General features: G+C 71.8%; 48 protein-coding genes and 2 pseudogenes. 18 read left to right on the forward strand and 32 right to left on the reverse strand.

Features of this window, described 5'->3' with window-relative positions; all coding sequences use genetic code 11:
* Positions 1-237 (forward strand): annotated as a pseudogene (locus ACFWNV_RS14940) (ATP-binding protein); the annotation flags it as partial.
* Between the two features lie 21 nt (positions 238-258).
* Here ACFWNV_RS14940 and ACFWNV_RS14945 read toward each other — a convergent pair.
* Complete coding sequence (locus ACFWNV_RS14945) at positions 259-1,482, reverse strand: phosphatidylserine/phosphatidylglycerophosphate/cardiolipin synthase family protein (protein WP_383945955.1); 1,224 nt, start codon at positions 1,480-1,482, stop codon at positions 259-261.
* Between the two features lie 145 nt (positions 1,483-1,627).
* On the opposite strand from ACFWNV_RS14945, the gene ACFWNV_RS14950 reads away from it, so the two are divergent.
* The 3 genes from ACFWNV_RS14950 (at position 1,628) to ACFWNV_RS14960 (ending at position 5,394) form a co-directional block, all read left to right on the forward strand.
* Positions 1,628-3,412, forward strand: a complete 1,785-nt coding sequence (locus ACFWNV_RS14950) for a diacylglycerol kinase family protein (protein ID WP_383945957.1) — start codon at positions 1,628-1,630, stop codon at positions 3,410-3,412.
* A gap of 111 nt (positions 3,413-3,523) precedes the next feature.
* Entirely contained in the window at positions 3,524-4,477 is a 954-nt protein-coding gene (locus ACFWNV_RS14955; RefSeq protein WP_383945960.1) for a YihY/virulence factor BrkB family protein, read from the forward strand.
* A 95-nt stretch (positions 4,478-4,572) separates the two neighbouring features.
* Positions 4,573-5,394, forward strand: a complete 822-nt coding sequence (locus ACFWNV_RS14960) for a phosphatase PAP2 family protein (protein WP_383945963.1) — start codon at positions 4,573-4,575, stop codon at positions 5,392-5,394.
* Between the two features lie 34 nt (positions 5,395-5,428).
* Here the strand turns inward: ACFWNV_RS14960 and ACFWNV_RS14965 are convergent, their stop codons facing one another.
* The 13 genes and pseudogenes from ACFWNV_RS14965 to ACFWNV_RS15025 form a co-directional block, all read right to left on the reverse strand.
* Entirely contained in the window at positions 5,429-6,109 is a 681-nt protein-coding gene (locus tag ACFWNV_RS14965; RefSeq protein WP_383945966.1) for a response regulator, read from the reverse strand.
* Positions 6,106-7,317: a sensor histidine kinase gene (locus tag ACFWNV_RS14970; RefSeq protein WP_383945969.1), complete on the reverse strand. Its 1,212-nt coding sequence runs from the start codon at positions 7,315-7,317 to the stop codon at positions 6,106-6,108. The genes ACFWNV_RS14965 and ACFWNV_RS14970 overlap by 4 nt, the downstream gene beginning before the upstream one ends.
* A 2-nt stretch (positions 7,318-7,319) precedes the next feature.
* Positions 7,320-7,844: a hypothetical protein gene (locus tag ACFWNV_RS14975; RefSeq protein WP_383945972.1), complete on the reverse strand. Its 525-nt coding sequence runs from the start codon at positions 7,842-7,844 to the stop codon at positions 7,320-7,322.
* A gap of 158 nt (positions 7,845-8,002) precedes the next feature.
* Positions 8,003-9,610 (reverse strand): phospholipase, encoded by a 1,608-nt coding sequence (locus tag ACFWNV_RS14980; protein ID WP_383945974.1) that lies wholly within the window; start codon positions 9,608-9,610, stop codon positions 8,003-8,005.
* Positions 9,611-9,802: 192 nt separating this feature from the next.
* Positions 9,803-10,420, reverse strand: a complete 618-nt coding sequence (locus ACFWNV_RS14985; protein ID WP_383945976.1) for a nucleoside/nucleotide kinase family protein — start codon at positions 10,418-10,420, stop codon at positions 9,803-9,805.
* Positions 10,421-10,482: 62 nt separating this feature from the next.
* Positions 10,483-11,511, reverse strand: a complete 1,029-nt coding sequence (locus ACFWNV_RS14990; protein WP_383945979.1) for a terpene synthase family protein — start codon at positions 11,509-11,511, stop codon at positions 10,483-10,485.
* A gap of 2,003 nt (positions 11,512-13,514) precedes the next feature.
* Positions 13,515-15,212: pseudogene (locus tag ACFWNV_RS14995) on the reverse strand (S8 family serine peptidase); the annotation flags it as partial.
* A gap of 223 nt (positions 15,213-15,435) precedes the next feature.
* Positions 15,436-16,812: a carotenoid oxygenase family protein gene (locus ACFWNV_RS15000; protein ID WP_383945981.1), complete on the reverse strand. Its 1,377-nt coding sequence runs from the start codon at positions 16,810-16,812 to the stop codon at positions 15,436-15,438.
* 47 nt (positions 16,813-16,859) lie between these two features.
* Complete coding sequence (locus ACFWNV_RS15005; protein ID WP_383945984.1) at positions 16,860-17,300, reverse strand: SRPBCC family protein; 441 nt, start codon at positions 17,298-17,300, stop codon at positions 16,860-16,862.
* A 100-nt stretch (positions 17,301-17,400) separates the two neighbouring features.
* Entirely contained in the window at positions 17,401-18,900 is a 1,500-nt protein-coding gene (locus ACFWNV_RS15010) for an MFS transporter (protein ID WP_383945987.1), read from the reverse strand.
* A 149-nt stretch (positions 18,901-19,049) separates the two neighbouring features.
* The gene (locus ACFWNV_RS15015; RefSeq protein WP_383945990.1) at positions 19,050-21,068 is read right to left on the reverse strand and encodes an ATP-binding protein; all 2,019 of its coding nucleotides are present in this window, start codon (positions 21,066-21,068) and stop codon (positions 19,050-19,052) included.
* Between the two features lie 111 nt (positions 21,069-21,179).
* Positions 21,180-21,572 carry a nuclear transport factor 2 family protein gene (locus ACFWNV_RS15020; RefSeq protein WP_383945992.1) on the reverse strand — a complete coding sequence of 131 codons (393 nt, stop codon included), beginning with the start codon at positions 21,570-21,572 and terminating at the stop codon, positions 21,180-21,182.
* Positions 21,573-21,637: 65 nt separating this feature from the next.
* The gene (locus ACFWNV_RS15025) at positions 21,638-22,882 is read right to left on the reverse strand and encodes a cytochrome P450, cyclodipeptide synthase-associated (RefSeq protein WP_383945995.1); all 1,245 of its coding nucleotides are present in this window, start codon (positions 22,880-22,882) and stop codon (positions 21,638-21,640) included.
* A 194-nt stretch (positions 22,883-23,076) separates the two neighbouring features.
* Between ACFWNV_RS15025 and ACFWNV_RS15030 the strand changes: the two genes are divergently transcribed.
* The 3 genes from ACFWNV_RS15030 (at position 23,077) to ACFWNV_RS15040 (ending at position 25,250) form a co-directional block, all read left to right on the forward strand.
* Entirely contained in the window at positions 23,077-23,595 is a 519-nt protein-coding gene (locus ACFWNV_RS15030; RefSeq protein ID WP_383945998.1) for a MarR family winged helix-turn-helix transcriptional regulator, read from the forward strand.
* Between the two features lie 160 nt (positions 23,596-23,755).
* Complete coding sequence (locus ACFWNV_RS15035; protein WP_383946001.1) at positions 23,756-24,238, forward strand: hypothetical protein; 483 nt, start codon at positions 23,756-23,758, stop codon at positions 24,236-24,238.
* A 91-nt stretch (positions 24,239-24,329) separates the two neighbouring features.
* Positions 24,330-25,250 (forward strand): NmrA family NAD(P)-binding protein, encoded by a 921-nt coding sequence (locus ACFWNV_RS15040; RefSeq protein ID WP_383946004.1) that lies wholly within the window; start codon positions 24,330-24,332, stop codon positions 25,248-25,250.
* Positions 25,251-25,315: 65 nt separating this feature from the next.
* Here the strand turns inward: ACFWNV_RS15040 and ACFWNV_RS15045 are convergent, their stop codons facing one another.
* Entirely contained in the window at positions 25,316-26,491 is a 1,176-nt protein-coding gene (locus ACFWNV_RS15045) for a hypothetical protein (protein ID WP_383946008.1), read from the reverse strand.
* A 521-nt stretch (positions 26,492-27,012) separates the two neighbouring features.
* Here ACFWNV_RS15045 and ACFWNV_RS15050 point away from each other — a divergent pair.
* From ACFWNV_RS15050 to ACFWNV_RS15060, 3 genes are all read left to right on the forward strand, one after another.
* Entirely contained in the window at positions 27,013-27,585 is a 573-nt protein-coding gene (locus ACFWNV_RS15050) for a snapalysin family zinc-dependent metalloprotease (RefSeq protein WP_383946011.1), read from the forward strand.
* A gap of 408 nt (positions 27,586-27,993) precedes the next feature.
* Positions 27,994-28,449, forward strand: a complete 456-nt coding sequence (locus ACFWNV_RS15055) for a hypothetical protein (protein WP_383946014.1) — start codon at positions 27,994-27,996, stop codon at positions 28,447-28,449.
* A 239-nt stretch (positions 28,450-28,688) separates the two neighbouring features.
* Positions 28,689-30,644 (forward strand): ATP-binding protein, encoded by a 1,956-nt coding sequence (locus ACFWNV_RS15060; RefSeq protein ID WP_383946017.1) that lies wholly within the window; start codon positions 28,689-28,691, stop codon positions 30,642-30,644.
* Positions 30,645-30,978: 334 nt separating this feature from the next.
* On the opposite strand, the gene ACFWNV_RS15065 is transcribed toward ACFWNV_RS15060, so the two are convergent.
* From ACFWNV_RS15065 to ACFWNV_RS15080, 4 genes are all read right to left on the reverse strand, one after another.
* Positions 30,979-31,287, reverse strand: a complete 309-nt coding sequence (locus tag ACFWNV_RS15065; protein WP_330300452.1) for a hypothetical protein — start codon at positions 31,285-31,287, stop codon at positions 30,979-30,981.
* Positions 31,288-31,507: 220 nt separating this feature from the next.
* Positions 31,508-31,996, reverse strand: a complete 489-nt coding sequence (locus ACFWNV_RS15070) for an STAS domain-containing protein (RefSeq protein ID WP_383946020.1) — start codon at positions 31,994-31,996, stop codon at positions 31,508-31,510.
* The gene (locus ACFWNV_RS15075) at positions 31,993-33,075 is read right to left on the reverse strand and encodes a B12-binding domain-containing protein (RefSeq protein WP_383946023.1); all 1,083 of its coding nucleotides are present in this window, start codon (positions 33,073-33,075) and stop codon (positions 31,993-31,995) included. The genes ACFWNV_RS15070 and ACFWNV_RS15075 overlap by 4 nt, the downstream gene beginning before the upstream one ends.
* On the reverse strand, positions 33,072-34,634 hold the full coding sequence (locus ACFWNV_RS15080; RefSeq protein ID WP_383946117.1) for a PP2C family protein-serine/threonine phosphatase: 1,563 nt from the start codon (positions 34,632-34,634) through the stop codon (positions 33,072-33,074). The genes ACFWNV_RS15075 and ACFWNV_RS15080 overlap by 4 nt, the downstream gene beginning before the upstream one ends.
* Positions 34,635-35,026: 392 nt before the next feature.
* Between ACFWNV_RS15080 and ACFWNV_RS15085 the strand changes: the two genes are divergently transcribed.
* Positions 35,027-35,527: a MarR family winged helix-turn-helix transcriptional regulator gene (locus ACFWNV_RS15085; protein ID WP_383946026.1), complete on the forward strand. Its 501-nt coding sequence runs from the start codon at positions 35,027-35,029 to the stop codon at positions 35,525-35,527.
* Between the two features lie 39 nt (positions 35,528-35,566).
* Here ACFWNV_RS15085 and ACFWNV_RS15090 read toward each other — a convergent pair whose 3' ends face one another.
* Both ACFWNV_RS15090 and ACFWNV_RS15095 read right to left on the reverse strand, forming a co-directional pair.
* Entirely contained in the window at positions 35,567-36,034 is a 468-nt protein-coding gene (locus tag ACFWNV_RS15090; protein WP_383946029.1) for a MarR family winged helix-turn-helix transcriptional regulator, read from the reverse strand.
* A 132-nt stretch (positions 36,035-36,166) separates the two neighbouring features.
* Complete coding sequence (locus tag ACFWNV_RS15095) at positions 36,167-37,336, reverse strand: PP2C family protein-serine/threonine phosphatase (protein ID WP_383946032.1); 1,170 nt, start codon at positions 37,334-37,336, stop codon at positions 36,167-36,169.
* Between the two features lie 362 nt (positions 37,337-37,698).
* On the opposite strand from ACFWNV_RS15095, the gene ACFWNV_RS15100 reads away from it, so the two are divergent.
* The gene (locus tag ACFWNV_RS15100) at positions 37,699-38,088 is read left to right on the forward strand and encodes a peptidase inhibitor family I36 protein (protein ID WP_383946034.1); all 390 of its coding nucleotides are present in this window, start codon (positions 37,699-37,701) and stop codon (positions 38,086-38,088) included.
* Positions 38,089-38,366: 278 nt separating this feature from the next.
* Here ACFWNV_RS15100 and ACFWNV_RS15105 read toward each other — a convergent pair whose 3' ends face one another.
* The 8 genes from ACFWNV_RS15105 to ACFWNV_RS15140 all read right to left on the reverse strand — a co-directional run bounded on the left by ACFWNV_RS15105 (position 38,367) and on the right by ACFWNV_RS15140 (position 45,654).
* Positions 38,367-39,308 carry an ACP S-malonyltransferase gene (locus ACFWNV_RS15105; RefSeq protein WP_383946037.1) on the reverse strand — a complete coding sequence of 314 codons (942 nt, stop codon included), beginning with the start codon at positions 39,306-39,308 and terminating at the stop codon, positions 38,367-38,369.
* The gene (locus tag ACFWNV_RS15110) at positions 39,305-39,988 is read right to left on the reverse strand and encodes a malonate decarboxylase holo-ACP synthase (protein WP_383946040.1); all 684 of its coding nucleotides are present in this window, start codon (positions 39,986-39,988) and stop codon (positions 39,305-39,307) included. The genes ACFWNV_RS15105 and ACFWNV_RS15110 overlap by 4 nt, the downstream gene beginning before the upstream one ends.
* 2 nt (positions 39,989-39,990) lie before the next feature.
* On the reverse strand, positions 39,991-40,815 hold the full coding sequence (mdcE, locus tag ACFWNV_RS15115; protein ID WP_383946043.1) for a biotin-independent malonate decarboxylase subunit gamma: 825 nt from the start codon (positions 40,813-40,815) through the stop codon (positions 39,991-39,993).
* Positions 40,812-41,660 (reverse strand): biotin-independent malonate decarboxylase subunit beta, encoded by an 849-nt coding sequence (locus ACFWNV_RS15120; protein WP_383946046.1) that lies wholly within the window; start codon positions 41,658-41,660, stop codon positions 40,812-40,814. Before ACFWNV_RS15120 ends, mdcE begins: the two co-directional genes overlap by 4 nt.
* Positions 41,661-41,725: 65 nt before the next feature.
* The gene (locus tag ACFWNV_RS15125) at positions 41,726-42,013 is read right to left on the reverse strand and encodes a malonate decarboxylase subunit delta (protein ID WP_383946049.1); all 288 of its coding nucleotides are present in this window, start codon (positions 42,011-42,013) and stop codon (positions 41,726-41,728) included.
* A gap of 1 nt (position 42,014) precedes the next feature.
* Positions 42,015-42,971, reverse strand: a complete 957-nt coding sequence (locus ACFWNV_RS15130) for a triphosphoribosyl-dephospho-CoA synthase (RefSeq protein WP_383946052.1) — start codon at positions 42,969-42,971, stop codon at positions 42,015-42,017.
* A 4-nt stretch (positions 42,972-42,975) separates the two neighbouring features.
* On the reverse strand, positions 42,976-44,625 hold the full coding sequence (gene mdcA, locus ACFWNV_RS15135; protein ID WP_383946055.1) for a malonate decarboxylase subunit alpha: 1,650 nt from the start codon (positions 44,623-44,625) through the stop codon (positions 42,976-42,978).
* Positions 44,626-44,703: 78 nt separating this feature from the next.
* Entirely contained in the window at positions 44,704-45,654 is a 951-nt protein-coding gene (locus ACFWNV_RS15140) for an AEC family transporter (RefSeq protein WP_383946058.1), read from the reverse strand.
* A gap of 118 nt (positions 45,655-45,772) precedes the next feature.
* Here ACFWNV_RS15140 and ACFWNV_RS15145 point away from each other — a divergent pair, with 118 nt between their 5' ends.
* The 4 genes from ACFWNV_RS15145 to ACFWNV_RS15160 all read left to right on the forward strand — a co-directional run bounded on the left by ACFWNV_RS15145 (position 45,773) and on the right by ACFWNV_RS15160 (position 49,772).
* Positions 45,773-46,768, forward strand: a complete 996-nt coding sequence (locus ACFWNV_RS15145; protein WP_383946061.1) for a LysR family transcriptional regulator — start codon at positions 45,773-45,775, stop codon at positions 46,766-46,768.
* Positions 46,769-47,145: 377 nt separating this feature from the next.
* Positions 47,146-47,583: a hypothetical protein gene (locus ACFWNV_RS15150; RefSeq protein WP_383946063.1), complete on the forward strand. Its 438-nt coding sequence runs from the start codon at positions 47,146-47,148 to the stop codon at positions 47,581-47,583.
* A 189-nt stretch (positions 47,584-47,772) separates the two neighbouring features.
* Entirely contained in the window at positions 47,773-48,852 is a 1,080-nt protein-coding gene (locus tag ACFWNV_RS15155) for a hypothetical protein (protein ID WP_383946066.1), read from the forward strand.
* A 20-nt stretch (positions 48,853-48,872) separates the two neighbouring features.
* Positions 48,873-49,772, forward strand: coding sequence for a hypothetical protein (locus ACFWNV_RS15160; RefSeq protein ID WP_383946068.1), 900 nt, complete (start codon positions 48,873-48,875; stop codon positions 49,770-49,772).
* Between the two features lie 332 nt (positions 49,773-50,104).
* Here ACFWNV_RS15160 and ACFWNV_RS15165 read toward each other — a convergent pair whose 3' ends face one another.
* From ACFWNV_RS15165 to ACFWNV_RS15175, 3 genes are all read right to left on the reverse strand, one after another.
* Complete coding sequence (locus tag ACFWNV_RS15165) at positions 50,105-51,520, reverse strand: sensor histidine kinase (protein ID WP_383946071.1); 1,416 nt, start codon at positions 51,518-51,520, stop codon at positions 50,105-50,107.
* 55 nt (positions 51,521-51,575) lie between these two features.
* The gene (locus ACFWNV_RS15170; protein ID WP_383946073.1) at positions 51,576-52,253 is read right to left on the reverse strand and encodes a response regulator; all 678 of its coding nucleotides are present in this window, start codon (positions 52,251-52,253) and stop codon (positions 51,576-51,578) included.
* Positions 52,254-52,672: 419 nt separating this feature from the next.
* Entirely contained in the window at positions 52,673-53,212 is a 540-nt protein-coding gene (locus ACFWNV_RS15175) for a winged helix-turn-helix transcriptional regulator (RefSeq protein ID WP_383946076.1), read from the reverse strand.
* Between the two features lie 100 nt (positions 53,213-53,312).
* Between ACFWNV_RS15175 and ACFWNV_RS15180 the strand changes: the two genes are divergently transcribed.
* On the forward strand, positions 53,313-54,710 hold the full coding sequence (locus tag ACFWNV_RS15180) for an MFS transporter (protein ID WP_383946078.1): 1,398 nt from the start codon (positions 53,313-53,315) through the stop codon (positions 54,708-54,710).
* A 653-nt stretch (positions 54,711-55,363) separates the two neighbouring features.
* Positions 55,364-56,077: a hypothetical protein gene (locus ACFWNV_RS15185; RefSeq protein ID WP_383946080.1), complete on the forward strand. Its 714-nt coding sequence runs from the start codon at positions 55,364-55,366 to the stop codon at positions 56,075-56,077.
* Positions 56,078-56,525 lie beyond the last annotated feature (448 nt).

Consider the following 56,525-nt stretch of genomic DNA (forward strand, 5'->3'; position numbering starts at 1 on the left):
ATACGGAACGCGGGCGGCGTCACCGGCTTCCACGTCCTGTGCCTCCCGGACGCCGTTGCGGTCGAGGTCTCGGACGCCTCCCCGCTGCTGCCCTTCACACCGGGGACACCGGCGTCGACGCCGGGAGGGTTCGGCTGGCTCCTGGTGAACAAACTCGCCCACCGTACGGAGATCCGGACCGGCCGCGACGGAAAGACGATCACCGCCTACCTCCCCCTCGGCGCCCCGCCCGCGTAGCCGTCCGCCCCGGCGAGGGGGTTACAGGTAGCGGCGGATGGGGAGCACGGCCGTCTCCCGGGCGCGCTGCAGGACCGAACGGCGCTTCCAGCGGTCCGGCCGGATCAGTTCGCTGGCCTTGAGGTCCTCGTCGTAGTGCGCATCGAGGACGGCCGTGAACCCGGCGTCCATGACGGCCAGCATGACCTCCTCGTCGTGATCGAGGGACCGGCGGTTGAAGTTCGTGGAGCCGACCAGGGACACCACACCGTCCATGGTCATGACCTTCGCGTGCATCATCGTCGGCTGGTACTGGAAGATGCGCACCCCGCAGGCGACCAGCGCCTCGTAGTGGTGCTGGCCCGCGAGCTGGCACACCCGCTTGTCCGTATGGGGCCCGGGAAGGAGGATCTCGACCTCCACGCCGCGGCGTGCCGTGGCGCACAGCAGGTCGATGAAGTAGGTGTCGGGGGCGAAGTAGGCGGTTGCCAGACGAACCCGTACCTCAGCCGACTCCAGGACCACGCGGATCAGGGTCTGCATGTCCTGCCAGCCGAAACTGGCCGAGCCGCGCACCACCTGCACGATGGCGTCCCCGCTGGGCTCGTGGCTGACGAACCGGTCGCGCTCGTCGAAGAGTTCCGCGTGGCACTCCGCCCAGTTCTGGGCGAAGGCGGCCGCGATGCCGTCGACCGCGGGCCCCTGGACCTCGACATGCGTATCGCGCCACTCGTTGGGGTTGCGGGCGTCACCACACCATTCCTCGGCGATGCCGACGCCTCCGGTGAAGGCCGTCTGCTCGTCGACCACGAGGACCTTGCGGTGGCAGCGGTGGTTCTGCTTGAGGGGCGAGAGGAGGAGCGGTTTCCGGAACCAGGCGACCTCCACTCCGGCGTCGGTCATCCGGTCCAGGAGGTCCTGCTCTATCAGGCGGCTGCCGAAGCCGTCCAGCAGCAGCCTCACCCTCACCCCCGCGCGTGCCCGGTCGGTCAGCGCCTCCGCGAAACGGCGCGCGATGTCGCCCCGCCAGTAGACGAAGGTCATCATGTCGACGGTGTGCCGGGCACCGCCGATCGCCTCCAGCATCGCGGTGAAGATCGCGTCCCCGTTGCGCAGGGGCCGTACGCTGTTGCCCTCGGTCGCGGCGATGCCGAGGAGCCGCTCCAGACGCCGGCGTATGCGGTGGATCCGTTCGTCCGTGAGCCCGCTGTCGCCGCCGCCGGTCGCGGCCGTTGGACCGCTGAGCTGCTGCGTACTGTCAGTCATACCGGCACTCCTCGTTCGGACCAATAGCGCTCAGGACCCTATCCGACGGCTGCGAGGGTTCCGGAGCCCTGCTTCGAAGACACCTCCGGGCCGGTTCGGCCCGCGCCCGGCGCATCATCCGGCCCTGACGGGCCACAAGCGCCTCATGGAAAGAAGTCGCGGTCCCTCGGTGCGCGGTGCGTGGCCGTTGCTCCTCCTCCCCGTCCAGGCCGCCCTCATGGTGGGCCTGGGACGCCTGGTCACCGGGCCGGCGGCCGGAAGCCCGCCGCTGTCGGAAGAAGGATCGGCCGGGCGGGAGCTGGTGGAGCGCCGCGGCGAAGTCGCCAACGCGGTATCGGAGTTCTTCTCCCTGCTCGCGAGCACGCAGGTGGTCGTCGGCGTGACACTGGTCTGCATCGTCGGCCTGCTCGTGCTTCCCCGCCCGCCGCTCCGGACCGAAGCGCTCTTCCTCGGAGCCTCGGTCGCCGTGCAGTCGGCGGTGTTCCTGCTGGTGACCTCCCTCGTCGACCGGCCCCGCCCCGACGTACCCCACCTGGACGTGGCGCCGCCCACGTCGAGCTTCCCCTCCGGACACGTCGGGGCGTCCGTGGCCCTCTACGGGGGCCTCGCCGTCATCGCCGTGCTGCGCATGCGCGGCCCCTGGCGTCACGCCGTGGCGGGGTCACTGCTCCTGATGGCGCCGGCCGTCGCGCTCGCGCGGATGTACCGGGGCATGCACTACCCCAGCGATGTCGTCGGCGGCCTGCTCAACGGCGCGGCGACCCTGCTGATCATCGGGTTCGCGCTCCTGCACGGGCGCGGGTCCGCTCCGGAACCGGCCCGCGCCCAGCGGCCCGTCCCGGCCCCCGCCACCCGCACCGACGTCCCCGCCACTGGCACCGACGGTCCCGTCATCGTGGTGCGCCACCCGCACGGCTGCCCCGAGGAACTCGCCGACCGGCTGGGCGCCGTACTGCGCGGCCACGGTTACCGGGACGTGCACTGGATCCCGACCTCCGCCGAAAGCGCCTGCGGCACCCTGGCCGAGGAACTCCCCGCCGTCCGGCCCGTCCTCGTGGTGGTCTGCGGGGGCGACGGCACCCTGCGCGCCTGCGCCGACGTCCTGGCCGGCACCGGGATCCCGCTGGCCCTGGTGCCCTGCGGCACCGGGAACCTCTTCGCCCGCAACCTCGGCCTCCCGATGGACCCGGTCGCCGCCCTCGAAGGATCACTGGCCGGCCACAGCTTCGGGATCGACGTCGGCCGGGTCCGGGGCGACGGCCTCGCGCAGACGCGGTTCACCGTCATGGCCGGGGCCGGGTTCGACGCCGCCATGGTCCGGGACGCCTCCCCGCGGCTCAAGTCGCGGATGGGCTGGGCCGCGTACGTCCTGTCGGCCGTGCGGCACCTGAACGATCCCGGTGTGCGGCTGACGGTGCGCATCGACGGCGGCCGCCGCCTCCGGCGCCGCGCCCGCATGGTCGTCATCGGGAACGTGGGCACCCTCCAAGGCGGCCTGCCGCTCCTGCCGACGGCGCGGCCGGACAGCGGACGCCTGGAAGTGGTGCTGTTCGACCCGCAGGGCCCGGCCGGATGGTTCACCGCGGCAGGCCACCTCGCAGCGCGCCTCCTGGGCCGCGGCGTGCCGGCGCCCACCGGAGCGGGAGCCGTCACCGGGCCCGGGGGCGGGACGCCGGGGCGCAGCGAAGCCGGGGGAGCGCTGGAGTACTTCACCGCCACCCGGATCGAGGTCCGCTGCGCCGTGCCCCAGCCGCGCGAACTCGACGGCGATGCCGTGCGCGACGGAGTCCGCCTCACCGCGGAAGTCGAGCCGGGCGCCTTGAGGGTGTACCTGCCCCGCGCGCCCGGGGCGCCCGCCGCCGCGGAAGAGGCCGGTGCGTGCACCGACCGGCCCGCACCCCTTCCGTCGGCTCCCGGCCCGACGCCCTGAGGCGAGGCCGTCCGCGTACGGGTTGCGGGCCCTGCGCGCTCGGGGGTCGCGGTGGGTCTGGTTCCGCAGGTTTCGCAGGTTTCGCAGGCTCCACGAGAAGGCAGGAACGCGATGGGCACGGCGCGGCGGGTACCGCAGCAGCACGACGTGAGTGGTGAGGAACTGTCCGCCGACGAGGCGTGGACGGCGCTGCGGCGCTACGGCAGCTGGCGCCTCGCACGCGACTCCTTCGTGCGGTTCCGCTACGCGGACGGCTTCAGCCACGCCCGCGCGCTCGCCCTGCAAACGGTCCTGTCCATCGTCCCGCTGGCCATCGCCGCCGTCGGGCTGTCCGGTGTCCTGCACACCGAGGACGCGGGCCGCGTGGTCGAGCTGACCATCCGCGGGCTCACCAGCGGGCCCGGCCAGGCCGTCGTGGACGATGCGCTCAGCGAAAGCAGACGCCATGCCGGCGACGGCGGCCAGGCGGCGCTGTGGCTGGGCCTGCTGTTCTCACTGGTCAACGTCACCACGAGCCTCTGCCAGGTCGAACGGGGAGCCAACCGCATATACGGCAACGAGCGGGACCGGCCCTTCCTCAAGAAGTACACCCGCGGCCTCGTGATGTCGGCGCTCGCGGGACTCCCCCTGGGACTCAGCTTCATCCTCACCGTGCTCGGCACGCACCTCACCCATGCGCTGGGCGAGGTCTACCGGCTCTCTCCCACCACGGTGCGGGCCTGGGACGTTCTCCGCTGGCCCGTCGGCATCCTGCTCGCCGTCCTCGCCACCAGTGCGATCTTCCGCCTCTCCCCGCGCCGCCGTCAGCCCGGCTACACCTGGCTGGCCTTCGGCGCCGTCGTCCACCTGGTGCTGTGGAACCTGGCGACATGGGCCCTGAGCCTGTACATCGGCGAAAGCAGTTCGTTCACCAGCGTCTACGGGCCCCTCAGCGCGATCGTGTCGTTGCTGCTCTGGTCCTACCTCACCTCGATGGCGCTCTTCCTAGGCCTCTCCTTCGCGGCCCAGCTGGAAGCCGTGAGGGCGGGTGTGCACGAGCCCGTCACGGCCGACCCCGGCGTCTGACACCCCCGTTCTTCCTGCATCCCCCATCCCCATCCCTCCACCCCTTCGACTGGCGGCCGGAGCCCGCAACCGGCCCACGAGAGGAACCCGGCACCATGGCACGGCGCACAGACGGTCCCGCACGAAGCCCCCTACGGAGCCTGCTGAAGAGGCACGCCGGGACGGACGCCACGTTCGGCGCCAGACTCGCACTCGCCGCCGTCGCGACCGCCCTCGCCTCCGTGCCCTTCGCGCTCGCCCTGGTCCTGGTGGAGTCCCAGTGGCCTCCGCTGCACCGGCTGGACCGGGCGACGGCCGAGCGCCTGCACACCGCCGCGCTCGCCCACCCCGACGCGGTGCGCTTCCTGCGCGTCCTCTCGGAAGGGGTGTGGGATCCGGTGACCATGCGCCTGCTGGTGGCCGTGCTCGTGGTGTGGCTGGTGAGCCGGCGGGCCTGGCGGCTCGCGGCCTGGGCCTCCGTCACGGCGGTCGCAGGCGGCCTGATCGGGCTCCTGGTCAAGACCGCCGTCGAGCGGGCGCGCCCGCACCTGCCGGATCCAGTCGCCCACGCGCCCGGGTTCTCCTTCCCCTCCGGACACGCGATGACGGCCACCACCTCGTGCGCCGTCCTGCTGCTGGTCCTGCTGCCCTTGGTGCCGCCCAGGTGGCGCCCACTGCCCTGGGCGCTCGCGCTGCTCACCGTGGCGGGCGTCGGCTACACCCGCGTCGCCCTGGGGGTCCACTGGGTCAGCGACGTCGCCGGCGGCTGGCTCCTGGGGATCGCCGTGGTCACCGCGACGACACTGGCCTTCGAAGCCTGGCGGGCCGATACCGGACGCCGTCCCACGACGGTGACGGAGGGCCTGGAACCGGAGCTCACGGACCCCGACCCCGAAGCGCCCCCGGCACGTCCGGAAGGAGCCCGGGAAACCGGCTGAACCCCCGGCATCCCGGTCCACCCGGTAGACCGGGTCAGGCCAGGCCCGCTTCGATGGCCCGCCGGACGGCCGCCGCCCGGTCCGGGATGCCCGCTTTGGCGAACAGGTTGTTGATGTGGGTCTTCACGGTGGCCTCGCTGACGAAGAGCTTCTCGGCGATTCCCCGGTTGGGCAGGCCCTGGCCGATCAGCGCGAGGACCTCGCGTTCGCGGCGCGTGAGGTCCTCGGGCAGGGCGGAGCCCGGCACGGGGGCCTGCGGGGCCGCGGCCGTGTTCCTGACGGTGGCGAGCAGCCGGTCCTGTACCTCGCGGTCGAGTACGGACTGACCCGCGGCGGCGGCCCGGATGGCGCGGGTGATGTCCTTGCGTCCCGCGTTCTTCGTCAGGTATCCGCGGGCTCCCGCGCCCAGTGCGCCCAGGATCGAGTCGTCGTCGGCGAAGGTGGTGAGCACGACCACCGCCACCTGCGGGTACTGCTCGCCCAGCCGGCGGGTCGTCTCGATCCCGTCCATGACGGGCATCCTGAGGTCCATCAGCACGACGTCCACCGGCCCGGCGGCGACGGCCGCCAGCACCTCCGTCCCGTCGGCGGCGGCCGCCACGACGTCGATGTCCTCGGCGAGGCCCAGTACCGCGGCGAGCGGTTCCCGGACGGCGGCCTGGTCGTCGGCCACGACCACCCTCAACCTGCGACGTTCCTCGGTCGGTTCGCTCATCCCGGGATCAACGCCTCCACATGCCATCCGCCCCGCTCCGGCCCTTCGGTGACCGGGCCGGCGGTGACGGTTCCGTCCAGTAGCGCGACGCGTTCGCGCATTCCGATCAGGCCCATCCCGCTTCCGGGCCCCGCGCTCGCCGGGCGCGTGCCGGGGCCGTTGCGGATCCCCAGTGTCACCGATGCGGCGGCGAAGCCCAGCTCCACCCGGACCGAGCCCCCCGGCGCGTGCCGGGCGGCGTTGGTCAGGGCCTCCTGGGCGATCCGCAGGAGGTTCTGGGTCACTCGGGCGGGGAGTTCGCGGACCGTACCGGTCACGGTGAGGCCGGCCTGGCCGCCCGCGGATCCGACCATCGCGGTCAGGCTCTCCACCAGCGGCAGCGCGTCCTCGCGGAGGGCGTGCACGGTCCACTGGGCCTGCTTCAGGCTCTCCTTGACCAGGGCGTGGGCCTTGGCATTGGCTTCCCGGACCTTCTCCAGGTCGCCGGTGTCGATCAGCGCGTCGGCCAGTTCCAGCTGCATGTTGATCCCGGCCAGCGAGTGTGCCAGTACGTCGTGCACGTCCCGGGCGATCCGGCCGCGTTCGCTCAGCACGGCCGTCCGCGCCTCGGCCCGGGCGGCGCGTTCGGCGGACTCGGACGCCGCGAGCGCCGCCCGTACCGCCTGGCGCTGGCTGCGGTTGAGGATGCCGACCAGCACCGGAGTGCCGGTGGCCAGGCCGAGCAGCCACGGCAGCTGCTGCTGCTCCGGCCCGGTACCGAGGTAGATGGCGCCGGCGCAGAGCGTGCTGCAGAGTCCCGCGAGCGCCAGGGCCCACTTGGTCTCCAGCCGGTATCCGGCGTGGCCGGCCAGGAAGAACGCGAAGAGGTAGGCCGTACCGCTGCTGCTGAGGCCGATCAGGGCGGCCGCGGCGATGACACCGCCGGTCAGCCAGGCGGGGGCGAACCGCTGGGTCGCCGGGTTCTCGGGCAGGCCCCGGGCCAGCAGGGCGGCCACGCTGACCACGAAGAGGACGGCGACGGCCAGCCCCCGGCCGCTGAAGCCCATGGGCCGGATCGTCACGGCTCCGACAACGACGACCGCCAGGGTCAGGGCCCACCGGACCCTCGGGTCCTGTCCCGGAACCGGACGCACCTCCGCCTCCGGGGACGGTGCCGTTCCCGGAGGCGGAGGGGTCTTCGTCGGGGGCATGCGCAGAACATACTGCACGGTCACACCGTACGGTTGAGCACGGGCGCGGGGCGGGCCACCGTGAGGCTGCGGCTCCGGATGAAGATCGTCGCCAGCCGCGTGACCACCTCGGTGAGGGCCATCAGCACGAAGGCCGCCACCCAGGCCTTGTCGCTGGTGATCTGGTGCGCGGCGCTGAACCGGGCGACATCGGCCGCGCCGCCGCCGTGCTCGACCCACAGCTGGAAGCCCATCCGCGCCCCCATGCCCACGACCCACAGGATCGCCGCCACCGCACCGGCCTTGACCAGGACGTGCTCCCCGACCGTACGGACCCGGGTGTAGACGCCGCCCGCGATGCCGAGCGCGGCGCCCACGGCGACCAGGACCGAGATCAGCACCAGGTCGTTGCCGGCGGTGGGGATGGTGTCCAGGTAGGAGTAGGCCACGAAGGCCACGATGCCCAGCGGGATCAGGAAGGACCTGAGGTCGAGGCGGCCTTCCCGGAGCTGGCGGAAGACGATCAGGAGGAGGGCGATGTCGGTGATCCACTCGGTCGTTGTCATGCCCCCAAGCCTGCTGTGAGGCGGCTCCCGACGCCTGGACCCAGGGGTGGAGAGACGGGTGGAGATCGAACGCTTCCGTCCCTCCACCTCCAGCGCGCGGCGAGGGGGGTCGCCGTGGGGCAAGCCCTCGGCCCGGGCCACGCCGTGGAGCGCGGACGTCAGCCCTGGCAGAGGCCGCGGGTGTGGTCGTACGTCGCGGTGGCCTGCGAGTAGCGCCACTGCGGGTCCAGCAGATCGCTCTTCAGCTGCGCGGCCGCGGCCGGGCTCTCGACGACGTAGCCGAAGTCCTGCAGCCAGGAGGGGTAGAGGTTCTTGGAGCCGATGTAGAAGGCGGCGCCGTCGACCGAGACGAGCTTGTGGTGCTGGGCGTACGGCTTGCCGTCGGCCCAGGTCGGCGCGTCGGACGCGCGGAACGTGGCCAGCTGAAGGTTCTCGCACAGGGCCGTCCGCGCCCGGGCGCCGTCACCCGTCAGGGCCGTGACCCGGCCGCGCAGGGCGTCGCTCACCTCGGAGAGCGACTTGATCTGCGAGTAGCCGCCGCTGCCGATCGTGCCGCGGTTGGCCGGATCGCTCACGACGATGCGGACCTTGACCCCGGAGACGAGCTTCGCGGCCAGGGCGTCGTAGAGGCGTACGTCGTAGCGGGGCAGCGGCGGGCAGGTGGCGTGCACGTCCTGCTGGGAGATCTCGATGTGCGAGCTCGCGCTGGAGACGAGGGCCCGCAGGGCGCTCTCCTCCGGGTTGACCGTGTCGTAGTCCCGGTCGGCGTTGGTGTAGTCGTGCAGGCCGATCCCGCACTTGGTGTCGCCGGCCGTCGGCAGCACCGGGCGGAACGGGGAGGCGGGGTCGTTCTGGCGGATGCCCACACCGAGTCCGCCGACGGCGAGCGCGGGCACGTCGCCCCCGCCCTGCGGCGAGGCGGGCCGGGGCAGGGAGGGCATGCAGTCCGCGCCGGGCGAGGCGGCGAACCAGACCGCGCTCCAACTGCTCTTGTTCCGGCAGGTCCAGTCCCAGAGGGAGTCGAGGTAGCGGCCGGCCGAGCCCGCCGCGGGCCCGGAGAGCGCGAGGTCGACGTCGTTCACCGGGTGGGTGGTGTCGAGGTAGTCGTCCTTCCAGCTGTTGATGCCGCCCGTGATGACCGAACTGCCGTCCACCACCACGAGCTTGGAGTGGTTCCAGGAGAAGGCGGTCTTCGAGGTGGTCATCGAGGCCACGTTGAGCGTGATGCTGCCCGCGGCGGCCGGGCCGAGCCGCGCGAGCAGCTCGTCCCGGTAGGACGACGGGATCACCGTGGAGTGGTAGAGGGGTGCGGCGCCCACCAGGATGCGCACCTTCAGCCGGTTGCCCTTACGGGTCGATTCCCTGAGGCCGGCGACGATCGCCTCCTGGTAGCCCCCGTTGGGGAAGGGTGCCAGCGTCGATATGTCCACCGTCTGGCGGGCCTCGGCGATGTCCTGGCGCGTCTTCTCCAGAAGACGGCGCGATCCGGGCCGGTCGGCGCACGTGGCGTCGCCCCAGCAGCCGGGCGTCTGGAGCAGCCAGTCGGCGCCCCCGGGCTCGGACGAGCCGAGCCGGTTGCCGGACGTGCGTTCCCACACCGATCCCTCCAGGCCCGGCGAGACCTGGCGCAAGGTCTGCTCGACCGAGTCCAGGTGTGGTGTGGGAGCGTCCGCGGCGGACGCGGGGGCGGCGGCGCCGAGGAGGGAGAGGGCGAGTGCGAGGGCGGACGTGGAGACGAGGGAGGTCGTCCGGGCGGTACGTGCCACTGTGGTTCCTTGAACGAGGGGTGGGGCGGCGCGGGCCGGGAGCATGGCCGGCCGCGGCCGCAAGCATGATCAACTCGCGCAAGTTACCAGCTGGTACGGGGCGGAGCCGCGACCTCGGGCGAGTTCCGGCCACCCACGGCGAAGCACCCGCTCGTGGGCCACACCCTGTGCCGGAGCGACGTACCCCGATCGTCAGCCGGGGTTGACCACGAGGTCGGCGCGGTGGCGGCCGCGGGCGACGAGGAGGGCGTTGGGTTCGTCCGAGCGGGCGACCCAGGCGCGGGCCGACTCCGGGTCCTTGCCGTGGCGGACGTGCCGGTCGACGAGGCGCCGCACGCGCAGGCTCTCGTCGGGCGCCACATACCAGGCCTGGTCCAGGAGCGACCTCACGGGGGCCCATTCCGGCGCCTCGTGCAGCAGGTAGTTCCCCTCGGTGATCACCAGGGGCACGCCCGGGCCGACGGCGATGCTGCCCGCGATCGGCTCCTCCAGCGAGCGGTCGAAGGCCGGTGCGTAGACGGTGCGTTCCCCGGGTGCCCGCAGCCTGCGGAGCAGGCAGAGGTATCCGGCACTGTCGAATGTGTCCGGGGCTCCCTTGCGCTGGGCCCGCCCGAGCCTGTCCAGCTCGCCCTGCGCGAGGTGGAACCCGTCCATGGGCACCACCACGGCACGCTCCGGCCCGAGCGCGTCCGCGATCAGCGCCGCCAGGGTCGACTTGCCCGCGCCGGGGGGCCCGGCGATGCCGAGGATCCGCCGGGCGCCCCGATCGGACAGTCCGGCCGCCCTCGCGATCAACTCCGATGTCTGCACCCGGCCATCCTGCCCGAGCACCGGGGGCGGAGGAGCCCGTCGGGAGGCGGCCCCATGACCGGTTACGGCCGTCCGGATCCTCCTCCGGTCACCTGAAGTTCCCCGCCGGTGAACACGCCCTCGAATCCGTCCCCGTGGAATCGTGCCGAAGTCTGGTGGTAGCGCAGGTTCCCCGCGCTCATGTCCTCGAGGCGGTCGCAGTACTCGTCGGCTCCCGGTGTGAGGGCCCAGCGCGCTCGGAGCGCGACGAACCGGCGTTCCGTCTCCTCTATCGTCTCGACGAGCCTGTTCAGGGCTTCCTGTATGCCCAGGCCGTACACGTGCTGCAGCACCGAGACGGCCTGGACGTGCGCCTTCTTTCCGTTCCTGTCGTCCCATTCCTTCCGGAACGAGTACAGGTCGTTCACGAGGCAGCAGTGATGTGCGGTCAGCCGCTCGAGTTGCGCCCGCTCGGCCGATTCCCATTCCTCCGCGGAAAGGCTCCGCTCCAGCAACGCGGGAAGGGTCGCGGTGAACAGCGGGACGCCGAAGTTGACGTGCCGGTACTCCAGGTACTCTCCCCAGCCCATGCGGGGCGAGCGGATCACCTGGTCCTCCTGGTGCTGGGCCTGCGCCATGTAGGCGATGCGCCGCAGGAAGTACCGGGCCAGCGGCTCCGGGAGGGTCTCGGCGATCGTCATGGCCGCCGTCAGGTTGATGCGGGGCAGTCCGTCCCCCCAGTCACCGGCGGCGAACACGTCGTCGGCGTGCGACTGCCGGAAGAGCAGCGTGACCGTGCGTTCCCACAGCCGTTCGGCGCTGCCGGCGCCGCTCGTCTCGTACAGTGCCTCCTGCTTGTTCTCCATGACCGTGTACAGCGCGTTGAAGCGGCACCAGCGGGTCAGCAGGTCGGGGCCCACGTCGGGGAAGCACAGCGCCGCCCACGTCGTGTAGTTGTCGGCGTGCACCGGTGCAGGCACCCGCGGATCGTCGCTGAACAGCCCGAAGGCCCACGCATTGGCGTCGGCGTCCATCTCGGCGGAGTGGTGTGGGTTGATGCGCCAGCGAAAGCCGGTCCGCACCGGGGGAATGGTGAAGGTCTGGGTTCTCATGGCCCTCATTCTCGACGCTGATCTCCACCCGAAAGCTTCCCTGCGGGGCGCACCGGCAGTCGTCGTGACGAGCCCGGAGGCGAGGCCTCCGGGCTCGTCACAAGGTGCGGTACGGGTCAGTCGGTCAAGTACGCGCGCAGGACGGTGACTTCGGACTTGTTGCCCGCGGTGTCCACCACCGTGCCGCGCAGGGAGGCGTGGCCGCCCGCCGGCGGGGTCTGCGTGGTGACCGCCCCGTCCTGGACCGGCAGGGTCTGCCAGGTGTAGCCGTCGTCGTAGGAGACGGACACCGTCAGGGACTTCAGCCCCTTGCCGGCCGCCGGGCCCTGGACGGTGACGGGGACCCGGAGCGGGTGGCCCGCGTTGACGGTCCCGTCCAGACGTGTCGGAGGTGCGAACCGGACGACGGAGGCGGGGATTTGGGCCGGGGTGCCGGTCGGGGTGGTGCCGGAGCGGAACCACCAGGTCGCGGTCACCTTGGACGAGGTGCGGCTGACGGTCTCGGACTGGGTGGAGGAGGCCACCAGCTTGTAGGAGGCCTCACCGGAGGCGACGGCGAAGGGCTTGGCGTCGCGGAGTTCGGCATCCTGGTTCCCGACGACGACCCCGTTGCGGTAGAGCACGGTCCTGCCCTTGGCGTGGAAGCCGGTGCCGTCGTGCCCGGCGCCGTCCGCGAGCAGCGGCAACGTGCCCCAGATCCGGTCGCCCTTGCGGTAGAGGCCGAGTCCCGCCGCGGTGTCCACCCGGGGCCCGGCGGCGGCGGTGTTGAAGCGTTCCCGGTGGGTGCGACCGCCCGCGTAGGCGCGTTCGACGGCGTAGGAGGTCTCCGCGACCTGATAGCCGTTCGCGTCCAGGCCGAACTGGGAGGCGGACAGGTCCCACTTCACTCCGTCGACCGAGGAGAGGTGCAGCGTCACCGTGTTCGGCAGGAGCCGCGGCTGCCACATGGAGCTCGGGCCGTTGTTGCCCGGAAGCCGGCCGACCGCTCGTACGACGCCTTCCTTGTCAGGGACCGAGGCGCCGTGGTCGACGGTCACGGTGGCCAGGTCGGAGGCCTTCAGATGGCGGGTGTAGCCGGTGGCAAGCGTGCGCACCGGGCCGCCGAGCGTGGTGTGGTACTCCTCCGTCTCGGACACCGCGTGCTTGTCCCACCGCTGGGTCAGGGTGCTTCCCGCGACCGGCTCGGGTCCCTGGCCGCGGGTGCGCAGGGGGATTCCGGCGTAGAGCCACCATCCGAAGGTGTAGCCGACGCCGCCGACGCGCAACTCGTAGCTGGGGGTGATGAACCCGATGACGGCCGGGTCCGAGGGCACCGTGATGTCCACCGGCTTGGCGGTGCGGGCGTCGACCGTGACCGTGGTGTTGCGGGTGACGTCGAGGCGGGGCTGGGAGATCCAGTCGAGGCCCTCCTCGGCGTTCTCCGGGTCGGCCAGGAGCTGGGAGTCGAGCATGTAGCTGCCCTTGGGGACGCGGACGGTCTGGGAGTCGGAGCCCTCGTGGTTGCTGAAGCTCCGGCCGGTGGCCAGCCCGCTCACGCCCTGAAGGCTGCTGAAGTAGCCGGCCGGCCGCTTGCCGTCCCGGCCGATGTGGCGGATGGTCACCTCGTACGATTCGACCTCGCGATCGGCGACGACCGCCGTACGGACGCTCTGCCCGGCCGCGGTCGCCACCGCCTGCCCGGTGTACCGGCCGTTGACGGAGCCGCCGAGCCGGGTGTTCAGGGTGAGGTCCACCGACGCGGTCTTGCCGGCGGGGACGGTGAGGCTCGGTCGGGCGAAGGCGAGGAAACCGGCCGGGGCGGGCTTCCCGTCGGGGCCGGTTGCCGTGGCGGACAGTTTCAGGGTGACCGGGGCGGTGCCCAGGTTGCGGTAGGTGACCTTGCGGGTGACGAGGGCGTCGTCCTCGTGCGGCCACAGGGCGTTGGCGAAGGCCAGCGCTTGGGGTTCGGCGACGACGGACTGGCCGAGCGCCTGACCGACCGAGATGCGGCCGGTGCCCTGCTGGAAGGCGTTGTAGGGGCCGGGCTCGGCGGAGCCGGTGAGGATGCCCTTGATCTGGGCACCGGTCCACTTCGGGTGCTGCTGCTTGAGCAGGGCGGCGGCGCCGGCCGCGTGCGGGGTGGCCATGGAGGTGCCCGAGAGGGTGAGGTAGCCCGCCGCGTTCTGGCCGACCTGGCGTTCGATGGCGCTGCCGACGGCCGCGGCCGCGGTGATGCCCACGCCCGGGGCCGTGACATCGGGTTTGACGGCTCCGTCGCCGGCGCGGGGGCCGGTGCCGGAGAAGTCGGCGAGGACGTCGGCCTTGTCGACGGCGCCCACGGTGAGGGCGGCGTCGGCGCTGCCGGGGGAGTCGATCGTGCCCGGCCCGGACTTCCCGTCGTTGCCGGCGGCGATGGCGAAGAGGACGCCCTTGTCGGCGGAGAGCTGGTTCACGGCGGCTTCGATCGGGTCGATCCCGGGCGCGTCGGGCGCGCCGAGGCTCAGGTTGACCACCTGGGCGCCCTGCGCGACGGCCCACTCGATGCCGGCCAGGATGCCGGAGTCGCTGCCGTAGCCCTCGTCGCCGAGAACCTTGCCGTTGAGCAGCTTGGCCCCCGGCGCGACGCCCTTGTACTTCCCGCCCGACTTGGCCCCCGTACCGGCGGCGATGGAGGCGACGTGGGTGCCGTGGCCGAAGCGGTCCGCCGTGCTGCCGGACTCGGAGAAGTCCGCCGCGGCGACGACCCGGCCGGCGAGGTCGGGGTGGCCGGTGTCGATGCCGGTGTCGAGGATGGCGATCTTCACGCCGGTGCCGTCGTACCCGGCGGCCCAGGCCTTGTCGGCGCCGATCTGGCGCGTGCTCCTGTCCAGGCCGGCGGTGCGGATGCCGTCGAGCCAGACGGAGGCGATGCCGGAGGGGGCGGCCGGCGGGGCGGCGCCTCCCTGCCGGCCGGTGAGCCCCTTCCAGAGCGCGGCGGCACCCGCCGGAGTGGCGGTCACGGCCTCCGCGTTGAGCAGTCCGTACGTACGGTCCACGCGCGGGCCGCCCGCAGACCGCAGAGCCGACTTGGCGGCCGGGGCGGAGCCGTCGTAGCGGACGATCAGCTTCAGTTGGTCGCCCCGGGCCTTGCGGTACTCGGGGCGGGAGAGTTCGGTGAGGTTGAAGAGGCGGGGATCGAGCCGGCCGGACTCGATCAGGTGCCGGGCGTCGAGCGGGACGAGGCTGCTGCCCCCTTTGTCCCGGCGGACCGACACGGGTATCTTCTCCCGGCCCTTGGCCGGGGCGAAGCCGACCGGACGGCCTTCGGGGTCCACGGTGACCAGGTCCCCCGTGATCAGGGTCAGCTGGGTGAACCCCTGCCCGGCGGGCTGTTGACCCGGTTGGACTTCGGAGCTGCCGGTCGTGGCCGCGGCGGCGACGGGTGTGGTGAGACCCGCCGCGAGCGCGATGGCGGCGACGGCTGCCGAGGCAGCCACCCCCGATCTCCGGAAACGAGGTGTACGCACGTCAATTCCCCCTGGAAGACAAGCGATCACCGACGGGAAGAAGGCACCGCGGTGTCCTCGCAGTATTGCCCCGGGGCCAGCGAACGATCCATGACCGTTTCGCAACGGTTGACGGAGGGCGGTAATCCGGTAGGAGGGGAACAGCGGAAACCGGCGTGGCGGGAACCCGACGGCCGGACGGTCCTTGCCCTGGTACGGGTTGTAGGTGATGGTCATGGTCTGGTGGGCGGAGCCCGTGGTGTTGGCGGCCGTGACCAGGACCGTGCCCGGGTAGACCTTGCTCGCGGTCCGGTCGGAGGGGCCGATCCCCCGCGCGGAGAGTCGTTGAATCAGGGCTGATGTGCACGATCCGCGCCGGCACGTTCCACGGGGTGTACGGGGTGAGGCCGGCCCGTGAAACCTCCGCGGGCCGGCCTCACCTCCTCACCTCTCGGGCTGATCAGCCTCCGATGTCCACGCGGGCGTTGTCGGTCTCGGTGTCGGGGAGCCAGGAGCCGTGGAGTCCGGCGCCCACCCGGTGCGGCAGGTGGACGGTGGCGACCCGGTCCAGGCCGGAGGCGTCGAGGACCAGCAGCTGCGAGGCGTTCTGCTTGAGGTCGGAGACGACGGTCAGGAGGTAGCCGTCGTCCTCGTTGGCGGACCCGGCCGCGGGGACGAAGACGGCCTCACTGGGCATCCGGGCGTCGCCGACCTCGTGGATCCGACGGGCCCCCGTGGCGCGGTCGTACTTGACCAGGCCGTAGCCGCCGAAGCCCTTCTCGTCGGGGAAGGAGACGGCGTACTGGTAGCGGTTCTCGACGCCCAGGTAGTCCTCGTTGAGGGTGGGGAATTCCACGGGAAGGTCGTCGGTGATCTGCTCGTCGACGCTGCCGGAGGCCATGTCGACGACCCAGCGGCGCGAGAAGGAGCGGGAGACGGGCTCGGTGCCCCGCACGGGGTTGCCGGCCCACCAGTTCCAGGACAGCTGGAACCCCTCCCGGTCCACGGTGGGACCTTCCAGGACGATGCGGCCCCGGCCGTCCTCGTAGGCGTTGGCGACGTGCAGCATGTTGCCCGGTTCGATGGTGAACCAGCGGAGACGGCGGGCGCCGTCGTTGCCGCGGGGCATGACGCCGATGCGGGAGGGCTGCTGATCGCTCCAGCCGTAGGGGATGCCGGAGTGGTCGGTCGGATCGAAGGTCACGTTGCCCTCGACGAAGACCACGTGGTGGCGGGTGAGCGCGAAGTCGTGCTTGAGGGCGGCGGTCGCCCCCGGAACCTCGGCGCTGTCGACGATCTCGCCCTTGGCGTCGGCGACGTAGTAGGTCAGGAAGGGCGGGAACGGCGAGGACCCGAAGAAGTGGAGTTCACCCGTCGCCGGGTCCTCCTTGGGGTGCGCGGTCATCGCGGTCCGCAGCTTGCCGCCGAAGTCGTGGACCCCGATGGTCTCCAGCTCAGGGGTGAGCTCGAAGGGGAGGTTCGACTCGCACAGGGCCAGCAGGCGTCCGGCGTGTTCGATGACGTGCGTGCCGGCGGTGCTGGCCGTCAGGTCGGGGCCGTTCTCCGTCATGTACGGGGCACCCTCCAGCGCGGGTGTGCGGACCCAGCGGTTGCGGTACCACTCCGCCCGGCCCTCGCGCAGCCGGATCCCGTGGACCATGCCGCTGCCCTTGAACCAGTGCGTCGGGGTCACCCCGGGCTTCGGGTTGTGTCCGTTGCGGAGCAGTCGGCCGGTCAACTCGGGGGGCAGGGTGCCCTCGACACGGAGGTCGGTGGCGGTGACCTCGTCGGTGACGGGGGTGTAGTGGCCGTTCAGGTACGGCTTGTCGGACGTCATGGCGAAACCTCTTCCGGTGTATGCGCGGATCTTGGAATGACGGTGAGTCAGACGGTCTGCTCAGCCCGGGTCTTGAGGTGGGAGAGCCAGCTCTCCAGGGAGTCGTGGAGGGCCTTGGCGAGCTGCTCCGTCGCGGCGTCGACGGGGGCGCCGCTCCAGGACTCCTCGGTGTGGACGGTGACGTGGTCGCCGCTCTGCTCGAACGTCCATACGTGGATGCCGTCGATGCCGCTGGTGGGGCCGCCCCACACGCTCCGTTCGCCGGGCACCAGTTCGAGCACGGTGGAGGTGATATCCAAGCCGTGCGTCTGCCAGCTGAAGGAACTCCCCGGCAGCAGGGGGCCGTCGAGCTCGGCGCGGGTGATGTCCGGGTTCCAGGCGGGCCAGTCCTCGACATCGGTGTGCAGGGCCCACACCGTCGCGAGGGTGGCGGCGATCGTGGTGCTCAGGCGGACGATGACGGGGGCGGTTTCGTCGATGGTGACCATGGCGGTGCTTCCTGTCGTGACGGGGATGGTGAAGGTGGTGGGGATGGTGGGTTCGCTCCGGCGTTGGCGCCGGAAGATCGGTCCGGCCGGTTCGGCGAGTTCAGGCGGTTCGGGAAAGGCGGGCGAGCTCCGCGCCGTCGGGTGACGGGAGGGCGGTGGCAGCCGCTTCGGACGGGCCTGCGAGTCCGGCCCGGCGGGCGAGGAACAGGGCCAGGAGCGCGGTGCCGGCGACGACCGAGGCGGAGAGCGTGAACGCGGTGCGGTAGCCGCTGGTGAGCGCCTCCAGGCGAGGCTGGTGGGTGGCGGCGTGCGCGGTGACGGAGCCCGAGAGCGTTGCCAGGGCGGCCAGCCCGATCGCGCCTCCGACCTGGCGCGTCGTGTTCACCAGGCCGCCGGCCAGCCCCGCGTCCCGCGCCGGTGCACCCTCCACGGCGAGCGCGGTGAGCTGGACGAAGGCGATGCCCAGGCCCAGGCCGACCAGGATGCTCGGGCCGAGCACGTCCGTGGCGTAGCTGCCGTGGGCACTGATCCGGGACAGCCACAGCAGACCCAGGGCCTCCGTGAGCAGGGCCGCGGTCAGTGTCGCGGTGGCGCCGAGGCGCCGGGAGATCCGGGGCGCCAGGGACGAGCCGATGATGTTGGCGGCGGCGAGCGGGAGTTGGCCGAGCCCGGTGAGCAGGGGGCCCTGGCCGAGCACCTGCTGCTGGTAGAGCGGCAGGAAGAACAACAGGGCGATCCACACGGACCCCAGCAGGGCCATCAGCAGGTTTCCCGCGGCGACCCGGCCGGTGGCGAACAGGCGCGGCGGCAGCAGCGCGTCCGGTCTGCGGATCTCGATCAGGGCGAAGGCCGCCAGGAGCAGGAAGGAGCCGCCGAGTGCGGCCAGCACCCGTACGTCGGTCCAGCCGGTCCCGCGTGCCGTGGTCAGACCCCAGACCAGACAGGTGAGGGCGACGGTGACGGCGGCGGTGCCCAGCAGGTCGAACCGTCCGGTCGCCCGCTCGGCGCTCCGCGGAACGGATACCACCACGGTGACCAGGACCAGTGCCGTCCCGAATGCCACCGAGTGGAAGATCCAGGGCCAGCCCCATGCCTGGGTCAGGGCGCCACCCAGGAGGACACCGCCCGCGGCTCCCGCACCGGAGACCGCACCCCATACCCCCAGGATCCTGCTCCGTCCGGGCCCGGGCGGGATCAGGGCCAGTGCCAGGGCGAGTGCCGCCGGGGCGATGGCCGCGGCCCCGAGGCCCTGAACGGCGCGTGCCGCGATCAGCACGCCCGCGGATGCGGCCAGTCCCGCGACCAGCGAGGCCACGGCGAACAGTCCCAGACCGAGGAGCAGCACCCGGCGGCGCCCGAGGAGATCGGCGGCCCGGCCGCCCGCGAGGAGCAGGGCCCCGAAGGCCAGGCCGTAGGCATTGACCACCCAGGTGGTGGCGCCGTCCGACAGCCCGATCCCGGCGGCGATCCGCGGGAGCGCCACGTTCACGTTCGAGGTGGCGACCATGACCGTGAACTGGGCCGCGGCGAGCGCCGCGAGTGCGGCTCCGGTCCGGGGCACGGGCTGTGCCGGAGCGGTCGGTGCGTGGGGGAGGTTCATGACGCACAGACTCGTGCGGAACGCTGTCCACTCTCCAGACCGGAAGCGGGGCCGGCCCTGTCCACTCCTGTCCGCCGCTGTCCACCGGCCGCCGTACGCACCTGCGTTGGCGGGGGAGTGGACTTCCGGCGGTTCCGGACCGGCTCGCGCTACGGGGCCTTGCGCGGACCGTCCAGTTCCTGCTGCCACAGGGCCTCGCACAGCAGGTCGAGGCCCTGGCGCAGGTGGCGCCGGTAGGTGCCGTAGGGCAGTGCGAGGCGGCGGGCCGCGGCTTCCTGCGTGGGTGCGCCGGAGAAGTAGCCGGCGGTCAGGGCCTCACGGGCCCGTACACCGCGCGGGTCGCCGGCGAGGCCGTCCACGGTCCGGCCCAGCAGGGCGCGCAACTCCTTCGGGGGATCACCGAATCCGTCGGCGAGGCGGGCTCGCAGCAGTGCGCCCGCGGCGAAGGCGGCCGGGTTGCGCCAGTGCGTCAGCGCTTCGCGCACGGCCTGGTCGAAGGCGGCGCGCGAGGCGAGCGCGCCGGGCGCGGGCCCCGAGGGGACCGGCTGCTCCGTGGCCGATATGAAGCGCCGGATCCAGGTCTCCACGGGTTCCCGGCGCCAGTCGACGCCGAACACGCCGTAGGTGTACTCGCCCACCCGGGGGCGCGCTCCGGTGTCGCCGAGCGTGCCCCTGACGCGCGCGCCCCAGGTCTCGGCGTCGCGGAAGACGGCGAAACCGTAGGCGCGACCGCGGGCACGGGCGGATTCCGCCTGGGCGCGGGAGCTGCTCAGGTCGATGACCCGCGAGGGGACCTGGTAGTGCTCCGGGTAGATCGAGAACCGGCTGATGCCGATGTGCTCGCCGGCGGACACCGGAGCGGTGGCCTCGGTGTGCGCCCAGGCCGCGGCGACGACCGGATCGGTGGCCACGTCCTGGGGGTCGGCCGGGGCGGACAGGGCGAGCCGGGCGGTGAACGCCACGATGCGGCCCGTGCTCACGAGCCGGTAGACGCTGAAGGCCTCCGGCTGGCGCTGCGCCCAGTAGCGGACCAGTTCCGCGGAGTCCGGCCCCTCGGTCTCCGCCGCCATGCGCAGGACGACCGCCAGGTCGCCCGGGTGCAGGGGGCGGTCGTGCACCTCGTTCTCACGGGACCAGGTGCGCAGCCGGGCCAGGGTCGCGCCGTCCCGGAAGAGGTAGAAGAGTTCGTCGGTGACGGTCCAGACCCGTTCCTCCGGCGCCTCCCGCAGGACGCGCAGGTACTCCTCCGCCATCCGCCGGCGCGTCGCCGTGAAGGTGCTGGGCGCCCGCCACCGCAGGTCGGCGGCCAGGGTCTCGCGCGCGGCGTCGTGCGGGTGGAGCCCGCGGTGCGTGGACTCGATGAAGGGCAGGTCCCGCAGCCAGGAGAAGAGGAGGTGGGCGTCCTCCTCGGGGAGCACCGCGGAGAGGAGTTCCTCGGAGGTCGTGTACGCCTGCGCCGCCACCTCCAGGGCGCGCCGGTGGGCGGCGGTGGGCACCTCACCGATCAGCCCCGCCAGCAGGGTGCGCAGGACGTCCGCCGACGGGGTCCAGGTCTCCTCCCCGCCGCAGCCCGCCGGCCCCGCGGCTGCCGCGAGCGACAGGGCCAGGGGGTTGCCTCCGGCGAAGCGCATCACCCGGCCGCGCATCTCGGGTCGGAGCCGGGACGCGGCCAGCATGCTCCGTGCCTGCTCCTCGGAGAAGGGCTCCAGTTCGGTCACGTGCAGGAGCCCGGCCCAGGCGGGGTCGGCGGTCCACTGCGGCTGCGGTGCGAGCCGGCCGGCCAGGACGACCAGGGCGCCGTCCGCCGCGCGCGGCAGGAAGTGGTGCCACAGCCAGCTTTCCAGCCACTGGCAGTGCTCGAAGGAGTCCACGACCAGGACCGTGCCGGGCACGTCGAGGAAGGGTGCGGCCGCGCGTTCGAAATCGGCCGGGTCCCTGCTGACGAAGCGGCCGTCCAGTTCGACGAGTTGCCGGCCCGCCGTACGGGCGTGGTCCGAGAGCCGGCGCAGCAGCGTGGACTTCCCGATCCCGCCCGCCCCGAACACGTAGAACGCGAACGGCGCCTGCGGATCGCCCCCCAACGCTTTCCCGAAACGCGCGAGTTGCTCGTCCCGGCCGATGAAGGCCCGGACCCGCGCGTTGCTCAGTCTCTCTCCTACGGACACCATGACGGCTCCCCCTGTCCTCATTGCCCGGCACGCGCACGTGCGGTGCCGGCCCTCCGGCTCCTCAACTCGTTCCCTCGGCAGGCCCGTTCGGCAGGACGGGCCCGTTCCGGGTCACCGGACGTGTCCCAGGTTCTCGTCGTCGGGGTCACCGGTGACGAGCAGGGTGGTCTCCTCCACGCGCTGGAAGCGTCCGTCGGGGGCGAGTTCGGCGAAGAGGTACACCTCGGTGCGGGAGGTGCGGCCGTTGTGCCGGGTGACCGTGACGGTGTGGCGGTCGGCGTAGCGCGATCCGTCGCGGAGTTCGTCATGGACCTCGATGTGCCCGCTGAGGATCAGGGAGCGCAGCCGTGTCATGTGCTGGGTGAACTCCGTCCGGTCGGTCCAGACGCCGTCGGTGCGCTGGCGGTAGTCCGGGGCGAAGTGCCGGTCGAGGGCCTCGTCGAGGCCGAGGTCCGGGGTGAACAGCAGGTCGTTGATGGCCCGGGTGATGTCGGTCGGCGGCATTCTTGTCTTCTCCGTGTGCGGGGTTACGGGGGTTCGGGGTTACGGGGGTTCGGGTGTGCGGGGCGTCAGCCGCGGCGGGCGCCGTCGGCTCCGTGGACGGGGGTGAAGTCGAGGGACAGGGAGGCGGGGCCGCGGGTGTAGAGGCCGGTCTCCCGGTAGCGGAAGCCGGGGCTGTACCGGACCTGCTCCAGCAGGGGCAGGAGCAGCGCGGCGACGGTCTCGATCTCCGCGCGGGCGAAGGCGGCTCCGACGCACTGGTGGAGTCCGGTACCGAAGGCCAGGTGCTGGGCGGCAGCGGTGAAGGAGCGGGCGGCGCCCAGGTCGGGACGGTCGATGTCGAAGGTGTCCGGGGCGGCGAAGGCGCCCGGATCGCGGTTGGCCGAGCCGATCATGCAGAAGACCGTGGCGCCGGCCGGGAGGGTGGTACCGCCGAGCACGGTCTCCCGCTCCGCCTGGCGGGGAATGAGCTGGACGGGCGGCGTGTAGCGCAGGGTCTCGGCGATCGCGGCGGGCAACAGGGCCGGGTCGCTTCGCACCCGGGCCAGCTGCCCGGGGTGGTCGATCAGGTGCCTGAAGAGCAGGGCGAGCGTCTTGTCGGCGGGCTCGGTCGCGGCGACGAGCACGTTGACGATCAGCGCGTGGACTTCACTGTTGGTCATGGCGGCCCCGTCGAACTCGGCGGTGCACAGCTCCGATATCAGGTCCTCGCCCGGCTGCCGGCGCCGGTGCTCGATGACGGGGAGGAGGTACGCCTCCAGCTCTTCGGCCCGGTCCAGGCAGTGCCGACGGCGCTCGGGAGTGAGGGCGATGCTGGTGATGAACTCGGTTACCCCGCTGTGCCATTCGGCCACCTGCCGCCAGTCCCGCTTGTCCAGGCCGAGGACGTCGAGCGTCGCGCGCACGGCGAGCGGCTTGCCGAAGTCGTTGACGAGGTCCACCCGCCCCCTCGGGAGGAACGGGGCGATCAGCTCCGAGGCGTTCGCGCGGATGGCACGCGTCTGGTCCCGCAGGGCATGTCCGGTGAAGCCGCGGACGAAGATCTTCTGCTTGGCGGTGTGCTCGGCCCCGGTCATCTGGGCGAGGACCGGGCCGCGCATCACCGGCTCGGCGCGCACCTGCAACGTCGCGGTGGTGAAGGCCTCATGGTCGGTGAGCACCCTCTTCACGTCGGCGTGGCGGGAGAGGAAGTAGCTGTCGATCGACGGCTCGTAGTGCACCGGAGACTCGTCGCGCAGCCGTGCGAAGTGGCGGTGGGGGGCGGCGGCGAAGTCCTCGGACAGGACGCTGAAGCCGGAACCGACCAGGGGCATGAAGGAGAGCCTCTCGAACGCGGGGGTGGGGCGGAGTCCCACCCGGGAGGTCAAGACGCAGTGGAACGGCATGGGTTGCCCCGTGTGACGTACCACTCCGTCGGCAACCACGAGCGACGTCCGACCCGGCGGAATCCTACCCCCGGGTAGCCCCGGCCTTGACAGGTCAAGTAGTTAGGCGCCATATTACCTACATGAAGAGCGACGGCATCGACGGCGAGGCGCCCACGCTGGACCAGGCCAGGAAGCAGGTCGAGCACTACGGCCTGGAGGTCGATCCGCAGGCGGTGCTGGTCGCGGTGCGGCTGATCTCGGCGGGCGCGCGGGTCGGCAGGATGGCCGAGGTGCACTTCGCCCGGTTCGGCCTGTCGACGGGGCGCTACCGAGTGCTCGCCGACCTCGAAGACCACGGCGGGGAGAAGTCCCCGTCGCGCCTCGCCGCCGACCTCGGAGTCTCCCGGGCCACGGTCACCGGCCTGCTGGACGGCCTCGAACGTGAAGGCCTGATCGCGCGCCGGCCCTCCCTGGAGGACGGCCGGGGCACCGTGGCCATCCTGACCGCGCGTGGTGCGCAGCTCCTGCGCGACATGGCGCCAGAGCACTTCAGGCGGCTCGAAGCGATGGTGGGCGGCCTTTCCGCCGAGGAGCGCGCGGTGTTCCTGGACCTGCTCGCCCGAGTGGTCCGCGGCAGCGCGGCCCTGGTCGCCGACTGACCGCACGCTCCGCCGTTCTGGTCCCGCCCTCAGGGCGGGCCCTTTTTTAATCTTGTAGTTAGCTGCCTAATTATATCGGTGGCGGCATGGGCCTGCAGCCCCGCCCCCGCCCATCGCCACGATCCTTCGCTTCCCTCGCACGTACGAGAAAGAGGCCAGCATGCCCACAACGAAGGACAGAACCAGCCGCGATCGAGCAGGCACCCGGCCGCCCCGGCCGTTCATCCTGTGGCGCGAGGTGCTGACCGCCTACGCCGCCCCCGCGCTGATGGCCGGTACCCCAGGTCTCGTCAGCGGGCAGCGGGACCTGGCCGTGGCCGCCTGCACCTCCATCGCCGGCACCTCCGCCGTAGTGGCGTTCCTGGTCGGCGTCTGGTTGCGGCGCGGCGGGCGGCCCCGGCGCTGGACCGTCACCATCCCGCGCCTCGCCCTGACCGCCGCACTCGTCATCACCACCGCCGGCGCGGCAGCCCTGCTGGCATGGTTCACGGCCCAATGGGTACCGGCCCACACCCCGGTACCCGCCGCGCCCTGGCTGGAGCGCCTGCGCATCGACCTGCCGGTCTCCGCGGCCCTCGCCACCACCATCGTCACCCTCCGTTGGCGCGCCACCACCCCGGCACTGCCGGGCCACCCGGCGTAGGCCGTCTCTTTCGGATCTTGCCGGGCCCACCCGCCCGACGGACCACGGACCGACCGAACCACCAAGGAACGAGCAAAGGAATGAGTACGCGATGATCGTCGTCATGGGAGCGACCGGAGCCACCGGGAACGCCCTGCTCCACAGTCTCCTCGCCCTCGGCGCACCCGTCCGCGCGCTGACCCGCACCCCACACGTCCCGATCCCCGGCGCGACCGGCACGCACCCGCTGCCCGTCGAGGTCCAGTACGCCGACGCCGCCGACCCGCAGTCCCTGCGCACCGCGTTCAAGGGCGCCGGCCAGCTCTTCCTCGCCATGGCCAACGGCCCCGAACAGGTCGCGCTCGAAACCCGCGCCATCGACATCGCCGCCCAATCCGGCATCGGCCACATCGTCAAGATCTCCGCACCCGCCGCCGAACCCGACTCTCCGGTCGCGGTCTCCCGCGGACACCACGTCGTAGAGGAACACCTGCGGGCCTGCGGCCTCACCCACACCGTCCTGCGCCCCTACGCGTTCATGCAGAACCTCCTGCGCCTGGCTCCCGCCGTCGCCCAGGGTGTCATCCTCGGCACGATGGGCGAAGCGCCCTGCAACTACGTCGACTGCCGCGACATAGGCGACGTCGCCGCGGCCGCCCTCACCACGCCCGGCATCGCCGGCGGCACCTACACCCTGACCGGATCCGAAGCCGTCTCGTACCCCGAACTCGCCGCACGGCTGGCCACTCTGACGGGCCGTGCGGTCCGCTACGTCGACCTCCCGCCGGACGAACTCCGCGCCGGCCTCATCCACAACGCCAACATGCCCGACTGGCTCGCCGACCACGTGACCGAGATCCAGCAGCTCGCCGTCACCCGGCCCGAGCGTCCGACCACCACGGTCACCGACCTCCTCGGCCGCCCGCCCCGCACCCTCGACGCCTTCCTGCGGGAACACCGCGCGCACTTCCGCTCCACGGATCCTTCAGTGGAGCGGGAACCTCGACCGGCCTCGGGTTTCCTCCCCGAGTGAGAAACACCTGAAGGCCATCGCGTGGGCGGCGGTCAGGCCTTGGCGGGGCCGTGCATGCGCGGGGCCTACCGGGCGCAGCCGGTGACGGCGGGGTTCGAGGGATCGCAGTTGCCGGGGTTGTTGTTCGCGATGGTGGTGTGGTTGAGAGTGACGCTTCCGCCGTTGTTGTGGAGACCGGCGGGGCCGTGGGCCGCGGTGTTGCGTGTGACACGGGAGTCGTTGAGCGTGGCATCGCCCTGGTTGTGAATGCCGCCGCCGGTTCCCTGGGTGACCGCGTTCCCGTCGATGACGGTGTTGCGGGTGGTGAGGGTCCCGAAGTTGTAGATGCCGCCACCGGAGAAGCTCGCGGTGTTGCTGCGGATGGTGGTCTGGACGTTGGTGGTGAGCGTGCCGAAGTTGGCGATGCCCCCGCCGGTCCTGGCGTCGTTGCCGCGGATCTGACTGTCGGTGACGGTCGCGGAGAAACTGTTGCTGTGGATGGCGCCGCCCAGGCCCTGTGCTTCGTTGCCGGTGAGGATGCTCGTGGCCAGGGCGAAGGGTGAGGAGATGCTGTTGTGCGAGATCGCTCCGCCGTTGCCGCCGGTGACGGGGCCGGTGGAGTTGTTGGTGAAGACACTGCGGTCCACGCGTGTGGTGCCGCTGCTCAGGATGGCGCCGCCGTTGCCGGCTTCGGTGCTGTTGCCGTTGAGGTAGGAACCCACGACGCGAAGGGTCCCGTTGTTGTTGTTGACGGCGCCGCCACCGTTGCCGGCGGTATTGCCGATGAGGCGACAGTTGTTGAGGGTGACGAGGGTGTTGAATCCCAGCTGGATGGCCCCGCCCTGGGTGCTGCCTCCGGCTTTCCCGTTGATGAGGGCAAGGTCTCGGAGCGTCAGGTTCCCGGTGGTGGCGGGAGGGAGGTTGAAGAAGCGGAATTCGTTGTCGGTGTCGTCGTCGCGGGTGATGGTGGCGTTGCGCCCGTTGATGGTGAGGGAGCTGGTGATCTGGGGGAGCGCGGCCTGGCCGGGGCCGGCGACCTGCTCGGTGTAGGCGTAGGTGCAGTCACGGGCGAGGTTGAGGGTGTCGGAGGTGGCGGGGGTGCTGTTCGCGGTGGCGATGGCCTGGATGAGGGCGGCGGGGGAGCAGGTGACGTTGATCGTGGCGGCGTGAGCGGGGGTGGCGGCCAGGCCGGCGAGGGTGAGGGCGAAGGCGGGCGCGGCGAGCAAGGTGGTGGCCTGGCGGGAGTGGCGCAGTGGCCTCATTGTCTGACTCCTTTTTGGGGGAGGCGCCGGGGGCGATCCGATCATTGTTTACATCAGACCAACATCCATCCTTTTCTGGACACACCGGGCGCATGCTCCGGGTTGCCTCGGCCTGCCCTCCACCTTCGGCCCTCGCTCGTCCCTGCTGCCGCCGGAGGCGCCCGAGCAACGAATCCGCCCACTGGTCGCCGCCATGGAACCCGGTGTGCACGGGTGCGGCGGTGGCACCGGATGGGTGTCGGTCAGGGCGGGGCGGCCGCCCTGCGGTAGCGCGCCGGCCGAGAGCGGCACCGCGAGAACCGCCTGAATGGCGGCGCCCGCTGACCGGGCATCGGCTGGAGTGTCTGCCGGAATTGGCTGGCAGGTGCATGACGGGCTGGTGGGGTGTGGGGCTACTTTCTTAGGGCTCCGGAGGGGCGGCTGTCCGAACCTGCGGCCACAGGCGGGGGTGGCGGCGCCTCCAGTGCCCCGGCCCGCTCCGCCGAGGGGCCGGATCCCCCCACACATGAAGGAACGCGACCATGTCTCTGGGCACCTGGCTGAAAATCGGCACCTCCGCCGCCGCAATGGTTCTCGCGGCGGCCACCGCCGCGACGGCGGCACCCGCATCCATACCGGACGGCTCCGCAGCGGTGGTGACGCTCCGTTACGACGACAGTCGGGCCGTCGGCTGGGAAGCGGCCATCGCCTCCGGGGTCGCTTCCTGGAACGCGAACGTCAGCAACGTTCGGCTGGTGGAGGCCGCGCCCGGGGTCCGGGCCGAGATCGTCATCGTGGCCACCACCGGCTGGCCGCAGGCCACCCTCGGCCCGGTCCGTCCCGGGCGGCAGGTTCGCGTCGAACTCGGCGCGCAGGCCGTGAGCGACGGGTACAACAAGACGCGCATCGCCGCGCACGAGCTGGGCCACAGCCTGGGCCTCCCGGACACCAAGCCGGGGCCGTGCTCCCAGCTGATGTCCGGTTCCAGCGCCGGTACGGCCTGCACCAACGCCGTGCCCAACGCAACCGAGCGATCCCGCGTGCAGAACGCGTACGCGAACGGCCTCGCGGCCGCGCTGCCGACCGACGGCCGGGTACTCGTCGACGCCCCCTGACGGCAGATAGGTGGACAGGCGGACACGCGGATAGGCGGATAGGTGGTCGGGCCGGCGCGGGGCCGAAAGGCCGTGCCGGCCCACTGCCGCGTGCCCACGTCGGGAGGGAGCTTCGGACGCTTCACCCGGATGGGTCGGCCTGGACGGCGGAACGCGGCAACGGGCGGCGCCCGACCGGAGCACTAGGCGTGTCGGCGGCTGCGGCGGCACCGGTGACCCGCGGCATCGGCCGCCCCTCGGCGACCTCACGGTTCGGCCAACTCCGGCCCTGCGGGAGGCCTACGCTGGCCGTCGTAGGAGAGGGAATGCCGCCCGAGGCCCCCTGCGCGGCATCGCGACGGAGCTACGGTCCGCAAGGGCGGCGCACCGGACGTGAGCGAGGGGTCGGGGATGCTGGAAGAGGGGCTCGTGACGTTGGCCACGGCGGGCGGTACGGCTGTGGTCCAGGCCGCGGGAACACAGGCGTGGGAGTCGTTCCGGGTCCGGGTGGCCCGGCTGCTGGGCCGCGGGGACGGTGAGCGCGAGCGCGCGGAACTGGAACGGCTGGACCGCACCGCCGGCGCGTTGGAGGCGCAGCCATCGGCGGAGGCCGAGCGGGTCCGGTTGCGTCAGGAGGCTTCCTGGCAGACCCGGTTCGAGGCCGTACTGGAAGACGTGGCCGGAGCGGAGCGTGAGCGGGTCGTGGCCGAGCTGCGGGCCCTGGTCCAGGAGCAGGCTGCCCCCGGCGCGGTGTCGGCGGGATCCCACGGCGTCGCGGTGGGGGGCAACGTGGAGGTCAGGGCCGACCACGGATCGGTGGCCGCCCTGCGGGTGGGGGACGTGACACTGGGAAACCCTTCGCAGCCGGGTCCGCCCCAGGGCTGAGCGCACCCGGCGCCACACTGCCCACACCCACCACCGGCCACCGGGCCATCTCCGCCGAGCACGGCGGCTTCGCCGTCGGCCACGCCGGCCAGGTCGTCCACTACCACGCCGGCCGCGCGGCCGAGCCATACCGGACCCCGCCGCGTCAGCTGCCACGCGCCGTCACGCACTTCACGGGCCGCACGGCGGAACTCGACACCCTCGACAGGCTGCTCGGCATCCAGGACGACACCCCGTCGGTGGCGACGGTGGTCATCTCCGCCATCGCCGGCACGGGCGGAGTCGGCAAGACCTCCCTCGCGCTGCAGTGGGCCCACCGCACCCGGCACCGGTTCCCCGACGGCCAGCTGTGGGCCAACCTGCACGGCTACGACGCAGGACCGCCGCCCTCCACCGACCAGGTCCTCGACTCCTTCCTCACCCAGCTGGGCACGGCGGCCGACCGGATCCCGCACACCACCGACGCCAAAGCCGCCCTCTACCGCTCGCTCCTGGCCGGACACCGGATCCTGATCGTCCTCGACAACGCCTCCACCCCCGAACAGATCCGCCCCCTGCTGCCCGGCGAACCGGGCTGCCTCGTCATGGTCACCTCACGCAGCCGACTGTCCGGCCTCGTCGCCCGCGACGGCGCCCACCGCATCAGCCTCGACATCCTCACCCCCGCCGAATCCCACACCCTGCTGGCGGGGATCATCGGCCCCGACCGCACCCACCGGGAGCCAGGGGCAGTCGCCCACCTGGCCCACCACTGCGCGCACCTGCCCCTCGCACTGCGCATCGCCGCCGAACGCATCGCGGCCCGCCCCCACCTCACCATCACCGACTTCGTCCACGACCTGACGACCGAACACCAGCGCCTGAACGAACTGGCCACCGACGACGAGACCACCGCGGTGCGCGGCGTCTTCTCCTGGTCCTACCACGCCCTGCCCGAGGAGGCCGCCCGCGCCTTCCGCCTGCTCGGACTCCACCCCGGGGCCGGCATCAGCCTGGACGCCGCGGCCGCACTCACCGGCACCCCCCGCGCCGCGACCCGCCGGCTGATGGACACGCTGGTAGGAGTCCACCTGCTCACCGAGACCACGGCCGAGCGCTACCAGTTCCACGACCTGCTGCGCGACTACGCCGCCGAATGCGCGACCGCCGACGAACCCGCCGCCTCCCGCGACGCCGCGACCAGCCGGCTCTACACCTGGTACCTGCACACCGCCCACGCCGCCCTGTACGCCTACTACCCCCAGCACCCCGAAGTCCCCCTCGACCCACAACCGCCGACCTGCCACCCACTGACCTTCACCGACCGCGACCACGCCCGTACCTGGTTCGCCGCCGAACACACCACGCTGGTGACCCTCGTCCGCCAAGCCCCCGCGGCCGGCCAGCACACAGCGGGCTGGCAACTCCCCAACGCGCTCGACTGCTACCTGGACAACGTTCGCCATACCGTCGACCACATTGCCGTGCACCGGATGGGTCTGGCCTCCGCCCAGCATCTCGACCACCACCTCGGCCAGCAGTGGGCATACGGGCATCTCGGATGCGCACTGCAGAGCGCGCACCGCGACGAGGAGGCGATCGCCTACTTCCGGCGGGGAGCGGAGATCGCCCGACAGATCGGCCATGCCTTCGGCGAAGCCGCCTGTCTGGGGGACCTCTCGCGTTCGTACAACGTGCTCGGCCGCTACGCGGAGGCGGCCGAGCACAGTCGGCGAGCCCTCGACATCTATCGGTCCATCGGCCACCTACGGAATCAAGCCGTGAGCCTCAGCAACCTCGGCAATGCTCTGAGCGGCCTGGGACTCCACGATCAGGCCCTGGTCCACATGCAGGAAGCCATCGACACCGCCGGCAGGATCGACGACGTGGTCCTCGTATCCCTGTCACTCCAACGACTGGCCGCGATCCTCCATCAGCTGGGCCGCACCGACGAGGGCGTCACCACCCTGCAAAACTCCGCGGAACTCATTCGCCCGTTCGGCGTGGACTACTCCTACGCGGAGGTCCTGCGCGATCTGGGGGATCTCCAGGCAGCCGCAGGGGCACTGGACGAGGCAACGCACGCCTGGCAGGAAGCCCTCGCAGTCTTCACCGGCATCGACCCCGACGAGGCAGCCGCAATCCGCCAACGCCTCGACACCATCAACGGCACCGACCCCGACGAGCAGTCCGCAGCCCCGACCAGCGGCGATTGACCTGCCATGGCAGCACAGGCGGCGGTCTCTCCGACGGCGAACGCCCAGCCGGCCTGGTAGCCCCAGAAAGCACCCAGGCACGGCAGCGGCGAGCCTCGGGCAGTGAGCGCAGGATCCGGTACCGGGTACCCGGTATCCGGCATGGGCGGCAGCACCGTGTCGGCGACGGCCGCGGCCGCGATCACGGTCAGCCCGGTGATGCCGCTGTAGAGGACCCAGGAGGCCGCCGACTCCGGCAAACCCGGCGGTACCTCACCAGAACGCACCCGTGGTCACGCCGGACACCGCCACCCGGCCCGCCCCCAGGAAGCAGAGTCCCGGTGCCGGTCGGACATCAGTACTCCTCGTCGGGATAGCCCCACTGAACCTTCCCGCTCGCACCGGCAGCTACCTCTGCGACGGTCGCCGCGAAGAGCCCTTCGAAATGCGGCCGCCACAGGTAGAAGCGGCTGATCCCCAGCGGAAAGTCGGATTCGCCGGACACGAAGAACGCGCCGTCGTCGTCCACCGCCACCCCCAAAGACACCTGGAGGATGAGGGACTCCTCACGCAGCAGCTCCTCGAGAGCACGGACGATCTCCCAAGCCTGCGGCTCACCCGTGACACCGGTAACGGTGAAGGCGAGATCAATGTTGACCGACATAGGAGGAAGGGTAGAAGGCGCCACCGACAGCGTCAGACGACGGTCCGACATATGACCTCAGCCGTCGGCGGGAAACGGGACCCTGGGGCGGCAAGTTGAGCTGTGGCTTCCTGTCGGACGCCGGACACCCGATCGTGGGTGCCTGGACCGACTCGGGTATGTCCGGCAGCCTGCTGCTCGCCGACGAGCGGGGTCTCGCCGAGGCCTCCGAGATCGCCCGTCAGTTCCGTGCCTCCTCGGAGCGGCGCACCTGATGCACAGCAGTCCCGGGACCGGCCGTATCTCCATCCACCGGCTCTTCCGCGGCTGCGCCCCCGGTGTCTGCGGTCTTCGCCCGCAGCGTGTGGGAGTAAGTTCCCAGACCCGCCTGACCTGTGGGCCTGGCTGTCAGGTGATGCAGGGTTCCGGTCAGTTCGAGGATGCGGTCCAGGCAGACGGGCCGGTCCACGATGTGCAGCTGTACTCCGGCGCTGTCGGTGTGGCGTCGGATCATCAGCAGCGTGGACAGTCCGGTGGAGTCCACTGCGGTGAGGTTCCCGCAGTGCAGGTGCAGGTCCTTCAAGCCGGTGCGGTCCTGCAGGATCCGTACGACGGCGTCGAGGAGGTCGTCGGCGCTCTCGTAGTCGAAGTCGCCGTGCAGCTCGATGCGTACGGTGTCGTCCGCGTCGACGTACGTCAACTGGAGCGGGCTCGGGGGTACGGAGTTCATGCGGAAGTCCTGGCGGCGGGGAGGGGGGTGCTGGTCAGACAGGCACGGCCGGAGCGGAGGATCGCGCCGGCGCGGGGAAAGTCCTTCAGTTCCCGGCCGAGGAGGTCCAGCACGGGGGGCAGGGACTGGGCGGGGACGCCGCGGGCGGTCAGGATTCCGGCGGTCCACTGGAGGAAGCGGGTGAAGACCTCCTCGTCGTCGATGTAGAGGGCGGTGGTGAGGAACTCCACGATGTGGGAGAGGTCCTCGGCCGTGCGCTCGCGCTGGGTTTCGCCGTACCCGCGCATCGCCGGATAGGCGTCCTCCAGCCCTTCGAACACCGCTCGTACGAGCTGAGGCCGGGTGCGGGCGACCACGGTGTACTCCTGGTCGGCCAGGTGGGGCAGGTCGTCGATGACCTGGTGGTTCGGCCGGGGGCGGGGCAGCGGGCGCAGGGCAAGGTCCTGCGCCGCCGTACGGGCATCGGGAGCCCAGTAGTCCGCTTTGAGGAGGCGGGCGTACCTTCCGTTGGGGCCGAAGGCGGCGCCGCCGACCAGGACGGGGGTGCCGGCGGCCTGGCAGGCGGTGATCGTGGCGTGAGCGGTGGGCAGGCGCGTGGGGATCGAGCTGGAGAGCGCCACGAGGCCGGTGTCGGTGGCGTGGATGTGTGCGATGAGGTGGGGAGTGGGGACCTGGGCGCCGAGGTAGTCCACGCGCCAGCCCCGCAGCTTCAGCACCTCGGCAAGGAGCCGGGCGGGCAGCGCGTGCCATTCGCCGTCGACGCAGGCCACCGTGATCCGGCCGCGCGTGGGCGCGGTGCGCGCCGCCGGGTGCTGGGCGACGGCGGCCACGGCACGCTCGTTGATCGCGGTCGCCGCGTGCTCCTGGGCGACGGTGATGCGGTTGGCGGCCCATTCCTCACCGACCCGTCCCTGAACGGGAGCGATCACATCGAGCAGGGCGACCTCCGCGTCCAGCCCCTCGTCCAGCGCCCTGCGCACCGCCTCGGTCGCGGCCGCTTCGTCGCCGCACAGAGCGGCATCCCACAGGTGGCCGGCCAGGACTCCGAGTACGGGGGGCCTCATCGTATCGATGGTCATGCCGTGAACCTGCCCCGAGTGTGGCCGTCCACCGCGCTGAGGTGGTGGGAGCGGGGAGCGGAGATCACCACGACGGCCATGTCGTCGTGGCCGCCGGTCCCCACCCACTGGGACGCGAGCATCTGCACCCGCTCCACCACCGCCTCGCCGGGCATGCCCGCGCAGTCCTCCAGGGCCCGGAAGAGCCGTTCCTCGCCGAACTGCGTGCCGCCCATCGGGCCGCCGCGCGCCTCGGTGATCCCGTCCGTGTACAGGACGCAGGTCTCGCCCGGCTCCAGGGTCACGTGCACGGTTTCGGCGGTGACCTGGGGGAGCGCGCCGACCAGGGTGCCCTTGGTCGCGGCTTCCTCCACCCGGCCGTCGGAGCGCAGGATCAGCGGTGCGGGGTGGCCGGCACTGGTCAGCCGCAGCCGGACGGTGTTGCCGTCCCGTAGGGCGGAGGCCAGGACCAGGGTGGCGAAGCGGGTGTTGTGGGAGTTGAGGAGCGAGGTGTTCAGCAGGCTCAGGATCCGCTGGTGGTCCTGCGCTATGGGCAGCAGCGCGTGGAGCGTGTTGCGGATCTTCCCGGTCATCACGGCGGCTTCCAGCCCCTTGCCGCACACGTCTCCGAGAACGACCAGCGACCCGTCGCCCTCGGTGGAAGCGGGGTGGACGTCGTAGAAGTCGCCGCCGATCCGCTCGTGCTCCTTGGAGGGCCGGTAGCCGCCCGCGTACTCCACGCCGGAAACCTGGTGCAGCAGGGGCGGCAGCAGGTCGCGCATCAGGACGTTGGTGATGGAGGTCTGCTCGGCGTAGAGGCGGGCGGCGGACATCGCGGCGCCGGCCCGCGCGGCGAAGAGCCTCGCGAACACCTCCTCCTCCGCGCTGAACCCGGCCGTGCCGATACCGCGCAGCAGGACCAGCGCCCCCGCGGGGACACCGTGACCGGGCAGGGGGGTGATGACGATGGATCCGACGGCGCCGAACCCGTCGGGGATCAGCCAGGCCGGAGCGGCGGCGGGGTCGATCCAGCGGGAGGGGACGGGAGGGAACCCCTGCAGTGCCTCTCCGAGTCCGGGGACCTGGTCGGGATCGGCGGCGATGCGGGACGAGGAGGGTGAGCCGCCGCGCAGGCACGTCACGACCGGCAGTTCGCGGCCGCGGGAAGGAGCGATGACCAGGGCCGCGTCCGCGAGGTGTTCCGCGGCCATGCGCGCCGTGACGTCCATGCACCGTTCCAGGTTCAGCGAGGACAGCAGCAGGTTCGACGCCTCGGTCAGGAACGCCGTACGTTCGCGCTCCACCTGCAGCGCCGCGTGGGCGAGGCGGTGGTCGGTGTCGTCGACCAGCCACCACACCACCGTGTCGTCCTCGCGGACCGTCGGATGGGCCTCGTACGTCCGGTCGTCTACGGGGCCCTGCACGGTGGGAACGCCTCTGCCGGTCGGCCGCCCATGGGCCGAGGAGAGCCAGGCGGGTACCGAGTCCCTCATGGAGGAGCCGGGTCGTGCACGGGGGAAGATCAGGCCGGCCGCCTCGTTGACGAACAGCAGGACCGACTGGTCGTCCGTCACGAGCACCGGATAGGGGGCCTCACCCCACGGGCCACTGGCCACGGAAGGGTCTGAAATCGCCTCGGTGGTATTCACCAAAAACTGAAGGCCCGCTGCGCGAACCCCTCACCCCATCACATCGAAGAAGATAGTTGCCTTGTGGCAACTATCCTCCACGTGGCCTCCGCCTGACAACTGCACCCCTCTCCTGCCCCCTTCCCCCACGCCATGCACACGACTCACGAACAACTTCTCCACCGGCACCGATCGCGAGGCGCACGCGAGCGGATGACGCGGTCGTCGGACCGGCCCGGACGGGCCCCCATCGACCCACTCCTGCCCGCGAACCCCGCGCCCGGCGGTCCTACCGGTGTGCCGTGGAGCCTGACAAACGGGCTCCCGGCTGACACAGTGGTGAGATGCCCCGAGCCGTCCACTCCCTCACCGATGACCAGGCGGTTGTTGACGCCTGCGCCGTCGCGGAGCTGCTCGGAGTCCTGTGGCATCCGATCCAGGAGACCACCGCGGGACCGGTCCCGCCCTCGCAACTGCGGGCTCTGACCGTCATCGAACGTCGGTCCGGGATAAACCTGCGTGACCTCGGAGAAGCACTCGGATCAGCCCCGCCCGCCGTCAGCCGTCTGTGCGACCGACTGGAAGCGGCAGGCCTGCTCCAGCGCTCCCGCGGCAGGACCAACCGGCGGGAAGTCGAGCTGACCCTGAGCCGGAGCGGACACGCGGTCCTGGCGGACACCCGGTCCCTGCGCACGCACAAGGCGGCCGAGGTGCTCCTGCGGATGTCGCCCCGGGACCGGCGCTCCCTGGCCGAAGGCCTCGCCGCGTTCCGCGACGCGGCCGAGGCCCACATCGGGCTCGGCGAGGTACCGAGCAGCGAGGACAGCCTGCCCGACACCGCCTGAGCCCGGCCGGCCGGGCGGCGCCGACGTACCGACCGGCGTCTATCCGGCAGGCGTCCCGGGCGCGGTGTCCGCGGCCTCGGTGAAGGCGCGCAGGCCCTCCAGCAAGCACTGGCGTCGATCGGCGGGCATGTCCCCCAGCACCTGACGCAGTGCCCGGGAGCGCCGCTCGTGCAGCTCGTCGATGGCCTCCTGCCCGTGCCGCGTCAGCACCAGGCCGACCTGACGCCGATCGTCCGCGCTCCGCCTGCGGTGCAGCAGACCCGCGGCCTCCAGGCGATCGCACAGCCTGCTGGCGGCGGGCGCCTGCGCCCCGACCTCTTCGGCGAGGCGGGTCAGGCTGATGCCGGGGCGGTGGCGGGTTGCCGTCAAGGCCCGCAGCTGCAGTACGGACAGTCGGGGAGAGCCGGCATGGGCGGTGCGGGCCCAGAGATCGACCAGACCCGTCGCGGCCTGGGCGACCTCCCGCGCCGTGGCGGAAAGCCGGTCCTCGGGTCCCGCGCGGTCCATGTGGCCGTCACTCCCCAATGAGCAGGTGCGTTCCTTCCACGCCGGACCGCCGGTGACGGCTCGTCGCACGGAAGGGATACGTCGCGTCTGCCCCCTGAGACGGGAGTATCCCCCCGAGGCGCCACGACTTGGCTAAGCCTCCGCCCGGCCGAACCAGTCCAGGCAGGTGACCAGCGCGTCGTCATCGGCGGCGTTGTCACGATAGGCGGCCAACTCCTCCAGGATCGCCCGCGGCACCGCCGCGGCCGGCAGGAGACCGGTCGCCTGGATGGCGCGGGCCAGCGCCCGCTCCCCGTAGGCGACCCCGCCCTGGCCCGCCGCCCCGTAGACGCCGTCACTGACGAAGATCAAACGGTCCCCCGGGAGCGCGTCGAAGCGCTGTACGGAGTAGGGCGAGTCCTCCAACATTCCCAACGGGAGCTGCGCCTCGAAGTGGACCCGCTCCACGGATCTCTCCCGATAGCGCCACAGCTGGGGCGATCCGGCGTCCACGACCTGGCCGTGCCCCGTGGACAGCTCCAGGCACAGCAGGAGGGTCGAGACGTACTCCCGGCCCTGGTACTGCGCGAAGACGGCCTGGTCCGCCAGTGCGGCCTGATCGGCGATGTCGACCCCTGCCCTCCTGGCGTTGCGCAGCGCGTTGATGGCGAGGTTGGTCAGGAGCGACGCCTGGATCCCCTCGCCCATCCCGTTGGTGACGGTCATCGTGAGGGTGTCGGCGGTCGTGGACCAGTCGAAGTTGTCGCCGTGGATGTCGTAGGCAGGTTCCAGCTGTGCCCCGATGGCGTACTCGGGACGGGCGCACGCGCGCCCCGGCAGCAACTGCCACTGCATCTCCGCCGCCAGCGTCAGCCGGCTCGCCCGGCGGGCCCGCAGGTACAGATCGGTGTCCCGCTCCGCGACGACGATCTCGTGGCCCAGCAGTTCCGCGACGTCCGTCAGCTCCCCGACGACCTCCGGCGTGCACAGGTGTTCCGGCATGCGCACCGTGAGGATCCCGAGCCGGTCGCCCCGTACGGTCACCGGCAGGTGGAGATCCATCGCATTGCCCTCGGCCGAGTACTGGCCGTACGGCTCCTGGCTGCCGAAGGCCCGGCCCTCCGGGGTGGCTTGGAGGGGCAGCGGCTCCGCGGTGTCCGGCAGGGCGGTCACCTGCTGCAGGACGCTCAGGCTGTAGTCCGCCATCAGGAGGTCGACTCCGAGCGCCTGGTAGTGCGCGAGGAGCGCGGAGCGAACCGTTCGGAGCAGGTCGTGCGGTGCGGCGGTGCGCAGAGCGCGTTCCACGGCCAGGAAGTTCGTCATGGCGAGCGTCATTTCTCACGGAGCGGTCGGAAGGAGGCGGGGGTCGCATCTGGAAGGCTGCCCGGCCCACCAGGTCCCATGTGACGGACTCGTGCTACCGGCTACCGGCTACTGGCGACCGGCGGATGCCCGCCCTTGCCGACCGAAGACCACTGTTGTTCAACACCTAAAAATTTGCCATCAAGCAACTGTGTCCTGAGAGTATCGCCTACGGCCTGCCGCTTGGTCGGGCACAGGAAAGTGACGAGGGCTCGGCAAGCGCGGCCGCGAGGGAATCCGCGGTGGGCCTTTGCGGGTAACCGCTCGCCGTGAGCGGCGTTGAATGCTCCGGATCGCCCCCTATCGGCTCGGAGGAACGTTTCGTGTTCACAGCCCGCTCCGCCCTTCTCGGACTCGCCGCCGTCCTGTCCCTTCCGGTGGGTGTCGCGTCTCCGGCCCTGGCGGCCCGGGACTGTCCTGCCGCGAGTCTGTGCACCTACAGCGGCGCCGACCACAGCGGGACCCGCACGGTCATCCCCGCGGGATCCATCCCGTCCGCCGGCACGGACGACGAGGCGCCGGCCGTGCCGCCGAACGCGCGGTCGGCCGTCAACCGGACCGGTTTCCCCGTCAAGTACGGGCAGCTCGAAGTCGTTCAGTGCTTCGCGGCGCCCTGCTACCCCGTGTTCCAGGAGGCCGGTCAGATCCCGGACGGCAGCGACGCCGTCCTGCCGCAACTGGACGGCTCGGCAGTGTTCTCCCGCGGATACTGAGGCGCCCGGCCGGCCCCGCAGCCCCGGGCTCCGAAGGGGGAGGCAGCGGGGTCGGCCCCGGCCAGGGGCTTGTCCCCGGCTGGGGCCCGGGGGCAGGCGGGGTCTGCCGCCTACGGGGCGGGAGGCGCCGGAACTCGTTGTGGGCGTCGATCCCGGTGTCCAGAACGTAGATGGCGGCGTTGCGTCCGCCGGATCCGGGGTAGGGGAAGGTTCCGTCCAGCGGTCGCAGCGGCTGGTCGACTCCGTGGCCCTCGCGCCTCGCCTCAGACCTGTGGCGGTTACGCGTTCTCCGAACGGCGCCTGGTCCAGTCCACCAGTTCACTGACGCGCTCCAGGCTGTTGGCCTGGAGGCAGGCGACCCGGGACTCGGGGAAAGCGGCTGCCGCGAGGCGGGCCAGGGAATCGCCGGGGAGGACCTGGACGAAGAGGTCGACGCCGCGTTCCCGGAGCACGCTGGTCGCCTCGTGCCAGCGGACCGGCCGGGCGATGGACCGGATGAGGTCGTCCCGGACGGCGTCGGCCGTACGGAGCGTGCGGCCTCCCACGTTCCCCGCGAAGGGGGTCGCGGGACGGGCCATCTCCACCTTCGCCATGTGCGCCGCCAGTTCGGCCTCGGGCCCCGACATCAGCGGGCAGTGGGCGGGGACCGATACCGCGAGGCGCACGGCCTTGGTCGCCCCCCGGGCCAGAGCGAGGGCGAGGGCCCGGTCGACGGCCCGGTCGGTGCCCGAGACGGCGACCTGGAGCGGGGCGTTGACGTTCGTCGGGTAGAGGGGATCGTCAGGGGTACCGACGGCCTCCGCGATACCGGCGACCTCGGGCTCCGGGAGGCCGAGGACCACCCCCATCCCGTACCCCGAGGGGTAGGCACGCTCCATCGCGGTACCTCGGACCCGCACCGCGCGGGCCGCGTCGCCGAGGGTCAGCGCGCCGCACGCGACGGCCGCGGAGAAGGCGCCGATGGAGTGGCCGGCCACGTGGTCGGGGCGCACGCCGAGCGCGCTCAGCGCCCGGAAGCTCGCCGCGGACGCGCTGAACAGGGCCAGCTGCGTGGACGCGTTGGACCGCAGGGCCTCGGCCGTGTCCAGGCGGCGGACGTCCTCACCGAGGGCTTCGGAGATCTCGTCGAGGGTCTGGCCGACGGCAGGGTGGTCGGACAGGTCGTGGAGCATGCCGGGGCGCTGCTCGCCCTGGCCGGGGAAGAGCAGGGCGCAGGTCATCGGTGCTCCGGCGTGGGCATGGGCATGGCAGGGGGCGGGGGCGCCCAGGGGTCGCTGACGAGGAAGGGCCCCAGATCGGTGCGCAGCAGTACCTGGGCTTCGCCGCGCGCGAGTTCGGCGGCCGCGATGCCGCCGTACGGAGTCTGGAACTGGAGGTCGATGCGGACCGGCAGCCGGGCCAGGACCGCGAGGAGGCGGGCGGCTTCGCCGGGCGGAACCGGGGCGGGGACGTCGGCGACCAGGTCGAGGTCACTGGAACGGGTGGCGGTGGCCACCGCGGCCGCCAGCTCGAAGGCCGCGCTCCCGCCGGGCCCCCAGGCGCGCACCCAGGCGGGGCGGGCCGGCCCGGGGAGCGCGGCGAGGGCGTGGAAGACGGGCAGGTCCCGGGGAACCGGGCGGGCGCGGTCCAGCAGGTTGGCCGGGGTGAGGACTTCGGCGACCGCGGTACGGGGCACCCGCGCGGCCCAGCGCAGGGAGCGGGTCGCCCCGCGTACGCCCACGGGCAGGAACTCCCGGTCGCGGACGTCACGGCGTACGACGACCCAGGGCGCCCGCTCCAGGGCTGCGCGGAGGGCGGTCCGGTCGGCCGCGGGGTCGATCGGCAGGACCCGGGCCGGGTCGGTGATCCGCAGCAGGTCGTGCGGCCGGGGGCCACCGACCACCAGGCTCGGCCCGGTCACGCTCAGGCCTCCCAGCTCGCGGCGAGCCGGCGGCGGGCCTCGGCGGACGCGGCGCGCGACACCAGTGCCTCCGGCGAGGCGAGCCGGGACGACAGGTCCCGGGGGCCGCCGCGGGCGTCGGCGACGGCCTCGGCGAGGGCCACGCGGACCGACTCGGTGGTCGAGTCCCCGGGCAGCAGCAGGTACAGGGCGCCCAGCTTGGCGAACGACGCGCCGTCGTAGGCCGTGGCGGGTACCTTCTCGGCCGCATCCTCCAGTTCGGCCAGGGTGCGCCGCGTGATGCGTGCGGTCGCCTGCTTGCTCATCACCTGGACCTGGACGGCATCGTCGTCCAGCGCGACGATCCGGTTGGCCTGGAGCCCGTGCGAGAGGAACGCGCCGGAGATGGCGTTGCCGACGACGAACGCGACGACCGGGTGCCCGGCGAGGCGCGCGGTGGCGTAGGCGTCGACCGCGCCCGCGAGCGCCTGGTGGATGCCGACGAGCTCCTCGCGGTAGCCGTAGGCCTGGCTCGGAACGTCGACCACGGCGACGATGGCCCGCTTGGACTGCGGCGGCAGGTCCGCGTCGGCGGTGACCACCGCGCGGATCTCGGCGGCCAGGTTCCACCCCTCCTCCAGGCCGACCTCGCCGTGCCGGGCGCGCGGGAAGCGGCCCTCGGGATCGGGTGCGACGGCGAGGAAGACGGCTTCGGCCCCGCCCAGCGCGGCGGGCGAGCACAGCACGGAGCCGATCGGGCCGGCGTCCGCGGTGCCGGTGAGACGTTCGAACCAGGTGCGGCCCAGGGAGGCGCGGGCGTCCCGTGCCGGGGTTGCGTCGGTGGTCACTTGGAGGCTCCGTTCACCAGGTCGCGCAGGTCTTGCGGGGTGGGCCTGCCCACCGTGTCCACGGCGGACAGGAGGGTGAGGGCGGCCCCCACCTCCGAGCTGCGGGGGGTCGGCGACGGCCCGGCGGTGAAGACGGCGCGCACGGCGGACCGCAGGGCGGCGACGTCGTCGTCCACGAGGGTGTCCGCCAGGCGCACGGCCGTGCGCTGCGCACCGCCGGCCATGGCCCAGATGCCCGCACGGTCCTTGGAATCCAGCTCCGTGACCCCGGCTTCCTGCTCGACCACCTCGGGGCCGTTGAGGGCGAGCCGGCCCTGCCGGGTCATCACCAGGTGGGAGCAGAGCCCGGCGGCGATGCCCATGCCGCCGTAGCAGCCGACCATGCCGGCGACGACGCCGACGACCGGGGTGTACTGCCGCAGCCGCACGATCGCGGCGTGGATGTCTGCGATGGCGAGCAGCCCGAGATTGGCTTCCTGGAGGCGGATGCCGCCCGTCTCCAAAAGGATCACGGCGCGCATCGGGATGCCGTTCTCCCAGTCCCGCGCGGCCAGTTCGAGGGAGCCGGCCAGCTTGGCCCCGCAGACCTCGCCGATGCCGCCGCCCTGGAACTTGCCGTCCAGCGCGACGACCACGGCACGTTCGCCGTCGATGGTGCCGCGCGCGACGACGGCGCCGTCGTCTTCCTGCGGGACGATGCCCTGGGGAGCCAGGTGGGGGGATTCGAGGCGGTCGAAGGGGTCGATCAGCTCGCGGAACGTGCCCTCGTCCAGGACGGCACGGGCGCGCTCGCGGGCCGACAGCTCGGTGAAGGCGTCGGGAAGGGTGACCCTCGGAGGGGTCACCGCAGCGGGCGTCTGAGGGGTCGTAGGACTGCTCGTAGGAACCGCGGGAGTGCTCATGGGAGTAGTCACTGTGCCGCCTCCACAGCCTGGGCCAGGCGCAGCGCCACCGTGCCGGGCGTGGCGCCGAAATCGTTGATCTGGACCTTGGCGGCCAGGTCGGTACGGGAGAAGAACCGTTCGAGCACGGCCTGCCAGATGGTGTCGAAGCCGTCCACGCTGGTGCGCAGCGCCACGGTGATCCCGCTGTCGGCGGGCTCGACGAGGATTTCGAGATCGCCGGACCCGACGACGCCGACGTGGGCGCGCCGAACCGCCGACACGGTGCCGGGGAAGGTGTAGAAGAGCTGTTTCATCTCAACTCCTGGGAAGAATGGTGGAGCCGGTCGTGGAGCCGGCCCCGCTGAGGGCCCCGCTGAGGGCGTCGGCGTAAAGCGCTGCCGCGAGCAGGTCGGCGGACCCGCCGGGAGACAGACCGAGCCCGGTCATCCGGGCGTCGAGCCGTAGGAGCGCGGCCCGCCCTGGCCGGCTCGCGCAGCCTCCGGCCGCGAGGACCGCACGCGCGCCCTCCTGAGCGGCGGCGAGGCCGGTGGGACCGCCCCGGTGCAGCAGACAGGTGTCGTCCAGGGAGCCGATGACGGTGAGCAGCGCGTCGAGCCGGGCGGAGGTCTCGTCAGCGCCTGCGGCCCGCGAGCGGCGCAGGGCGTCAAGCGCCCTGCGTACGTGGGGGAATCCCGCGACGGCCTCGGCCCGGGCACCACCACCGCCGTAGCGGACACCGGCGAGCTGGCCGTTCGACGGTCCGGTGACCGGGGCGGACGGATCGGGGTGGGCGGCGATCGTGCCGGCCGTGGCGCAGAGGGCATCCGTGAAGGACGGGGCATAGGCGAGGGACGGGGCGTCCCCCTCGGGCGCCGACGCCAGCGCGGCCGCGCCCGTCAGGAGCCCGAGGGCCCAGATCGCCCCGCGATGGGTGTTGACCCCGCCGGTCGCGGTCAGCATCCGGGCCTCGGCCCGTCGCCCGATACGGGCCAGTTCGCTGCGCAGCTCGGCCGTGGGCCGGCCGATCCGGGCGCCGGCCGAGGCCATCTCCGCGAAGGAGCCGCGCAGGGTGGCCGCCGACTTCAGCAGCAGGCCGAGGTCCATGTCGTGGTGCGCGCCGGATCCGCGACCGTCGACGAGGCCCGGCTTGGGAGTCAGTTCGGCCTCGGCGGCGAGGGCGTCACTGGCCAGACCGGCGAGGCGGTCCGAGAGCCGGTCAGTGAGTACGTGCGCGGGGGCGCGCAGCGGCGCGGGGGAGAGGGGCGGCGTCATCGGGTCACCAGCTACGGAACTTCGCGGGCGGGTTGTACAGCCCGCCGGACCAGGTGACGAGGTCCTCGACCGAGCGGGCAGCGAGCAGCGAGCGCTTCGCGTCGGCCGGATTGACCTTCAGGTCGGACGGCAGGGCGATGAGCCCGTCGCGGCGCAGCCGCTCCTCGCGTGCGACGTCGTGCTTTCCGGCGATCGGGCTCACCCCGGCGACGGCAGCGAGCGCCTCGCGGCGTTCTTCCAGGTCGCGTGCCTTGTAGAGGTAGGCGATGCCTTCCTCCGTGATGACGTGGGTGACGTCGTCGCCGTAGATCATGACGGGGGCGACGGGGAAGCCCGCGTCCTTGCCGACGGACACCGCGTCGAGGGTTTCCACCAGCTTGGGCACACCGCCCTTCCCGAAGGTCTCGAGGGTCTGCACGACGAGCTTGCGCCCACGCTCGATGCCGTCCTCGACGCGGGCCATTTCGAGCCAGGCGGGGGAGGCGTGGCGCCGGCCGCGGGCGTCCGAGCCCATGTTGGGGGCGCCGCCGAAGCCGGAGAGCCGGCCGTGGGTCACGGTGGACGAGTTCCCGTTGCGGTCGATCTGGAGCGAGGAGCCGATGAACATGTCGGCCGCGTAGAGACCGGACGCCTGGGCGATCAGCCGGTTGGAGCGGAGGTAGCCGTCCTGCCCGGTGGCGAAGACGTCCGGCCGGGCGCGGCAGTACTCCTCCATGCCGACCTCGCCGCCGAACGCGACGATCGACTCCACCCAGCCCGACTCGATGGCCGGGATCAGGGTGGGGTGCGGGTTGAGCACCCAGTTCTTGGCGATCTTGCCGCGCAGCCCGAGGGACTCGCCGTAGGTCGGGAGCAGCAGCTCGATCGCGGCCGTGTCGAAGCCGATCCCGTGGTTGAGGGAGGTGACCTGGTGGCGTTCGTACACACCGCGGATGGCCATCATCGCCATCAGGATCTGGACCTCGGTGATGAGCCTGGGGTCGCGGGTGAACAGCGGCTCGACCTGGTAGGGCCGGTCGGCGACGATGACGAAGTCGACCCAGCCGCCGGGAACGTCGACCCGGGGCAACTGCTCCGCACTGTCCACGAGTTCGTTGACCTGCGCGATGACGATGCCGTCCCGGAAGGCGGCGGCCTCGATGATCGTCGGGGTGTCCTCGGTGTTGGGGCCGGTGCAGAGGTTTCCGTCGCGGTCGGCGGAGTTGGCGGCGACCAGGGCCACGTTGGGGATCAGGTCGACGAAGAAGCGCCCGTACAGCTCCAGGTAGGTGTGGATCGCGCCGATCTCCAGCTTGCCGTCGGCGAGGAGCTGGGCGACCCGGGTGGACTGGGCGCCGGCGAAGGCGAAGTCGGTCTTCGTCGCGATGCCGTCCTCGAAGAGGTCGAGCTGCTCGGGCCGGGAGAACGAGGAGATCAGCAGGTGCAGGTCGTGGACGCGTGCGGGGTCCACGGCGGCCAGCGAACGGCTGAGGAAGTCGGCCTGCTTCTGGTTGTCGCCCTCCAGGACGACCTTGTCGCCCGGCTTGATGAGGGCTTCGAGGGCATCGACGGCCTTCTCCGTGGGGATCACCTTGCCGGTGGCGATGCGCGCGGCGTTCCGCAGACGCTCCGCCTTGTCCTGGCGCCGGGTGTCCCAGGCTGTGGACTGATTCATGGGTGGGTTCCTTGCGTACCGGGTGGGCTTGCCGGGCGGGGGAGCGGGCCGCGTGCGGGGGATCCGCACGCGGGTGGCTCACACGTGCTGGGGAAGCAGGGCGATGACGACCGAGAGCGAGGCGATGCCGGCCAGCGTGGACAGCAGCAGGGTGGATCCGGCGACCTTGGGCCGGACTCCGAAGTTCGCGCCGAAGACGAGCCCGAAGAAGCCGGAGGGGATGGCGGTCAGCAGCACCGCCTCGGTGGTGTTGATCTTGTCCATGCCGAACAGCAGGCACAGGCCCCACACGAACAGCGGCATGACGGCGTTCTTCGCCACGATGCCGTAGGCGACGTTGGAGTTGAAGGACACCTTCTGGGCGGACAGCACGAGGCCGGTCAGGAAGAGGGCCGCGCCGGCGCCCGCGGTGCCGATGGGGGTGAGGGTCTTCTCGATCAGGGTCGGCATCTGCACGCCGCACAGGACCAGGACGAAGGCCAGCATCGGCGCCCAGAAGATCGGCTTGCGGACGGACTTGCCGAGCGCGCTCCCGAAGCGGGAGATCGTGCTTCCAGGAGCGTCCGGACCGAGCTTGTCGTCCTCCAGCAGGGCGAGGGTGAGGGGCGAGATGGTCATCGATCCCAGGGCGATGCAGATCGCGACGGCGATGGCGCCCGTGTCGCCGACGACGGCGGCGGCCAGCGGCAGTCCGATGGAGGCGTAGTTCGGGAATCCGACGGTGAGGGCCTGGACGGCCGCCGAGCTCTTGTCGAGCTTGAACACCTTGAGCTGGAGCCAGAGGGTGATGGCGTACACGACCAGCATCGCGATGACGATCACCGCGATGAACTTGCCGTGCGAGGTGATGTCCGTGCGGCTCTTGGAGGAGATCGACACGAAGAGCGAGGCCGGGATGGCGAAGACCATCACCAGGTGGTTGAGGGAGGAGACGTTCTGGTTGTCGATGAACTTTCGCTTGCCCGCTCCGTAGCCGAGCGCGAGGGCGAAGAACACCGGTAGGAGGGCGGTAGCGATTTCATTGACCATGCCTCTTACAGTGCGGTTGCTGATATATGAGGTCTAATGCCCCTATATCGCCAGTTCCCTAAATAATCGAATAGATATCCCCTGACCTGCGGTGATGAGACCTGAGAGGGCGTTTGGAGTGACCCAGCACACACCGCCGAACGGGGTGCCCGGGGCCGACGGTGTGCCCGGTCCGGGCGCACCCGGCGAGCCGGGCGCAGACCTCGCCACGGCCCTCGCGCCCTACCTCGCCCAGTTCGTGGTCGTGGCCAGGGAGGAGCACCTCACCCACGCCGCGGACCTCCTCGGCGTCAGCCAGCCGACCCTCTCGCGCACCATGTCCCGACTGGAATCCCTGCTCTCCGTGCCGCTCTTCGTCCACGTCGGCCGCGGCATCCGGCTCACCCCCCAGGGCCGCCGCCTGCTCGAACGCGCCGAAGGGGCCCTGGTCCTGCTCGAGCTCGCCCAGCAGGAGATCGCCGCCGAGGCCGACGCCGAACACGGCCTGGTCCGCCTCGCGCACCTGAAGTCGCTCGGCCCGAGAGTGGTCCCCGCACTCCTCGGCGCCTTCCACGCGGAGCACCCGTACGTCCGCTTCACGCTCACCGAGGCCTCCTCCGTACGGATGGTCGAGCTGCTCCGTGCCGGCGAGGCCGACCTCTGCCTGATCGCCCCGGCGCCCGACGCCGCCGGGATCGACTGCGAGACGCTGCGCCGACAAGAACTCCGCCTGGTCCTGCCCGCCGGGCACCGCTGGGCGACCCGCCCCCGGGTGGCCCTCGCCGACTGCCGCTACGAGGCGTTCGTGGCGATGGCCGAGGACTACGGCACCCGGCGCATCGCCGACGGCTTGTGCCAGGACGCGGGCTTCGTGCCCCGGGTCGTCATCGAGACCGATTCCGTCGACACCGTACGGGGCCTGGTCGCCGAGGGACTGGGCATCGCCCTGCTCCCGTACGAGGGCCTCACCCGCCCCGGCACCGCCGACGTCCTCCTCACCCTCGCCCCGGGCGCCCCGCCCCCGACGCGCTCCCTCTGCGTGGCCTGGTCCTCCCACGCGGTCCACCCTCCGGCCGCGACCCTGGTACGCGAGTTCCTGCGCGGCTATCGGCACGAGTCGGCCGGCGGCCACTGACAGCGGCCGGAACCGTGCCGGCCTCCGCGGCACGACCGGAACGTCGAGCGGATCGAAGCACTGGGCGACGGCGAGCGGGAGGGTCCGTTTGCGTGGGGTTGGGAAAGAGGGGTGGCGGTGGGGCCAGTCGTATCGGATGATCTTCGGCTATGGATATGACTATGGCGCGTTCGCGTCTGCTGCCTCCGGTGTTTCTGCTGGTAGGGGCAGTGTTGGGGGTTCTGGGCCCGGTACTGACGCGGCCGAGGCCGGACGGCGGGCGGGAGGTGGCCGGCGGTGCGCTGGGGCAGGTCGTGCACTTGCTGGCGAGTGCGGGATGGTCCTGGGCGGCCTTCGCGTTCGCCATCGGGTGGGTGTGCAGGTCGTGGCGGCGGGCTGTGTGGCTGGCACCCGCCGAGTTGGTGGTGGCGGTGGCCGCGTACTACTTGGTGAAGATGGCGCAGGGGGAGTTCCGGGCCTTCGACATGACGGTGGGGTACCCCGAGCAGCCGGATCCCTTGCCCATCGACTGGGGCGGCTTCCTGACGAAGTCGGTGGCGTGGTGGGTGGCGGCCTGCATCTTCGGCCCGCTGCTGGCCTGGGCCGGTACTCAAGCCCGCCGGCCGCACCTCGGCGGGCTGGTCTTCCGGCTGGTGGTTCCGCTGATCGTGATCGTCGACATGAGCCTGCGCCTTCCCGGCAACCGGGAACTCGACGGAGCCGTCACCATCGACACCTGGAGCGTCATGCGGATCGCAGCCGTCGTCGCCTGCGCCCTACTGACGGCCTGGGCCCTGCACACCACTCACCGAGCCCGCCCGACCGTCCGCACCTGAACGAACCCCTCCGTCGGGAGCGAGGAGCGGCCCGACGGCGACTGCGAGCCCGCCGGCCACGCCTACGCGGTCCCCTACCGGATCCAGTCCGACTCCACGGTTCGCCCCGGCCCTGGGCGGATGAAGGAGCGGCTGACTCCGTAGCCTTCGTGGTGGCAGGAGTGGGCCAGGGCGTGGGAGGAGGCAGTTGTGGCGGATGCTGGCCAGAGCTGGGAACGGCGTAACGAGCTCGCCTACGGGATGGTGGCGTGGCGGCGGGCCGTGATGACCTGCGGGGCGCTGGTGGTATGGCACACCGGCTACGACAACCGGGCCGACCCCGGCCCGCGGGGGCCGCGTCCGGGCCGCCCCGACGCCCCCGACGTCGCCGAGTTCAACTCCGTGTGGATGCGCGTCGTCGCGGTCCTGGCGCTCGCGGCATGCCGCGCCGCGCGTGAGGCGGACGTCCTGGTCGACGATGTCGAGCTGCCCGCCTTGTGTGCCTGGGTCGACGGCGCCCACACCGACCGCCTGCACCAAGGGCCGCTGGAGACCGGGGAACGGCGCGAGCGCACCGAGGAGGGCTGGCGTGAACTCGTAGGAGGCGAGAAGCGCCGGCACCGTGCGCGACAGGTGCTCGTCGATCACCTTGCGGCGCACCTCGCCGACGAACGGGACCTCGCAGACACCCGCGACGGGACCGAGCAGCTCCCGTTGACGGTCGGGGACCGGGCACGCGTGGTCCGGGCAGCGGGGATCCCGGATCTCGAGCCGGAATGGGCGGGCGCGCTGTCCTATGCCCGGGCCCGGATCGAACGGCTCGAGCTGGCCCTGCGCGGCGGACTGTGGACCCCCACCCACGAACACCGCCGGTTCGCGGGGATCCTGCACCGCACGCTGGTCGCCGAGCCGGACTTCCCGAGTTTGCCCGCAGGGGTGCCGGGCCCGGCCTGGGTGCAGCGGGTGCTGCGGATGCCCCACATCAGCTCCACGTACCTCGCCCTCACCGAGCTGCCCGAGTTCGTGGCGTACGGCCCGAGGGGGGACGCCGGAGACCCGCTGGGCAATGCCGCCGGCTCCGTCGCAACCAACGCGGTGGACGCGACGGCGAAGACGGCAGTCGACCTCGAAAGGCTCTGGGCGGCCCGCCCCGTGGATCAGCCGGTGGCCCGGTGGGAGCGGGCGCACGTGCCCGCACCGGTCCGCACGCAGGTCCTGGCCGTCGAGCAGGTAGTGCAGGAACTGGCCACCGTCCTCTTCTCCGTCGCCCACCCCGACGCCGGGCAGTGACGGGCCGCGACACTGCGGGCATGACAACCTTTCCCGACGGAAACTTCACGATCGTCAACAACGAGACCGGCCGCTGTGTCCGCGTACGGCTGGGCAGGACCAAGGACGTCAGCGACTGGAAGGCGGGCACCAAGTACCTCCAGCACGTCACCGAAGAGGCGACTCTGGAGCTGGGCGAGCCGGACGGCACTCCGGCGACCGCCTGGTGGTTCAGCACCATCGACGACGCGGCAGAGCGCCGGCCGTTCCACCAGATCGTCAGCCACGCCGTCGGCGAGTACCAGAACATCGGCAACCACTGCGTATGGCTGGACATCCAGTCGCACCCCACGGCCGAGGACCGCAAGCGCGCGGCCGACCAGTTCCGGCACAAGCTGGACGACATGCCCCTGGACCTCAAGAAGAAGCTCTACGAACTGCTGCCCGCGGCGTTCAACGCCGAGGCGGAAGCCGAGTTGGGGGCCGGCGCGAGCCTGTCGGAGAAGCTGGAGCTCTGGCACGGCTACTGCGCCTCCCTCAGGTTCCCCGAGCACCACGTCGAGGAGGATCCGGAGGGGGTCGAGGCCGCAGTGTCCTACATGGACGCGGCGGCAGAGGAAGGGATCCACCCGCCGGCCGTCGAGTCCGACAGGACGTCGACGAGGATGTACGGTTGCGGTGCGAGCCGTGACAAGGGCAGCACCTACCGGTGGGCGTACGACGGCACCCACATCTACGGCGCGGACAGCGAGACCGTCCCGGCGGAGCGGACCTACTGGACCGACGAGGGCGGCTACCTGGTCGGCGAGACCAAGGGCGGCCCCGGCCAGACCTGGACCCTCACCGCTTGGAAGCCCGCCCCCCGGACCCAGTCCGACCCGGTGAGGGACATCGCGCTCACCGGCCTGTTCGGCCCCCTCGCCGGCCTCTTCGGCAGCTGACATCCGCACCACGCCCACCCCCGCAACGCAGTCGCCGGGCACGACCGGTGCCCGGCGACTGCGCCGGCGGAAAGCAGCGAACCACCCTCAACGGCCTCGGTTTACCGTGCTGTGAGGTACGGACCTCCGGACGCAGGGTGAGGCGCGCCGCGGCCCCCGCGATCCGTGTGGCAGGCACGTCCGCGAACAGCCACGCCAGCAGCGGAGTGGTGCTGCGCAACCGGGACACCTTCGCCCCCCGCCGGCTCGCCTCCCTGGCGCAGGAGCCGGTCGCGCTCAGGACCGTCACCTCTCCGTTGAAAAGTCGGAGCGGTCTTGTCCCACTCAGCGCCTCACTGCCCAAGGGGAAGACCGGCGATGAGGAGGGCTCCCGACGGGTTGGGTGCCGCGTGCAGGTTGCCGCCGTGCCGGGCTGCGATCTCGCGGGCGATGGCCAGGCCCAGCCCGGTGCCGCCGGTGTTGCGGGCGCGGGCGCTGTCCAGGCGGGTGAAGCGTTCGAATACCCGCTCGCGGTCGGCAGGCGGGATGCCGGGGCCGTCGTCCCGTACCTCGACCCGGGCCAGGCCGTCGGCGCCAGAGGTGACGGTGATGTCCGTGACCGTGCGGGCATGCCGTGCGGCGTTGTCGAGGAGGTTGCGCAGCAGCCGTTCCAGTTGCACGGCGCTGCCGTGGACGACGACCGGGTCGTCGGCGTAGAAGGTGAAGCTCAGCGTCTGGTGGATGCGGAGGTGACGGAACTCCTCGACCAGGTCGTGGGCGAGCGCGGCGAGGTCGACGGGCGTGCCGGCCGGTTGGGCGGCGTCGTCCAGCCGGGCGAGCAGGAGCAGGTCGTCGGTGAGGCGCTGGAGCCGCTCGATGTCGGTGAGCGCGTCCCGTACCGTCTCGGGCCAGTCCACCTCCTCCGGGTGGGCGAGGGATGCTTCGAGCGAGGTGCGGAGGTTGGCGATGGGGCTGCGCAATTCGTGGGAGGCGTCGGCGATGAAGAGCTTTTGCCGGGTGACGCCGGCGAAGACGCGGTCGAGCGTGACGTTGATGGTGCGGGCCAGCCAGGGGACCACCGTGCCGATCTCGGAGACCGTGATGCGCTGGTCGAGGGCGCGGCTGGTGGTGATCTCCTGCAGTTCGCGGTTGAGGGTCTCGATCGGGTCCAGCACCATACGGGTCGCGGCCCACGCGGTGGCGCCGACGGCGACACCGCCGCCGACGACGAACAGCCAGTGGGTGAGCGCACGCGTGGATTCGTGGAACTCACTGCTCAGGGCGATGAACCAAACGCCCAGGGCCACCAGCGCCGTTGCTGCGAAGAAGGGGAGCAGGACGCGGGGCGTGCGGTCCCGGTCCGCGGGCGGAGCGCCTTCCTGCCGGGACGGCGCGGTCGCCCAGGTGGTGGCAGCGACGAGCAGCCCGGGGACCGCGACGGCGACGCTCAGCCCCAGCCACGGCAGGTAGGAGTGCATCTCTTCTCTGCTGAACCCGACGACGGTGGGGAGCCAGCGCGCGTTGGCGAAGGTCACCAGCAGGGCCGTCGCGGCGGCGACCGTCACCGCGCCCCGGTCGCGTCCGCTCCCGCCCAACTTCCAGGTGGCGGTGGCCACGAGGGAGGCGGCCAGCAGTGCGCCGGGCGCCGCACCCGCTTCGACGAGCGCGAGAACGCCGAGGAGAAGACCAGAGTCCGCGCCGTCCGACGGCGGCGGCATGAGACCCAGCAGTCCCAGCAGTACAAGGGCGGCCAGGCCCGCGCCGAGCACGGCGAGGGTGCTGAGGCCCGCTACCGCGGCAAGTCGGTTCCGGCCTGCCCGGGCGTCACCCACCGTCGGCCGCCAGCCGGTAGCCGCCGCCGCGCACCGTCTCGATCGCCGTGCGCCGGAAGGGGGCATCTATCTTGCGCCGCAGGGAACTGATGTAGACCTCGACGATGTTGATGTCCCCGTCGTACGACGCGTCCCACACGCCGTCCACGATGTCCATTTTCGGGACGACCTCGCCCGCCCTGCGGGCCAGGCACTCCAGCACCGCGAACTCCTTGGCGGTGAGGGTGATCCGATGTTCGCCGCGTCCGCAGGCCCGCGCGGCGGGATCGAGCCACAGGTCGCCCAGGCGCAGACGGGTGCGCGTCCGCGGGCCACCGCGACGCAGCAGGGCACGGAGCCGGGCTTCCAGGACGATGTAGGAGAAGGGCTTGGCGAGGTAGTCGTCGGCGCCGGTGTCCAGCGCCTCGGCCTCGTCGTACTCACCGTTCTTCGCGGTCAGCATGAGGATCGGGGTGTCGACGCCGTCGGTGCGCAGCCGGGCGCAGACCCGATAGCCGTTCAGGCCGGGCAGCATGATGTCGAGGATGATCGCGTTGTACGCGTCGTCTCCCGCCATCGACAGGCCGGTCCTGCCGTCGTGGGCAACATCGACTGCGTACCCGGCGGCCTCCAGGCCGCGCTTGAGGGACGCGGCCAGCCGCTCCTCGTCTTCGATCACCAGCACTCTCATGGTCGTCAGTATCCACGGGACGCGACGACCTCCCTGAAATGATCTTCAGGGAACTTCAGCCCACTTTCAGCAGGTCAAGGGCGCATTCCCGTCCGGACCATCCTGCGGTTCATGAGGGTGACGACGACCGGATGGGCGGGGTGGTGATGCCGGGCAGGCAGCGGAGGATTGCTTACGGGACACTCGCGGGGTCCTCCCGCAAACCTGCGCCGGGTGAGCCCTGCGCTTCGGGTACACGGACGCGGGGCTGGTCGAGGCTGGTCTTGTCGCCGGCGGCTGGGGCCGTGGCTACGGGGTGGCCGCGTTGCCAGGCCGGGAGTAGCCGCCGCCGGGCCACGGCTACCCGTCCGTGGGGATTCCGGGGGCACCGGCGCACCGGCCAGGGGGTGGTGGGCGGATGCCCGTGATCGCCGCTGGGCTCAAGAGCCCAGGATCGGTCCGGCCCGATCCCATCCGGGCGCGCGCACGTCGATCGTGAGACTTCCCGCCCCGACCTCCTCGCCACAGGTCCGGCACGTCGACGTCAGATCCAGGTCGTGATCGGCTTCGTGATCTGCGCCGTGCTCGGAGCCGGGCCCGCCGCGATGCCGGAAGGCGACGGGCGGAGTGTCCACCGCCCAGCGGTCACCCCAGGCCAGCAGCGCACGCATGACCGGTGCGAGATCGAGGCCGGCCTCTGTGAGGTGGTACTCGAAGCGCAACGGGCGCTCGCTGTAGGCGCGGCGCTCGACCACGCCCGCCTCTTCCAGTGCGCGCAGCCTGGCGGCGAGGCGGTCGCGGGGGGCACCGGTGTTGCGGACGATCTGGTCGAAGCGCTGGTTGCCGTAGAAGATCTCGCGGATCGCCAGGAGGGCCCAGCGTTCGCCGACGAGTTGCAGCGTGGCGGCCACGGAACACGGCCGACCGGGCACCTCGGGGTGCGGGACCGAGCTCTCGCCCTGCTTCTTGTTCGCGGTCATGTCCCCATCCTCTCCCGAGTCCGTTGCGTTTTCAAACCCACGCGGCTAGCCTCCGGCCATGATAGTTGGAATTTCAAACTCACCACGGGCGTCCCGAGCCGTGTTCGCAACGGTCACGGCCGCGGTCTTCATGTCGAACCTCGACCTCTTCATCGTCAACGTGGCCCTCCCCGAGATCGGCCGCTCGTTCGGCGGCAGCGGCCTCGGCTCCCTCTCCTGGGTCCTCAACGGCTACGCGATCGTCTTCGCGGCGCTCCTCGTAGTCGCCGGCCGAGTCGCCGACCGCTCCGGCCACAAACCCGTCTTCCTGACCGGACTGGCCGTGTTCACCCTCGCCTCGGTCGGCTGCGCCCTCGCTCCCGACGTCGGGACACTGGTCGCGGCACGGCTCGTACAGGCCGCCGGGGCCGCGCTGCTCATGCCGACCTCGCTCGCGCTGCTGCTCGACACCACCGCGCCCGAGAAGCGCGCCGGGGCCGTACGGGCCTGGGCGTCGATCGGCGGGATCGCCGCCGGACTCGGGCCGGTGGCCGGCGGGCTCCTGGCCGAGGCCGGATGGCACTGGGTGTTCATCGTCAACGTGCCAGTGGGGATCGCCGCGTTCGCGCTCGGCGTCAAGGTGCTGCCGTCGTCCGGACGCGCCAGGGTGCAGAAGACTCCACTGCCCGACCTCTTCGGCGCCGCCCTTCTCACCGGATCGATCGCAGCGCTCGCCCTCGGCCTGGTCAAGGCTCCCGACTGGGGATGGACGAGCGCCGGCACCCTCGGCGGACTGGCTGCCGCGGTGCTGCTCGGCGTCTGGTTCGTCCTGCGCTCGGCCCGCCACCCCGTACCGATCGTCGAGCTGCCGCTTCTGCGAGTCCCGGCGTTCGGATCCGCCGCGGCCGCACTGACCCTGTTCACCATCGCGTTCGCCGGAATGCTGCTCGGCGCAGTGTTGTGGTGCCAGGGCGTCTGGGGTTACTCGGCTCTGCGCACGGGCCTGGCCATCGCACCGGGCCCGTTGCTCGTACCGCCGGTCGCCTTGCGGATCGGGCCCGCCGTCGCCAGATTCGGTGCGGGCCGCATCGCGCTGGCGGGGACCGTCCTGTTCGCGGCCGGCATCCTGTGGTGGGCCGCAACGCTCGACACCGGATCCGCCTACGCGGCCTCGCTCCTGCCCGGCATGCTGCTGACCGGCCTCGGCGTCGGCATGACGCTCCCGGTCCTGACCGGCGTGTCGGCGGCTGCGCTGCCGCCGGAGCGCTTCGCGACCGGCTCGGCCATCACCTCGATGGGCCGCCAGGTCGGCGCGGTCCTCGGCGTCGCGATCCTGATCGGCATCCTCGGCACCCCGGCCCCCGGACAAGCCGTCATCGCGTTCCAGCACGGTTGGTACGCGGTCGCCGCGGCGTCCTTGCTCGCGGCGTGCGCGACGGTCCCGCTCCTCCGCACCCCGCGACCGGCCGCCCCCAAGGTGGCCGCCGGCACAGAGGCGGCGAAGGCCGGCACCGCCTGAGGAGCGAGCCCCGTCCAACCCGGATGAGCTCGCCCGTGCGAATCGGAGGTTCGCTTCCCAGTCCTGCACGGCGTCGCCGAACTCCCGGGCCAGGAGCACCCGCCACCTGGATCACGCCGGTTCCAGGAGGACCGCAGGCAGGGTGCCGCTCACGATCGGGTCTTTCCGTAGCGAGAGCCCGAAGAACTTCTCGACGACGCCCAGCGCGGTGCGGTGTACTTCCCTTTCGCCTCGCTCCGGGTCCGGGAGTCCGGCAGCGGTGAGCAGCTCTTGCAGGCGGGCGGCCGTCGAGGGATCGCCGTCGACCCCCTGGTAACCCCACGAAGCGTCCAGGTACAGGTTGCAGGAGCTCAGCAGGCTGCCGTCGTGGAAGTACTCGAACTGCGGCGGGACCGGCTTGCCGTTCCCCTCCTCGTATTCCAGGAGGCAGATGTGCGCACCGTCGCGCGAGACCGGTGCCAGCGGCCCGAACTCGTACGGCCAGCCACCGTACTCGACCGCGTACGTCCACTCCCCGGCGTCTCCCAGTCGCAGGCCGATGCCGAGGGTGGATCAGACGTCGCGACCGCCTCCGAGGCTGGACGCCGTTTGATCATCATCGGGAGTAACTGCCAGGATCACCTGACGATGCGACAGCCTTACGGGCTGGTCCGATGAACTCGGGGGAAAAGGCGCTGCAGTTGAGGTCCGGCATTCGGTTGATGGCGGCGGTCCTGATGGTGCTGGCGTCCTTCGCCGCCGCCTGTGGAGTCGGCGGCTCCGATCCGACTGGCGAGAAGCGGCAGACCGGCGACACGTCGGCAGCAGGCGCCGGCGCGGGCACTGGAGAGGGTTCGGGCAAGTCGAAGGGTGGCAAGGTGGACTTCGACACCGTGTTCAACACCGAGGACCGGATCCGGCAGGCACTCCCCGACCCGGGGGCGATGAAAGGCTGGGAGCCGAAGACTGGCCGCGCGAAGCTCCAGGAGCAGCCCAAGTCCGCGGCGGAGTGCGGTCCGGACACGCATTGGGACTGCACTGGCATCGCGGACGGCTCGGTGAAGTTCGAGGCGGCCGGCGAGAACGCCTACTTCGACATCCAGGCCTATGCCGACAAGAAGGCCGCCGAAGCTGCGTGCGGCAAGGAGAAGGAGTGGTCGGCCAAATACGCCAAGGCGGAGGTGGCTTCGGTCCCCGGCGTCGAGGGGCACGCGTACTACCGCAACGCCGGTAGCTTGGACGGCCTCGACCTCACCATGTGCCTGGGCACGATCATCGCCCAGGTAAGGGTGGAGGACGCGGGAGGCAGCTCTCTGGACCCGGCCACCGTCAACTCCTTGGCCCAGGTCTTCGTCCCCCGTATCCAGAAGGCTGCCTCAGCCTCCTGAGCCACGCCGAGGGGGCACGAGAGCATCGGTGTCCGCCGTCACGGTCCGACGCCGGACACAAACAAGCGGACCTCCTGGAGCGATCTTCTGAGTCGGCCCAGGGAACGGGGTGGCCCGACTTGAGTGAGAGTCAGTCAGCTGGCTGCAGCTGTCGGCGTACATCTGAATGTGCGCGGCCAGGTACGGCTTTCGCTACTGTGTGGTTCCAAGATCAAGTGGGATGGCCTGGCGGGCAACCACGGTGCAGGGGGCGGCTGATGGAGAGCGATGGGCGCATACGTCTCATCCGCTGGGTGCGAGGCGGCTTCGCCGTGGCTTGCAGTGGGCTTCTGGCTGCCTGCGGAGGCTCAGGGCAATCGGACAGGTCCGCCTCGGATGTAGGAGTCACGCCCGGTACGTCCGCCACGGTGAGCCAGCCGTCCGCCGCGTCCGTCGATTGGTTCGAGGC

The organism is Streptomyces sp. NPDC058401 (genome assembly GCF_042722885.1).
Lineage (GTDB): Bacteria > Actinomycetota > Actinomycetes > Streptomycetales > Streptomycetaceae > Streptomyces.

Excerpts from the sequence above, each read along its gene's own strand:
- ACFWNV_RS15005 (WP_383945984.1), bottom strand. The coding sequence starts at position 17,300 with ATGGTCACCATCGACGAAACCGCCCCCGTCATCGTCCGCCTGAGCACC.
- ACFWNV_RS15090 (WP_383946029.1), bottom strand. The coding sequence starts at position 36,034 with ATGGACCGCGCGGGACCCGAGGACCGGCTTTCCGCCACGGCGCGGGAG.
- mdcA (WP_383946055.1), bottom strand. The coding sequence starts at position 44,625 with ATGAATCAGTCCACAGCCTGGGACACCCGGCGCCAGGACAAGGCGGAG.
- ACFWNV_RS14960 (WP_383945963.1), top strand. The coding sequence starts at position 4,573 with ATGGCACGGCGCACAGACGGTCCCGCACGAAGCCCCCTACGGAGCCTG.
- ACFWNV_RS15040 (WP_383946004.1), top strand. The coding sequence starts at position 24,330 with ATGATCGTCGTCATGGGAGCGACCGGAGCCACCGGGAACGCCCTGCTC.
- ACFWNV_RS14955 (WP_383945960.1), top strand. The coding sequence starts at position 3,524 with ATGGGCACGGCGCGGCGGGTACCGCAGCAGCACGACGTGAGTGGTGAG.
- ACFWNV_RS15175 (WP_383946076.1), bottom strand. The coding sequence starts at position 53,212 with ATGACCGCGAACAAGAAGCAGGGCGAGAGCTCGGTCCCGCACCCCGAG.
- ACFWNV_RS15095 (WP_383946032.1), bottom strand. The coding sequence starts at position 37,336 with ATGACGAACTTCCTGGCCGTGGAACGCGCTCTGCGCACCGCCGCACCG.
- ACFWNV_RS15125 (WP_383946049.1), bottom strand. The coding sequence starts at position 42,013 with ATGAAACAGCTCTTCTACACCTTCCCCGGCACCGTGTCGGCGGTTCGG.
- ACFWNV_RS15185 (WP_383946080.1), top strand. The coding sequence starts at position 55,364 with ATGAACTCGGGGGAAAAGGCGCTGCAGTTGAGGTCCGGCATTCGGTTG.
- ACFWNV_RS15010 (WP_383945987.1), bottom strand. The coding sequence starts at position 18,900 with ATGAACCTCCCCCACGCACCGACCGCTCCGGCACAGCCCGTGCCCCGG.
- ACFWNV_RS14975 (WP_383945972.1), bottom strand. The coding sequence starts at position 7,844 with ATGACAACGACCGAGTGGATCACCGACATCGCCCTCCTCCTGATCGTC.
- ACFWNV_RS14965 (WP_383945966.1), bottom strand. The coding sequence starts at position 6,109 with ATGAGCGAACCGACCGAGGAACGTCGCAGGTTGAGGGTGGTCGTGGCC.
- ACFWNV_RS15000 (WP_383945981.1), bottom strand. The coding sequence starts at position 16,812 with ATGACGTCCGACAAGCCGTACCTGAACGGCCACTACACCCCCGTCACC.
- ACFWNV_RS15045 (WP_383946008.1), bottom strand. The coding sequence starts at position 26,491 with ATGAGGCCACTGCGCCACTCCCGCCAGGCCACCACCTTGCTCGCCGCG.
- ACFWNV_RS15070 (WP_383946020.1), bottom strand. The coding sequence starts at position 31,996 with ATGAACTCCGTACCCCCGAGCCCGCTCCAGTTGACGTACGTCGACGCG.
- ACFWNV_RS15020 (WP_383945992.1), bottom strand. The coding sequence starts at position 21,572 with ATGCCGCCGACCGACATCACCCGGGCCATCAACGACCTGCTGTTCACC.
- ACFWNV_RS15170 (WP_383946073.1), bottom strand. The coding sequence starts at position 52,253 with ATGAGAGTGCTGGTGATCGAAGACGAGGAGCGGCTGGCCGCGTCCCTC.
- ACFWNV_RS15030 (WP_383945998.1), top strand. The coding sequence starts at position 23,077 with ATGAAGAGCGACGGCATCGACGGCGAGGCGCCCACGCTGGACCAGGCC.
- ACFWNV_RS14950 (WP_383945957.1), top strand. The coding sequence starts at position 1,628 with ATGGAAAGAAGTCGCGGTCCCTCGGTGCGCGGTGCGTGGCCGTTGCTC.
- ACFWNV_RS15050 (WP_383946011.1), top strand. The coding sequence starts at position 27,013 with ATGTCTCTGGGCACCTGGCTGAAAATCGGCACCTCCGCCGCCGCAATG.
- ACFWNV_RS14945 (WP_383945955.1), bottom strand. The coding sequence starts at position 1,482 with ATGACTGACAGTACGCAGCAGCTCAGCGGTCCAACGGCCGCGACCGGC.
- ACFWNV_RS15065 (WP_330300452.1), bottom strand. The coding sequence starts at position 31,287 with ATGTCGGTCAACATTGATCTCGCCTTCACCGTTACCGGTGTCACGGGT.
- ACFWNV_RS15085 (WP_383946026.1), top strand. The coding sequence starts at position 35,027 with ATGCCCCGAGCCGTCCACTCCCTCACCGATGACCAGGCGGTTGTTGAC.
- ACFWNV_RS15035 (WP_383946001.1), top strand. The coding sequence starts at position 23,756 with ATGCCCACAACGAAGGACAGAACCAGCCGCGATCGAGCAGGCACCCGG.
- ACFWNV_RS15160 (WP_383946068.1), top strand. The coding sequence starts at position 48,873 with ATGACAACCTTTCCCGACGGAAACTTCACGATCGTCAACAACGAGACC.
- ACFWNV_RS15015 (WP_383945990.1), bottom strand. The coding sequence starts at position 21,068 with ATGGTGTCCGTAGGAGAGAGACTGAGCAACGCGCGGGTCCGGGCCTTC.
- ACFWNV_RS14990 (WP_383945979.1), bottom strand. The coding sequence starts at position 11,511 with ATGAGAACCCAGACCTTCACCATTCCCCCGGTGCGGACCGGCTTTCGC.
- ACFWNV_RS15025 (WP_383945995.1), bottom strand. The coding sequence starts at position 22,882 with ATGCCCCTGGTCGGTTCCGGCTTCAGCGTCCTGTCCGAGGACTTCGCC.
- ACFWNV_RS15075 (WP_383946023.1), bottom strand. The coding sequence starts at position 33,075 with ATGACCATCGATACGATGAGGCCCCCCGTACTCGGAGTCCTGGCCGGC.
- ACFWNV_RS15130 (WP_383946052.1), bottom strand. The coding sequence starts at position 42,971 with ATGACGCCGCCCCTCTCCCCCGCGCCGCTGCGCGCCCCCGCGCACGTA.
- ACFWNV_RS15140 (WP_383946058.1), bottom strand. The coding sequence starts at position 45,654 with ATGGTCAATGAAATCGCTACCGCCCTCCTACCGGTGTTCTTCGCCCTC.
- ACFWNV_RS15105 (WP_383946037.1), bottom strand. The coding sequence starts at position 39,308 with ATGACCTGCGCCCTGCTCTTCCCCGGCCAGGGCGAGCAGCGCCCCGGC.